At 74.4% G+C, this 55,983-nt stretch carries 51 protein-coding genes, 2 tRNA genes and 1 pseudogene (1 of these 54 only partly in view); 13 read left to right on the top strand and 41 right to left on the bottom strand.

All coding sequences use genetic code 11. The features are described from left to right. The first annotated feature begins 48 nt into the window (after nt 1–48). Both ACZ38L_RS05330 and ACZ38L_RS05325 read left to right on the top strand, forming a co-directional pair. Nucleotides 49–121: transfer RNA gene (locus ACZ38L_RS05330), tRNA-Gly, on the top strand. 39 nt (nt 122–160) lie between these two features. After that, nucleotides 161–233, top strand: a tRNA-Gly gene (locus ACZ38L_RS05325). Nucleotides 234–339: 106 nt separating this feature from the next. Here ACZ38L_RS05325 and ACZ38L_RS05320 read toward each other — a convergent pair. The 4 genes from ACZ38L_RS05320 to purD all read right to left on the bottom strand — a co-directional run bounded on the left by ACZ38L_RS05320 (nt 340) and on the right by purD (nt 6,272). Further along, nucleotides 340–1,239: a phosphoribosylaminoimidazolesuccinocarboxamide synthase gene (locus ACZ38L_RS05320; RefSeq protein ID WP_465689420.1), complete on the bottom strand. Its 900-nt coding sequence runs from the start codon at nt 1,237–1,239 to the stop codon at nt 340–342. A 66-nt stretch (nt 1,240–1,305) separates the two neighbouring features. Then, nucleotides 1,306–2,871, bottom strand: a complete 1,566-nt coding sequence (locus ACZ38L_RS05315; protein WP_465689418.1) for a N,N-dimethylformamidase beta subunit family domain-containing protein — start codon at nt 2,869–2,871, stop codon at nt 1,306–1,308. Between the two features lie 134 nt (nt 2,872–3,005). Beyond that, nucleotides 3,006–4,541: a M48 family metalloprotease gene (locus tag ACZ38L_RS05310; protein WP_465689416.1), complete on the bottom strand. Its 1,536-nt coding sequence runs from the start codon at nt 4,539–4,541 to the stop codon at nt 3,006–3,008. A 483-nt stretch (nt 4,542–5,024) separates the two neighbouring features. Next, complete coding sequence (purD, locus tag ACZ38L_RS05305; protein ID WP_465689414.1) at nt 5,025–6,272, bottom strand: phosphoribosylamine--glycine ligase; 1,248 nt, start codon at nt 6,270–6,272, stop codon at nt 5,025–5,027. A gap of 397 nt (nt 6,273–6,669) precedes the next feature. On the opposite strand from purD, the gene ACZ38L_RS05300 reads away from it, so the two are divergent. Beyond that, entirely contained in the window at nt 6,670–7,461 is a 792-nt protein-coding gene (locus tag ACZ38L_RS05300) for an SLATT domain-containing protein (RefSeq protein WP_465689412.1), read from the top strand. Nucleotides 7,462–7,508: 47 nt separating this feature from the next. Here ACZ38L_RS05300 and ACZ38L_RS05295 read toward each other — a convergent pair whose 3' ends face one another. The 3 genes from ACZ38L_RS05295 to ACZ38L_RS05285 form a co-directional block, all read right to left on the bottom strand. Then, entirely contained in the window at nt 7,509–8,156 is a 648-nt protein-coding gene (locus ACZ38L_RS05295) for a hypothetical protein (RefSeq protein ID WP_465689410.1), read from the bottom strand. 61 nt (nt 8,157–8,217) lie between these two features. After that, nucleotides 8,218–9,051 carry a GntR family transcriptional regulator gene (locus ACZ38L_RS05290; RefSeq protein WP_465689408.1) on the bottom strand — a complete coding sequence of 278 codons (834 nt, stop codon included), beginning with the start codon at nt 9,049–9,051 and terminating at the stop codon, nt 8,218–8,220. Between the two features lie 91 nt (nt 9,052–9,142). Continuing rightward, nucleotides 9,143–9,940: a carbon-nitrogen family hydrolase gene (locus tag ACZ38L_RS05285; RefSeq protein ID WP_465689406.1), complete on the bottom strand. Its 798-nt coding sequence runs from the start codon at nt 9,938–9,940 to the stop codon at nt 9,143–9,145. 167 nt (nt 9,941–10,107) lie between these two features. Between ACZ38L_RS05285 and ACZ38L_RS05280 the strand changes: the two genes are divergently transcribed. After that, nucleotides 10,108–10,941, top strand: a complete 834-nt coding sequence (locus ACZ38L_RS05280; RefSeq protein ID WP_465689404.1) for a maleylpyruvate isomerase family mycothiol-dependent enzyme — start codon at nt 10,108–10,110, stop codon at nt 10,939–10,941. A gap of 18 nt (nt 10,942–10,959) precedes the next feature. On the opposite strand, the gene ACZ38L_RS05275 is transcribed toward ACZ38L_RS05280, so the two are convergent. From ACZ38L_RS05275 to pdhA, 5 genes are all read right to left on the bottom strand, one after another. Further along, on the bottom strand, nt 10,960–12,303 hold the full coding sequence (locus ACZ38L_RS05275; RefSeq protein ID WP_465689402.1) for an MFS transporter: 1,344 nt from the start codon (nt 12,301–12,303) through the stop codon (nt 10,960–10,962). A gap of 29 nt (nt 12,304–12,332) precedes the next feature. Beyond that, nucleotides 12,333–13,580, bottom strand: a complete 1,248-nt coding sequence (locus ACZ38L_RS05270; protein ID WP_465689400.1) for a M64 family metallopeptidase — start codon at nt 13,578–13,580, stop codon at nt 12,333–12,335. 182 nt (nt 13,581–13,762) lie between these two features. After that, nucleotides 13,763–15,151 (bottom strand): dihydrolipoamide acetyltransferase family protein, encoded by a 1,389-nt coding sequence (locus ACZ38L_RS05265; RefSeq protein ID WP_465689398.1) that lies wholly within the window; start codon nt 15,149–15,151, stop codon nt 13,763–13,765. An 11-nt stretch (nt 15,152–15,162) separates the two neighbouring features. After that, on the bottom strand, nt 15,163–16,134 hold the full coding sequence (locus tag ACZ38L_RS05260; RefSeq protein ID WP_396556675.1) for an alpha-ketoacid dehydrogenase subunit beta: 972 nt from the start codon (nt 16,132–16,134) through the stop codon (nt 15,163–15,165). 6 nt (nt 16,135–16,140) lie between these two features. Further along, entirely contained in the window at nt 16,141–17,286 is a 1,146-nt protein-coding gene (gene pdhA, locus ACZ38L_RS05255; RefSeq protein ID WP_465689396.1) for a pyruvate dehydrogenase (acetyl-transferring) E1 component subunit alpha, read from the bottom strand. A gap of 361 nt (nt 17,287–17,647) precedes the next feature. Between pdhA and ACZ38L_RS05250 the strand changes: the two genes are divergently transcribed. Then, nucleotides 17,648–18,310: a response regulator gene (locus ACZ38L_RS05250; protein WP_465689394.1), complete on the top strand. Its 663-nt coding sequence runs from the start codon at nt 17,648–17,650 to the stop codon at nt 18,308–18,310. A gap of 130 nt (nt 18,311–18,440) precedes the next feature. Next, on the top strand, nt 18,441–19,532 hold the full coding sequence (locus tag ACZ38L_RS05245; protein ID WP_465689392.1) for a phosphotransferase: 1,092 nt from the start codon (nt 18,441–18,443) through the stop codon (nt 19,530–19,532). A 76-nt stretch (nt 19,533–19,608) separates the two neighbouring features. Here the strand turns inward: ACZ38L_RS05245 and ACZ38L_RS05240 are convergent, their stop codons facing one another. From ACZ38L_RS05240 to ACZ38L_RS05225, 4 genes are all read right to left on the bottom strand, one after another. Next, on the bottom strand, nt 19,609–21,414 hold the full coding sequence (locus ACZ38L_RS05240; RefSeq protein ID WP_465689390.1) for a protein kinase domain-containing protein: 1,806 nt from the start codon (nt 21,412–21,414) through the stop codon (nt 19,609–19,611). A 97-nt stretch (nt 21,415–21,511) separates the two neighbouring features. Next, nucleotides 21,512–22,954 carry a protein kinase domain-containing protein gene (locus ACZ38L_RS05235; RefSeq protein ID WP_465689388.1) on the bottom strand — a complete coding sequence of 481 codons (1,443 nt, stop codon included), beginning with the start codon at nt 22,952–22,954 and terminating at the stop codon, nt 21,512–21,514. A 317-nt stretch (nt 22,955–23,271) separates the two neighbouring features. After that, nucleotides 23,272–23,895: a bacterial proteasome activator family protein gene (locus tag ACZ38L_RS05230; protein ID WP_465689386.1), complete on the bottom strand. Its 624-nt coding sequence runs from the start codon at nt 23,893–23,895 to the stop codon at nt 23,272–23,274. A 75-nt stretch (nt 23,896–23,970) separates the two neighbouring features. Then, the gene (locus ACZ38L_RS05225) at nt 23,971–24,591 is read right to left on the bottom strand and encodes a hypothetical protein (protein WP_465689384.1); all 621 of its coding nucleotides are present in this window, start codon (nt 24,589–24,591) and stop codon (nt 23,971–23,973) included. A gap of 196 nt (nt 24,592–24,787) precedes the next feature. Here ACZ38L_RS05225 and ACZ38L_RS05220 point away from each other — a divergent pair, with 196 nt between their 5' ends. Next, nucleotides 24,788–25,093, top strand: a complete 306-nt coding sequence (locus tag ACZ38L_RS05220; RefSeq protein WP_465689382.1) for a hypothetical protein — start codon at nt 24,788–24,790, stop codon at nt 25,091–25,093. A 49-nt stretch (nt 25,094–25,142) separates the two neighbouring features. Here the strand turns inward: ACZ38L_RS05220 and ACZ38L_RS05215 are convergent, their stop codons facing one another. The 9 genes from ACZ38L_RS05215 to ACZ38L_RS05175 all read right to left on the bottom strand — a co-directional run bounded on the left by ACZ38L_RS05215 (nt 25,143) and on the right by ACZ38L_RS05175 (nt 33,792). Then, on the bottom strand, nt 25,143–26,873 hold the full coding sequence (locus ACZ38L_RS05215) for a COG1470 family protein (RefSeq protein WP_465689379.1): 1,731 nt from the start codon (nt 26,871–26,873) through the stop codon (nt 25,143–25,145). Between the two features lie 97 nt (nt 26,874–26,970). Next, a complete protein-coding gene (locus ACZ38L_RS05210; RefSeq protein WP_465689377.1) occupies nt 26,971–27,543 on the bottom strand; it encodes a phage tail protein in 573 nt (190 codons plus the stop codon). After that, entirely contained in the window at nt 27,540–29,489 is a 1,950-nt protein-coding gene (locus ACZ38L_RS05205) for a putative baseplate assembly protein (protein ID WP_465689375.1), read from the bottom strand. The genes ACZ38L_RS05210 and ACZ38L_RS05205 overlap by 4 nt, the downstream gene beginning before the upstream one ends. Then, nucleotides 29,489–29,947: a GPW/gp25 family protein gene (locus ACZ38L_RS05200; RefSeq protein ID WP_465689373.1), complete on the bottom strand. Its 459-nt coding sequence runs from the start codon at nt 29,945–29,947 to the stop codon at nt 29,489–29,491. Before ACZ38L_RS05200 ends, ACZ38L_RS05205 begins: the two co-directional genes overlap by 1 nt. Continuing rightward, a complete protein-coding gene (locus ACZ38L_RS05195; protein ID WP_465689371.1) occupies nt 29,947–30,312 on the bottom strand; it encodes a PAAR domain-containing protein in 366 nt (121 codons plus the stop codon). Before ACZ38L_RS05195 ends, ACZ38L_RS05200 begins: the two co-directional genes overlap by 1 nt. A gap of 33 nt (nt 30,313–30,345) precedes the next feature. Beyond that, nucleotides 30,346–32,154: a VgrG-related protein gene (locus tag ACZ38L_RS05190; protein ID WP_465689369.1), complete on the bottom strand. Its 1,809-nt coding sequence runs from the start codon at nt 32,152–32,154 to the stop codon at nt 30,346–30,348. Between the two features lie 4 nt (nt 32,155–32,158). Beyond that, nucleotides 32,159–32,863, bottom strand: coding sequence for a CIS tube protein (locus ACZ38L_RS05185; protein ID WP_396556705.1), 705 nt, complete (start codon nt 32,861–32,863; stop codon nt 32,159–32,161). A 55-nt stretch (nt 32,864–32,918) separates the two neighbouring features. Continuing rightward, complete coding sequence (locus ACZ38L_RS05180; protein ID WP_396556707.1) at nt 32,919–33,341, bottom strand: phage tail protein; 423 nt, start codon at nt 33,339–33,341, stop codon at nt 32,919–32,921. Between the two features lie 46 nt (nt 33,342–33,387). Next, nucleotides 33,388–33,792, bottom strand: a complete 405-nt coding sequence (locus tag ACZ38L_RS05175) for a hypothetical protein (RefSeq protein WP_465689367.1) — start codon at nt 33,790–33,792, stop codon at nt 33,388–33,390. Between the two features lie 1,630 nt (nt 33,793–35,422). On the opposite strand from ACZ38L_RS05175, the gene ACZ38L_RS05170 reads away from it, so the two are divergent. Further along, the gene (locus tag ACZ38L_RS05170; RefSeq protein WP_465689365.1) at nt 35,423–35,971 is read left to right on the top strand and encodes a hypothetical protein; all 549 of its coding nucleotides are present in this window, start codon (nt 35,423–35,425) and stop codon (nt 35,969–35,971) included. Between the two features lie 783 nt (nt 35,972–36,754). On the opposite strand, the gene ACZ38L_RS05165 is transcribed toward ACZ38L_RS05170, so the two are convergent. From ACZ38L_RS05165 to ACZ38L_RS05120, 10 genes are all read right to left on the bottom strand, one after another. After that, nucleotides 36,755–36,910, bottom strand: coding sequence for a DUF6760 family protein (locus ACZ38L_RS05165; protein WP_396556710.1), 156 nt, complete (start codon nt 36,908–36,910; stop codon nt 36,755–36,757). Next, on the bottom strand, nt 36,907–37,323 hold the full coding sequence (locus ACZ38L_RS05160; RefSeq protein ID WP_465689444.1) for a hypothetical protein: 417 nt from the start codon (nt 37,321–37,323) through the stop codon (nt 36,907–36,909). Before ACZ38L_RS05160 ends, ACZ38L_RS05165 begins: the two co-directional genes overlap by 4 nt. Before the next feature lie 89 nt (nt 37,324–37,412). Further along, nucleotides 37,413–37,868 carry a phage tail protein gene (locus ACZ38L_RS05155; RefSeq protein WP_396556712.1) on the bottom strand — a complete coding sequence of 152 codons (456 nt, stop codon included), beginning with the start codon at nt 37,866–37,868 and terminating at the stop codon, nt 37,413–37,415. A gap of 85 nt (nt 37,869–37,953) precedes the next feature. Next, complete coding sequence (locus tag ACZ38L_RS05150) at nt 37,954–39,519, bottom strand: phage tail sheath family protein (protein WP_465689362.1); 1,566 nt, start codon at nt 39,517–39,519, stop codon at nt 37,954–37,956. Nucleotides 39,520–39,658: 139 nt separating this feature from the next. Continuing rightward, nucleotides 39,659–40,822: a hypothetical protein gene (locus ACZ38L_RS05145; protein WP_465689360.1), complete on the bottom strand. Its 1,164-nt coding sequence runs from the start codon at nt 40,820–40,822 to the stop codon at nt 39,659–39,661. 73 nt (nt 40,823–40,895) lie between these two features. Beyond that, on the bottom strand, nt 40,896–42,965 hold the full coding sequence (locus tag ACZ38L_RS05140) for an ATP-binding protein (protein WP_465689358.1): 2,070 nt from the start codon (nt 42,963–42,965) through the stop codon (nt 40,896–40,898). After that, entirely contained in the window at nt 42,962–43,672 is a 711-nt protein-coding gene (locus ACZ38L_RS05135; protein ID WP_465689356.1) for a Pvc16 family protein, read from the bottom strand. The genes ACZ38L_RS05140 and ACZ38L_RS05135 overlap by 4 nt, the downstream gene beginning before the upstream one ends. Nucleotides 43,673–43,727: 55 nt before the next feature. Next, nucleotides 43,728–44,357 carry a response regulator transcription factor gene (locus ACZ38L_RS05130; protein WP_465689354.1) on the bottom strand — a complete coding sequence of 210 codons (630 nt, stop codon included), beginning with the start codon at nt 44,355–44,357 and terminating at the stop codon, nt 43,728–43,730. A gap of 167 nt (nt 44,358–44,524) precedes the next feature. Continuing rightward, nucleotides 44,525–45,700 carry an NADase-type glycan-binding domain-containing protein gene (locus tag ACZ38L_RS05125; protein WP_465689352.1) on the bottom strand — a complete coding sequence of 392 codons (1,176 nt, stop codon included), beginning with the start codon at nt 45,698–45,700 and terminating at the stop codon, nt 44,525–44,527. Nucleotides 45,701–45,993: 293 nt separating this feature from the next. Beyond that, a complete protein-coding gene (locus ACZ38L_RS05120) occupies nt 45,994–46,971 on the bottom strand; it encodes an NAD(P)H-quinone oxidoreductase (RefSeq protein ID WP_465689350.1) in 978 nt (325 codons plus the stop codon). A gap of 473 nt (nt 46,972–47,444) precedes the next feature. On the opposite strand from ACZ38L_RS05120, the gene ACZ38L_RS05115 reads away from it, so the two are divergent. Beyond that, nucleotides 47,445–48,065 (top strand): cyclodeaminase/cyclohydrolase family protein, encoded by a 621-nt coding sequence (locus ACZ38L_RS05115; protein WP_465689348.1) that lies wholly within the window; start codon nt 47,445–47,447, stop codon nt 48,063–48,065. Continuing rightward, nucleotides 48,062–48,919 carry a bifunctional 5,10-methylenetetrahydrofolate dehydrogenase/5,10-methenyltetrahydrofolate cyclohydrolase gene (locus tag ACZ38L_RS05110; RefSeq protein ID WP_465689346.1) on the top strand — a complete coding sequence of 286 codons (858 nt, stop codon included), beginning with the start codon at nt 48,062–48,064 and terminating at the stop codon, nt 48,917–48,919. The genes ACZ38L_RS05115 and ACZ38L_RS05110 overlap by 4 nt, the downstream gene beginning before the upstream one ends. Nucleotides 48,920–48,929: 10 nt before the next feature. Here ACZ38L_RS05110 and ACZ38L_RS05105 read toward each other — a convergent pair whose 3' ends face one another. From ACZ38L_RS05105 to ACZ38L_RS05085, 5 genes and pseudogenes are all read right to left on the bottom strand, one after another. Next, a complete protein-coding gene (locus tag ACZ38L_RS05105; protein WP_465689344.1) occupies nt 48,930–49,085 on the bottom strand; it encodes a hypothetical protein in 156 nt (51 codons plus the stop codon). 47 nt (nt 49,086–49,132) lie between these two features. Then, nucleotides 49,133–50,431, bottom strand: a complete 1,299-nt coding sequence (locus ACZ38L_RS05100) for a molybdopterin molybdotransferase MoeA (RefSeq protein ID WP_465689342.1) — start codon at nt 50,429–50,431, stop codon at nt 49,133–49,135. Then, nucleotides 50,428–51,389, bottom strand: a pseudogene (locus ACZ38L_RS05095) (NTP transferase domain-containing protein). The gene ACZ38L_RS05100 and the pseudogene ACZ38L_RS05095 overlap by 4 nt, the downstream one beginning before the upstream one ends. A gap of 29 nt (nt 51,390–51,418) precedes the next feature. Next, nucleotides 51,419–52,369: an MBL fold metallo-hydrolase gene (locus ACZ38L_RS05090; protein WP_465689340.1), complete on the bottom strand. Its 951-nt coding sequence runs from the start codon at nt 52,367–52,369 to the stop codon at nt 51,419–51,421. A gap of 122 nt (nt 52,370–52,491) precedes the next feature. Then, the gene (locus ACZ38L_RS05085; RefSeq protein WP_465689338.1) at nt 52,492–53,124 is read right to left on the bottom strand and encodes an FMN-dependent NADH-azoreductase; all 633 of its coding nucleotides are present in this window, start codon (nt 53,122–53,124) and stop codon (nt 52,492–52,494) included. 108 nt (nt 53,125–53,232) lie between these two features. Between ACZ38L_RS05085 and ACZ38L_RS05080 the strand changes: the two genes are divergently transcribed. After that, complete coding sequence (locus tag ACZ38L_RS05080; protein ID WP_465689336.1) at nt 53,233–53,649, top strand: winged helix-turn-helix transcriptional regulator; 417 nt, start codon at nt 53,233–53,235, stop codon at nt 53,647–53,649. Nucleotides 53,650–53,721: 72 nt separating this feature from the next. Here ACZ38L_RS05080 and ACZ38L_RS05075 read toward each other — a convergent pair whose 3' ends face one another. Then, nucleotides 53,722–54,456 carry a helix-turn-helix domain-containing protein gene (locus ACZ38L_RS05075; protein WP_465689334.1) on the bottom strand — a complete coding sequence of 245 codons (735 nt, stop codon included), beginning with the start codon at nt 54,454–54,456 and terminating at the stop codon, nt 53,722–53,724. A 261-nt stretch (nt 54,457–54,717) separates the two neighbouring features. Here ACZ38L_RS05075 and ACZ38L_RS05070 point away from each other — a divergent pair, with 261 nt between their 5' ends. Together ACZ38L_RS05070 and ACZ38L_RS05065 are read left to right on the top strand one after the other, a co-directional pair. After that, on the top strand, nt 54,718–55,926 hold the full coding sequence (locus ACZ38L_RS05070) for a cytochrome P450 (protein WP_465689332.1): 1,209 nt from the start codon (nt 54,718–54,720) through the stop codon (nt 55,924–55,926). 3 nt (nt 55,927–55,929) lie between these two features. Beyond that, nucleotides 55,930–55,983, top strand: the beginning of a protein-coding gene (locus ACZ38L_RS05065; RefSeq protein WP_465689330.1) for a ferredoxin. Its footprint extends 138 nt past the window's final position; the window shows 54 of its 192 coding nt (coding positions 1–54); its start codon is at nt 55,930–55,932; its stop codon lies beyond the right edge, outside the window.

Raw genomic sequence — 55,983 nt, 5'->3', positions numbered from 1 at the left:
TCGCCGCAACGGGGAACCGGGAGCAGCGATCGGTGCCGAAGGCACCGTGCGGACGTGGCTCAGTTGGTAGAGCATCACCTTGCCAAGGTGAGGGTCGCGAGTTCGAATCTCGTCGTCCGCTCGCAGCAGCGTTATGCTGTGCAGTACAAGTGAAGATCGTGCGGACGTGGCTCAGTTGGTAGAGCATCACCTTGCCAAGGTGAGGGTCGCGAGTTCGAATCTCGTCGTCCGCTCAGATGCGAAAAGGGTCCCCGGTGGGGGCCCTTTTCGCATTCCCGGAGGTGAGGTTCGTCACCCCGGCCTGTGGGCACCCGACCCGGTGCCCACAGGCCGGATGGCTCAGGCCCAGGCGGTGCCGGTCAGCCGTTCGTACGCCTCGACGTACTTGGCTCGGACCCGCTCGACGACCTCGGCCGGCAGCTCCGGCGGCGGCTGCTCGCCGGTGCGGTCCCAGCCGGCGGCCGGCGAGGTCAGCCAGTCCCGGATGAACTGCTTGTCGAAGGACGGCTGGGCGCCCCCGGGCGCCCACAGGTCGGCCGGCCAGAACCGCGAGGAGTCCGGGGTCAGCACCTCGTCGCCGATCACCAGCTCGTCGCCACGGCGGCCGAACTCGAACTTGGTGTCGGCCAGGATGATGCCGCGCTCGCGGGCGATGTCCCGGGCCCGGGTGTACACCGCCAGCGTGGTCTGCCGCAGCAGCGCCGCCCACTCCGCGCCGATCCGGTGCGCGGTCTCCTCGTACTCGACGTTCTCGTCGTGCTCGCCGACCTCGGCCTTGAGCGCGGGGGTGTAGATCGGCGCGGGCAGCTCGGAGCCGTCCTCCAGCCCCTCGGGCAGCGCGATCCCGCAGACCGTCCGGCTCTCCCGGTACTCGACCAGGCCGGAGCCGGTGAGGTAGCCGCGGGCCACGCACTCGACCGGGAACATCTCCAGGCTGTCGCAGATCATGGTGCGGCCGGCCCAGTCCGCCGGGGCGCCGGCCGGGACCTCGGTGGAGATCACGTGGTTGGGCACCAGGTCGGCGATCCGCTCGAACCACCAGAGCGAGAGCTGGGTGAGGATCCGGCCCTTGTCCGGGATGCTGTTGGGGAGCACCCAGTCGTAGGCGGAGGTGCGGTCGCTGGCCACCATCACCAACCGGCCCTGCTCGTCGCGGTAGAGGTCGCGCACCTTCCCGGTGTGCAGGTGGACCAGGCCGGGCACCTGCACCGGCTCGGGCTTCGTGACAAATCCGCTCAAGGTCGTTCAGTCCTCACGCGTGGGGGTCGCAGGCCTGAATCCTTTCATGCACCCGCCAGGCGGGGGTCAGCCGTCCTTGCAGAGCTGGTCCAGCAGGTTGGCGGTGGCCCGCTGGATCCGCTCGTCGGTGTGGCCGGGCCGGTCCAGCGCGGGCGACCAGGCGAAGGTGCCGGCGGCGAAGACGTACGCGCCGCTGGGCGCCCGGTAGAGCGAGGTCTCCTGGAACCGCGGCCGGTCCAGCTCGTCGCGGTAGGGCGAGTGGGCGAGCAGGATCCGCTCGTTGTGCACCGGCAGCGGCACCTTGGGGAAGTAGCGGTCGGCCTCCCCCGCCACCAGGTTCTCCACGTGGTCGCCGTCCCGCAGGCCGGTGCCGGCCCAGAGCCAGTGGCCGGTGTTGCCGGCCACCAGCGGCACCGGATCGGCCACCCGACCGGCGTACTGCACGCCGATCAGCTGCTGCTCGGGCCTACCGGCGTCCCGCCAGAGCGCGCTGGCCGCGCCGGGCAGTCCGGCGGCCGGCGCACCGGGCGGAACCCGTTGCCGCTTGCGGCAGTTGAGCAGCCGGTTGGGCTCGCCGGAGGGGCCCGGGGTGAGGTCGACCCGCCAGTACATGGTGTTGGCGGAGAGGAAGACCAGCGAGGTGCCGCCGTCCCGGGCCCGCTCGGCGGCCTGGCGCATCGGCTCGGACCAGTACTCGTCGTGGCCCGGGAAGACCAGCGCCCGGTGCCGGGACGGCTCGACCAGGCCGGCGTGCAGGTCGCTGGCGGTCGCGTAGGCGAGGTCGTAGCCGTAGCGCTCGGCCCAGCGGATGAAGTCGTAGGCGTGGCCGACGTGCAGCGGCAGGCCGGCGCCGGCGTGCGGGCGGTCGAAGGAGACGGTGACCGCCGCGTCCGCCTCGGCGACCAGCCCACCCTGCTCGTCCCAGGCGTGGTAGAGGCTGGCGCCGGTCCGGCCGTCCTCCGGGAACAGGTTGTACGCCTGCCAGGTGACGTCCGGCAGGACCAGCAGCAGCTCGGCGGAGGGGCCGGCGGCGGGCTGGTCCCGGACGGTGAACGGGATGTGGCTGCGGTGCCGCTGGTCCGCCGTGGTGAGCACCGCGACGTACGCGCCGGGGCGCCAGTGCACGGGGATCTGCAGGCGCCAGGAGTGCCACCAGTGGTGGCAGCTGACGGTCCGCCCCACCACCAGCGGCGGGGGCTGCTGGAGACCGGGGATCAGCGGACTGGCCGTCATGTGCTGGGCGCCGGCGCCCGCGTAGTGGCCGATCCGGTAGACGTCCACGATGAACTCGCGCGGCGGGTGCACCGTGATCCGGAAGTCGACCGAGCCGCCGGGGTGGATCACTCCGGCCGAGGCGAAGCCCTTGATCTGCTGCTCCACGTCGTTGGCGCTGCGCGGGGTGCCGGCCGTCCCCCAGCCCGGCGGCTGGGAGGCACCCCCGGGGTGGCTGGCGGCCGGCAGCGGGCGCTGGCCCGGCGCGTCGGTGCTCACGTACCAGGGGACCGCGCCCTCGGTGCCCGCGAGGTACTGGTCAGGACTGCGCAGCCAGGGCAGCGGCCCCTGGCCGAACGGGTCCGCGACACCGTGCGCCAGCGTCCCGGACTCCCAGCGGCGACCCGACTCCCTGTCCACACGCCCTCCCTGTACCCCCGGCGGCACGTGCCGCCGCTATGTGCGTGCCGACCAGCACACCACAGAGTCCTGGCGCTGCGTCACCCAACGGTAGCAACTGGTGGCAACTGCCCAGGGAGGCACGGGCGGTGGGCTCAGCCCAGCCGGACCGGCTTCTCCACCCGGACTCCGGCCGCCTCCAGCCAGGCCCGCAGCGGACCCGCCTCGCCCTGCTCGACCGCCGCCACCACCGGGTCGGCGAGGTCGTTGCGGCGCACTCCGCCGAGCAGCAGCACCGGGCCGTCCAGCCAGTCCAGGCCGGGGCGGGCGCCCGCGGTGTCCACCGCGGCGCAGCAGACCATCGCCGTCACGCAGTCGGCCAGCAGCTCCCGCCCGCCGCGCTCGGCGCCGCCGGGGGCGACCGGCTCCGGACGGGCCGAGGCCAGTGCCCGGGCGAGCTCGGCGCCCCGGCCGGCGGCCAGCACGGCCAGCAGCCGGGCCAGCGTCGGCGCCGCCCGGCCGGTCTCCCCGGGCAGCCCCGGCTCGGCCGGCGCCACCGCGTCCAGCGCCTCCTGCACCGAGATCGCCTGCAGCCGCCAGCCGCGGTCCACCACCTGCTCGGGGTAGTCCGCCCAGTCCAGGTCGGCGCGGTGGCCGGGGACCGGACCATGGAACAGCTCGGCGGCCAGCAGCGAGACCGCCGCGTCCATCCCGCCCGGCTCCTCCAGCAGGTCACAGGCGGGCCGGTCGCCGAGCCGGCTCTCGTACCCCCCGGCCAGCCGGTCCCGGCGGGACAGCTCCGTCAGCGCGGCGACCACCCCGGCGTTGAGCTGGGCCGGGCAGCGGCCGAGCCGCCAGGCGGGCAGCGCCACCCGGGTGAGCAGTCGGTCCCAGCCCGCGTAGGCCAGGCCGACCTGGCCCTGGGCGGCCACCCGCAGGCCGTAGTCGACCGCCTTGGCCCGCTCGGAGGCGGCGGCGGCGACCGCGCGCTCCAGCTCGGCGACGTCCTCCCGGCAGGCGCGCAGCAACGCGCGGGTGATCCGGTCGAGCAGCCGGGTCGGGAGGGTCTGCCGGCCGCTGCCGAACGCGGCGTCCAGGCCACGGACGAAGCGGCGGGCGGCGGCGATCTCCGGGTCGGCGGCGGCGGCCGTGCCGGCCACCACCGGCGCGAGCAGCGCCCGCAGCTCGCCGGCCCGCATCCACCAGAGGAACGGCGAACCGACCACCAGCACCGGGGCGGCCCGGGCCGGGCCGGGGCGGAGCAGCGCGCGCGGGCCGGGGTGCGGCACCGGCTCCTCCTCCAGCCAGCTGTCGCAGTCCGGGGTGAGCGCGATCGCGGAGGGCGGGGGCACCCCGAGCCGGTCGGCCAGCTCGTGGATCAGCCGGTACAGCTCGGGGGCGGCCGGCGGCGGGACCGGGACCGCCGGGGTGCGCGGCGGGACGGCCCGGGCATGCCGCCGGGCTGCGGCCAGCGCCACCAGCCCGGCGGCCACGGCTATCCCGCAGACCACCCAGCGGGCGATGTCCCACCCGGGTCCGTCCGGCGCGCCAGGTGCCCCGATCCGGCCGGTCACCCGCCCGGCGAGCAGCACCACGGCGACGGCGGCCGGCAGGATCGCCGCGGCCCTCGCCAGACCGCGGATCCGCAGCACGGCACGGGCACGGGCGCCCGCGGCGTCGAGAGCGGCCATCCGGCGCTGCACCCCCTTCGGAGTCGGACGTTCGAGATCCGGGCGATCAGTTCACGGTCGGAAGGCAGCGACAACCGGTCGCCGCGCGACATCCCGTCCAGTCCTTCTGCCAGTTTCGACGCGCGCACCCGGGTGGATGTTCCGGATCGCCCCGGTTTCCACTCGTCCCGGTGACAGTGCGCGCATTCCGGACCACGGGCACCGGTAGGGATGCCTTCCGGTGACCCGTTGCCAGCAGCTTCCCCCCACGCGGGCGGACCCACCCGGCGGCGACCGCGGTGGCGCCCGAGGCGGCACCGCAATGCAGCGCACCATACGGGCGATCGGGGGCCGACGTCAGCAGGATGCCAACGCATTCACTCGAACGACTGGATTCCACCCACCGTTCGCCCACGGCGGATCAGGGGGCGGACGCGCGCGCGAACGAAGAAGGGCGCTGCGTCCGGTGGGGGACGCAGCGCCCGGTGGGGCCTGACCGAGGGCCTACTCGGCGGCCTTCAGCGCGATGTCCGTGCGGTGCTGGGAGCCGGCCAGCCGGATCTCCGCGACGCCCGCGTAGGCGCGCTCGCGGGCCTGCGCCAGGTCGGCGCCGGTCGCGGTGACCGACAGCACCCGGCCACCCGCGCTGACCACCCGGCCGTCCTGGTCGGTCCGGGTACCCGCGTGCAGCACGTAGACCGTGCCGTCGGCCGCCTCCGCCTCGGCCAGGCCCTCGATCACGTCGCCGGAGCGCGGCGCGGCCGGGTAGCCCTCGGCCGCGACCACCACGGTGACCGCCGCCTCCTCGCGCCAGCGCAGCGGCTCCAGCTCGGCCAGCCGGCCCTGCGCGGCGGCCAGCAGCACGCCCGCCAGCGGGGTGCGCAGCCGGGCCAGCACCACCTGGGTCTCCGGGTCGCCGAAGCGGGCGTTGAACTCGATCACCCGGGTGCCGCGCGAGGTGAGCGCCAGGCCGGCGTAGAGCAGGCCGGAGAACGGGGTGCCGCGGCGGCGCAGCTCGTCCACGGTCGGCTGGAGCACGGTGGTCAGCACCTCGTCGACCAGGCCGGGCGGGGCCCAGGGCAGCGGCGAGTAGGCGCCCATGCCGCCGGTGTTCGGGCCGTGGTCGCCGTCCAGCGCCCGCTTGAAGTCCTGCGCGGGGACCAGCGGCAGCACGGTGGTGCCGTCGGTGATCGCGAAGAGCGAGACCTCGGGGCCGTCCAGGTACTCCTCGATGACGACGCTCTCACAGGCCGCCGCGTGGGCCAGCGCCGCGGTGCGGTCGGCGGTGACCACCACGCCCTTGCCGGCCGCCAGGCCGTCGTCCTTGACCACGTACGGCGCTCCGAAGGCGTCCAGCGCCGCGGCGGCCTCCTCCGGGGAGGCGCAGACGTAGGAACGCGCGGTCGGCACGCCGGCGGCGGCCATCACGTCCTTGGCGAAGGCCTTCGAGCCCTCCAGCTGGGCGGCCGCGGCGGACGGGCCGAAGACCGGGATGCCGGCCGCCCGCAGCGGCTCGGCGACACCGGCCACCAGCGGGGCCTCCGGGCCGACCACCACCAGGTCGGCGGCCAGCTTCCGGGCCAGCTCGGTGACCTGGTCACCGTCCAGCTGGTCGACCGGGTGCACGGTGGCCACCGCCGCGATCCCGGCGTTGCCCGGGGCGCAGTGCAGCTCGCTGACGGCGGGATCTTGGGACAGGGAGCGGCACAGGGCGTGTTCGCGGGCGCCGCCGCCGATGACGAGGACCTTCACGGTTGGCAAGGGTAGTCGGTGGCGGAATCCGGCCGTCCACCGGTGCTGTGCGAACCTCCATCGGAACTACCGAAAACCGCCCCGGCCTTTGTGTCTTCGGCCGAGCGAGGGATCGGGTCACGACCGCGGCGCACCAGACTCTCACTCGGAGGAGTGAAATCCCGTCGACTTCCGCAACCCGCTCACCACGGGTTCCTGAGCCCGGAAAGGGTGGTCTTCCTGCCGGAAGCGCCTGCATGCTCGCCCATTTGGCGGTAAGAAGTGCTGTTGGATGGCCAGCAGTGCCGCCCATGCGCCGTCTCGCAGCCAGCAGTACGGCAGTACCAGCAGTGCCCACAGCAGTCGCCCAGCAGTCAGGCCGGTCCGGGCGGTCCGGCCCGTCAAGGGAGCCCCACAGGTGAGCCAGCCCGAAATGCAGCCCGAGGAGAGTCCCTGGGGCAAGGACGTCGGCGAGGAGGACCAGCCCACCACGACCGCCGCCGGCCGGGACCGCGCCGCCACGCGCCGCCGTGCCGACCTGAGTGCCCGCCAGTTCCCGCTCGGGGACTGGGGGGAGCCGGCCGAGCGGCTGGAGGAGCTCTACCGCTGGTCGGAGGAGCGCGCGGTCGAGGCGATCGACTGGTACCGGCGGGACCGCGTCTGGAAGCGCCGCCTCGCGCGGCTGCTGCGGTTCGGCGCGGCCGGCTTCGCGGTGGCCGGGGCCACCTTGCCGCTGGTCTCGCTGACCGGCCGGTTCGGGCACGCCCCCGCCTGGGGGTACGTCTGCCTGGCGCTGGCGGCCGGCTGCCTGGGCGCGGACCGCGCGTTCGGGTTCAGCTCCGGCTGGATGCGCGACGTGAGCACCGCCCAGGCCCTGCAGCGGCGACTGGAGGCGTTCCAGTTCGACTGGGCCTCGGAGTGCGTGCGCGAGGTGCTCGGCCCGACCGAGGGGACGGCCGGCGAGGCCGCCGAGCGCTGCCTCGGGGTGCTGCGGCGGTTCTGCGAGGACGTCTCGGACATGGTCCGCAGCGAGACCTCGGAGTGGATGCTGGAGTTCCGGGCCCGGATGACCCAGCTGCCGACCCAGGCCCCCGGGAGCTGGGGCGCGCGCACCGAGGGCAGCTCCGGCGCGCAGGTGCGGGTGCTGCCGCCGCCGGGGACCCGGCCGACCATGCCGCGCCAGCGGCCGCCGGAGGGCCCGCTGCGGTAGCGGCCCGAGCGGCGGTCAGGCGGTCAGGCGGTCAGGCGGTCAGGCGGTCAGGCGAAGACCACCATCGACCCCTGGGTCAGGCTGCGGGTCGCCGCCGCGTACAGCCCGGCCCAGGCGTGCCGCTCCCGGGCGTACGGGTGCACGTCGTCCAGCGGCGGGGCGAACGGCTGCTCGAGCCCGGTCGGGCTGAGCGGCCGGGTCGGCGCCGGCGGGTCCAGCGGATCGATGCCGAGCGCCGGCGCGACCAGCTGCAGCTCACGCAGCAGCCCGTACGAGGAGCCCAGCGGGCCGCCCGAGGAGAGCAGGTCCTCGTCCACCAGCGGGACCTCGAACTCGATCGGGACGTAGGCGCCGGCGTGGTCGAAGTGCCAGACCAGGTGCGACTGCTCGGCGGTGCTCTCGAACATCTCCAGCAGCTGCTCGTAGTCGCCGCCGAGCGCGTCCACCGGGGTGATCTCGAAGCCGGTGAGCCGCAGCAGGTAGGCCCGCCGCAGGAAGTGCAGCGAGTCGTAGTCGAAGGCCGCGATCGGCTCGACCTCACCGGTGGTCCCCGGGGCGAACTCGTAGACCGGCACCCCCGGCAGGCCGCGCGCGGCCAGTGCCGCGTTGTAGACCGCGAGCTCGTCGCGGAACGGGTTGTCGGGGCTGTGGCTCAGTACGTCCACGAGCGGGACGAGCCAGAGATCGCAGGCCACGGCCAGCTTTCCTCTCCGTGCCGGGCGGTGTCGGCGGGCGTCGGCAAACGCCCGGACCACCCTACCGGCCCGGGCTGGGAGGCGGGGCCGGATGCTCGGCGCGCGGTTGCGGGACGGGCGCACCCTCGCCGGCCGGCTCCCCGGCGGCCGGCTCGGGGGCCGTCCCGGTGGGCTCGGCGGTCAGCAGCGCCAGCACCGAGACGTGCTCCAGCGACTCGCCGGTCAGCCCGGCCAGCAGGCGGATCGAGTGCAGGTTGTACTCGTTGACCATCCGGTGCGCGCCGGCCAGGTCGCGGGACGCGATCAGCTCCACCAGTTCGAGATGCCGGTCCCAGTACACCCCGGTCGGCTCGCTGCGGTCCCGTAGGTAGGGAGCGGCGAACATCCAGGACTGCACCCGCAGCCAGTCCAGGTAGTCGGCGATCCGCCCGTTGTCCAGGAAGCCCGAGACCTCCTGCCAGAACCGCCGGTCGCAGCCGACCATCACGTCCAACTGGCCGGCCCGGGCGGCCCGGACCGCCGCGTCCGCCCGCCGGCGCAGCGAGGTCAGCCGTGACCAGTCGTACCGGCTCACCCGCAGCCCGAGCTGGCGGAACGCGCTGTCGGTGAGCATCGCCCGGGCCTCGAAGATCTCCAGGAAGTCGGCCCAGCGCAGCACCGGGACGGTGAACCCCCGGTGGTGCTCGGTCCGCAGCAGTCCCTGCGCCGCCAGGTCCACCAGCGCCTCACGGGCCGGGGTGGCCGAGACGCCGTACAGCTCGGCGATCTCCTTGACGGTGAAGTTGCTGCCCGCCGCCAGCCGGCCGGCCATCATCTCCTCGCGCAGCGCCCCGGCGATCTGCTCGCGCAGGCTGTTGCGCTGGATCGCGGAACGCCCCTGACCGACGACGGCCATCTGCCCAACCTCCTGTGGTCCGGCCCGGGCGGGGCGAAAGGCCATCATCCTCTCAAATCCCCGCGCCGGCCCGACCGGCCCCCGCCCCGGGTCAGCGCTGCACGGGCGCCGGGATGCCGAGCAGCCGGTCCCGCAGCACCGGGAACTCCTGCCGGGCCCGGGCCACCTCGGCCGGGTCGAACTCCACGGTGAGCACCTCCTCGCCCGGCCCGGCCTCGGCCAGCACCCGGCCCCAGGGGTCCACCACCAGGCTGTGGCCGGCCTGCTCGACCCCGGCGTGGGCGCCGCCGGTGTTGCAGGCCAGCACGTACGCCTGCTCCTCCACCGCGCGGGCCCGGGCGAGCAGCGTCCAGTGCTCGCGGCGCCGCTCCGGCCAGGCCGCCGGGACCACCAGCAGCTCGGCGCCGGCGTCCAGCAGGGCCCGGAACAGCTCGGGGAAGCGCAGGTCGTAGCAGGTCGCCAGGCCCAGCACGCCGAGGTCGGTGGTGGCGGTGACGATCTCCTGCCCGGCGCCCATCGCGATCGCCTCGCCGCTGTCGAAGCCGAACCGGTGGATCTTGCGGTAGGTGTGCGCCAGGTCGCCGCTCGGCGCGAAGAGCAGCGAGGTGTTGTAGATCGGCCCGTCCGGGTCGCGCTCCACGATCGAACCCGCGTGCAGCCAGACCCCGGCCGCGCGGGCGGCGGCCGACATCGCCTCGACGGTCGGGCCGTCCAGCGGCTCGGCGCCGGTCGACCAGGCGTCGTAGGCGAAGCCACCGAGCGGCCACAGCTCGGGCAGCACCACCAGGTCGGCGTCCTGCTGCGCGCGGACCAGGGCGGCGACGCGGGCCCGCCGTTCGGCCGCCGGCTCGGAGTCCGACACGGAGAGTTGGATCAAAGAGGCGCGCACACTACCACCGTCCACGACAAGAGACCTACGATCGTCACTCGAAAGCGCTGCCCTGCTGTCACCCGGCAGCGTAACGTGCGCTTAGCGCGCGCGTCCGGGAGCCGGCAGGACCGGTTTTCGGCCGCGGGCGCGCGTGCAGCAGCGACGGAGGGGCCGGAGAAGATCCCGTGACCGACAACCAGACCGTGCAGGCCTACACCGATGCCTGGACGCAGTCCATCGAGTCCATATCGGCGCTGATGGCCACGCTGCCCGCCGACTCCTGGAACCGGCCGACCGAGTGCCCGGGCTGGTCGGTCCGGGACATCGTCTCGCACGTGATCGCGATCGAGTCCGAGCTGCTCGGCGACCCGCGCCCGATCCACTCGCTCCCCAGCGACCTGCGGCACGTCAGGGACGACCTCTCCCGCTACCTCGAACTGCCGGTCGACAAGCGCCGCTGCCACACCCCGCCGGAGATGACCGCGGAGCTGGAGTACGTGATCATCCGGCGGGCGCGGATGCTGCGGGACGCCAAGCACCAGGCCGACGACGTGGTGCGGTTGCCGCTCGGCCCGGCCGCGATCGACCTGCCCTACGCGCGGCTGCTGCTGATGCGCGCCTTCGACGTCTGGGTGCACGAGCAGGACCTGCGGCGCGCGGTGGGCCTGCCCGGCGGCCTGGACTCGCCGGGCGCCCAGCTGAGCCGCGACCACCTGCTGGCCCAGCTGCCCAAGGTGGTCGCCAAGCGGGCCGGCGCGCCGGCCGGGAGCACGGTGGCCTTCGACGTCACCGGTCCGCTGGAGTTCCTGCGCACCGTCCGGGTGGACGAGCGCGGGCGGGGCACGCTGGACAGCCGGATCACCCTCGGCCCGGACGTCCAGTTCGGCCTGGACTGGGAGACCTTCCTGCGACTGGCCTGCGGACGGGTCCGCCCGGAGGCGGTCGCCGACCGGGTGCGGATCGAGGGCGACGCGGAGCTGGCCGGCCGGATCCTGGCCCACTTCGCGGTCACCCCCTGACGGCCCGCCGGCTGCCCGTTACCCGGTGGGCAGCCGGCGGCGCAGCCGCAGGATCATCACGGTGCCCACCAGCAGCGGGACGTACATCCAGCAGAACGCCACCCGGTACGCCTGGGCCGAGTAGCTCGAGGCGCCGGCCGGGGAGAGCGCGTCGAGCAGCACGCCGATCCCGAAGAGCGTGATCATCGTGGCCAGGAAGCCGCCCATGTTGACGATGCCGGAGGCGGTGCCCAGCCGCTCGGGCGGGTTGTGCGAGCGGGCGTAGTCGAGGCCGACCAGCGAGGCCGAGCCGTTGCTTCCCATCACCAGCAGCAGCGTGACCAGCAGCCAGAGCGGCGGGCGCCCGGCCGGCCAGGCCAGCGCCGCCGCCCAGCAGCCGCCGGTGGCGGCGATCGTGGTCAGCACGATCGGCATCCGGGCCCGCGGGCCGCGGTTGAGCAGCCGGCCGAAGAGCAGCCCGAAGAACATGTTGCTGAAGACCAGCAGGGTGAGCAGGCCGCCCGCCTCGCCCCGGCCCATCCCCTGACCCTCCACCAGGTAGGGCAGCCCCCAGAGCAGGGCGAAGGCGTTGGCCGGGAACTGGGTGGTGAAGTGCACCCAGAGTCCCAGCCGGGTGGCGGGCTGCCGCCAGGACTGCCGGACCTGGGCCCGCACCGGCGGCCGCGCGGCGTCGGGGGCCTCGGGCCCAGTGGCCGGCGAGCCGTCCGGGGTCTCCCGCAGCAGCAGCGCGACCAGCGCGAAGACGCCCACCCCGAGCAGCGCGACGGCGGTGAAGGTGGTGGTCCAGCCCTCGGTGTGCAGGGCCTGGGCGAGCACCACGGTGGTGATCAGGTTGCCGCCCATCCCGGCCAGCCCGGTGAGCTGGGCGACCAGCGGGTTGCGGGCGGCCGGGAACCAGCGGGCGGAGATCCGCAGCACGCTGATGAAGGTCATCGCGTCGCCGCAGCCCAGCACCGCGCGGGAGGCCAGCGCCGGGGCGAACGAGGGGCTGAAGGCGAAGGCCAGCTGGCCGACGCTGAGCAGCAGCACCCCGAGCAGCAGCACCCGGCGCGGGCCGAAGCGGTCGACCAGCAGGCCGACCGGCACCTGCATGGCCGCGTAGACCAGCACCTGGAGGATCGAGAAGGCGGAGAGCTGGGAGGCACCGATGCCGAAGCGGTGGGCGGCGTCCAGCCCGGCCACCCCGAGGCTGGTGCGGTGGATCACCGCGAGGACGTAGACGCTGACCGCGATCCCCCAGGCGCACCAGGCCGCCCGGCCGCCGGGCGGCTCGGCGGGGCCGGTCCCGGCGGCGCAGGGCTCGGTGGTCCGGGGAGCGGGGATGAGAGCGGAGGTACGGGTCGGGCCGGGTTCCACGGTCATAGTGCGCCCAGACTAGTCATCCCATCAGTTCATCCGGTGAGTACCCAGTTCACCGTCCGGGTCATCCGCTGGTTGCGGAAGTCCTCGTCGCGCACCCAGTCCGTGGTGTCGCGCACCGTCGCACTGACCGTCACCCGCTGGCCGGGCAGCAGCGGCAGGGCCGCCGGGTCGAACCAGGTGCCGTCCGGGGCCTGCGGGCGCACCTCGCGGCCGTCCACCCGCCAGACCACCGAGAGCTGCCGGCCGCCGCTCAGCGGCAGCGGACGGACGGTCAGCCGGGGCCGGCCGCTGACGTCGCCGGGGTTGGGCGAGACGCCGTCCAGCGGGTTCACCCGGCGGTAGATCTGCTCGATGATCGCCTCACGTGAGGGGAGGTTGTAGGTGCCGCCCAGGGTGCGCATCACCGAGTCGGGGGTCGGCCGGTAGATCCCGTTGGCGCTGCGGTAGGCGCCGACCAGGCCGCCGCCTTCCGGCGACTGGGCGCCCAGCCAGCGCCACCACTTGAGGTGGTCGCGGCGCATCACGTCGGCGTTCTGGGTGGAGAGGTTCGGGTAGTCCGCGTCGTGCGGGGCGGTGTCGTACTCGTCGCCCAGGTCGCCGACGGTGTGTCCGATCTCGTGCTGGATGATCCGGCCGGCGTCCGGGCTGCCGCCCGCCAGCGTGGTCACCCCGGTGCCCCCGGCGCCGCCGTACTCGGTGGAGTTGGCCAGCGCGATCAGGTACTGCGGCCCCTCCCCCGCCCCCGCGTAGCGCGCGGTCGCCACCTCGTCGGCGCAGAGCAGCCGCGCGGTGCCCTCGCACCAGAAGTGCATGCCCAGCGGAGTGACGGGCTTGTGCCCCTTGCCCTGCCCCTCGGCTATCCCGGCGACCGGGGAGACCACCTCCACCCGCCGTATGTTGAAGTACCCCTGGTAACTGCGGAACGGCTCGATCTCCATCAGCGAGCGCCAGGCCTGGTCGGCCTGCTGCCGGAAGAGGTCCTGCTGGGCGGCTGTGTAGCCGTCGCCGAGCAGCACCAGGGTGATCCGGTTCCCCGGCTCACCCGTCCGGCGTATGTCCACGGTGGGGGCGGCGCCGAGGCGGCGGACCCGCGCGCCGACCGCGCCGCCGGGGCCGTGCGGGGGGACCGCGCGGTCGGTCACCCCGCCGGCGGCGGGGCCGATCACGGTGAACGGTGCCGGCCCGGCCGCCTCCAGGGCGGTGGGCAGCACGGCTGCCGCGAGCAGGGCGAGTGCGGCCAGACTCCGGATGAGACGGCCAGGGTTGCCAGGCGCCATACGGATGGTCCTCGGTGCTCCGGTCACCCGGCGGGCGCTCGGGTGGGGGGTCACCAAGAGGTACCCCGCCCGAACAGATCATCTGACTTTCGATCGGAGAGCTCACCGGAACGGCGCAACGCACCCCGGCACGGGACCGGCCCCGGGACGGGTGTCCCGGGGCCGGTCGCGACGCTCCCGGGTCAGCCCCAGGTGAGCAGGCGCTTCGGTTGCTCCAGGATGGCCGCGGTGTCGGCCAGCACCTTGGAGCCCAACTCGCCGTCGACCAGGCGGTGGTCGAAGGAGAGCGCCAGCGTGGTGACCTGACGCGGGACCACCTTGCCCTTGTGCACCCAGGGCAGCTCCCGGACCGCGCCGAAGGCCAGGATGGCGGCCTCGCCGGGGTTGAGGATCGGGGTGCCGGTGTCCACGCCGAAGACGCCGACGTTGGTGATGGTGACGGTGCCGCCGGTCATGTCGGCCGGCGCCGTCCTGCCCTGCCGCGCGGTGTCGACCAGGACGCCGAGCTCGATCGCGAGGCCGGCCAGGGTGAGCGCGCCGGCGTTCTTGATGTTCGGCACGATCAGGCCGCGCGGGGTGGCCGCGGCGATCCCCAGGTTGACCTGGCCCTTGAGGACGATCTCCTGGTTGGCCTCGTCCCAGCTGGCGTTGATCTCCGGGTGCCGCCTGATCGCGGTGAGCAGGGCCTTGGCGACCAGCAGCAGCGGGCTGACCCGGACGCCGGGGCCGAGCTCGCCGCTCTCCTTGAGCTTGCGGACCAGCTTCATGGTGCGGGTCACGTCGACCTGGACGAACTCGGTGACGTGCGGGGCGGTGAAGGCGGAGGCCACCATCGCCTGGGCGGTGGCCCTGCGGACGCCCTTGACCGGGATCCGCTGGTCCACCCCGGCCGGGACGGCTGCCGCCGCCTCGGTCGGAGCCGCCTCGGCGGCCACCGCGGCGGGCACGGCGGCCGGCGGAGCGGCGGCGGCGTGCACGTCCTCGCGGGTGATGATCCCGTCCGGGCCGGTCGGCAGGACCGTGCGCAGGTCGATGCCCAGGTCCTTGGCCAGCTTGCGGACCGGCGGCTTGGCGAGCGGGCGCTCGGTGGCCACCACGGCCGCCGGGGCGGGCGCGGCGACCGGGGCCGGCGCGGCCGGGGCCGGGGCCGGGGTGACCGCGGCCGGGGCGGCGGCGACGACGGTGCGGCGGGCCCGGCGCTGGACGCTGCCGGTGCGCGGCCCGTAGCCGACCAGCACCTCGCGGCGTTCCGGCTGGTCCGCCGGGGCGGCGGCAGCGGCGGGCGCCGGCGGGGCGGCCGGTGCCGGGGCGGCCCCCTCCACCGCGATCGCGATGATCGCGGTGCCGACGTCGACCGTGGTGCCCTCGGGGAAGTGCAGCGCCTCGACCGTCCCGTTGAACGGGATCGGCAGCTCCACCGCGGCCTTCGCGGTCTCCACCTCGCAGACGACCTGCCCGTCGGCGACGGTGTCCCCGGGCTGGACGTACCACTTGAGGATCTCGGCCTCGGTCAGCCCCTCGCCGACGTCGGGCATCTTGAACTCGCGCAGCGCGCGAACATCGGTGCTCATGGTCGCCTCTCTCAGAACGCCAGCGCGCGGTCGACGGCGTCCAGCACCCGGTCCAGGTCGGGCAGGAACTGCTCCTCCACCCGGGACGGCGGGTACGGCGCGTGGTAGCCACCGACCCGGAGCACCGGGGCCTCCAGGTGGTAGAAGCACTTCTCGGTCAGCCGGGCGGCCAGTTCGGCGCCCATGCCCATGAAGACCGGTGCCTCGTGCACCACCACGGCCCGGCCGGTGCGCTTGACCGAGGCCTCCAGGGTGGCGAAGTCCACCGGGGAGAGCGAGCGCAGGTCGACCACCTCGAGCCGGCGGCCGTCCTCCTCGGCGGCCGCGGCGGCCTCCAGGCAGACCTTGACCATCGGCCCGTAGGCGAGCAGCGTCAGGTCGGTGCCGGGGCGGACCACCCGGGCGGCGTGCAGGTCCAGCGCCGCCGCCGAGCCGATCTCGGCCTTGTCCCAGTACCGGGCCTTCGGCTCCAGGAAGATCACCGGGTCGTCGCACTCCACCGACTGGCGGAGCATCCAGTAGGCGTCGTCCGGGTTGGACGGGGTGACCACCCGCAGGCCGGCGGTGTGCGCGAAGTACGCCTCGTGCGACTCGCTGTGGTGTTCGACGGCGCCGATGCCGCCCGCGTACGGGATCCGGACCGTGACCGGCATCTTGACGTGCCCGAGCGCGCGGGCGTGCATCTTGGCGAGCTGGGAGACGATCTGGTCGAAGGCCGGGTAGACGAACCCGTCGAACTGGATCTCCACGATCGGCCGGTAGCCGCGCAGCGCCAGACCGATCGCCGTCCCGACGATCCCGGACTCGGCGAGCGGGGTGTCGATCACCCGGTCCTCGCCGAAGTCCTTCTGCAGGCCGTCGGTGACCCGGAAGACGCCGCCGAGCTTGCCGACGTCCTCACCCATCACCAGGGTCTTCGGGTCGGTCTCCAGACACGCGCGCAGGCCCTCGTTGATGGCCTTCGACATGGTGAGCTTGGACATGATCGATTACTCCCCGCCCTCGAAGGACTCCGCGTACGCGACGTACTCGGCCCGCTCCTCGCTGACCAGCGAGTGCGGCTCGGCGTACACATGGTCGAAGATCAGGGTCGGGTCCGGATCCGGCATCGAGCGCACGCCCTCGCGCACCCGCAGACCGAGGGTCTCGCTCTCCGCCTCGACCGCGGCGAAGAACTCCTCGTCGGCCAGCTTCTCGCGCTCCAGGTGGGCCTTGAGCCGGGAGATCGGGTCCTTGGCGCGCCAGGCCTCGGTCTCCTCGGCCTCGCGGTAGCGGGTCGGGTCGTCCGAGGTGGTGTGCGCGCCCATCCGGTAGGTGAAGGCCTCGATCAGCACCGGGCCGTTGCCGCTGCGGGCGTGGTCCAGCGCCCAGCGGGTCACCGCCAGGCAGGCCAGCACGTCGTTGCCGTCCACCCGGACGCCGGGGAAACCGAAGCCGGAGGCCCGGCGGTAGAGCGGGATCCGGGTCTGCGTGGTGGTCGGCTCGGAGATCGCCCACTGGTTGTTCTGGCAGAAGAAGACCACCGGCGAGTTGTAGACCGAGGCGAAGGTGAAGGCCTCGTTGACGTCACCCTGGCTGGAGGCGCCGTCGCCGAAGTAGGCGATCACCGCGTCCTCGGCGCCGTCCTTGGTGATGCCCATCGCGTAGCCGGTCGCGTGCAGGGTCTGCGAGCCGATCACGATCGTGTAGAGGTGGAAGTTCTTCTCGTTCGGGTCCCAGCCGCCGTGGTTCACGCCGCGGAACATCCCGAGCAGGTTGAGCGGGTCCACCCCGCGGCACCAGGCCACGCCGTGCTCGCGGTAGGTGGGGAAGGCGTAGTCGTTCTCCCGCATCGCGCGGCCGCTGCCGACCTGGGCGGCCTCCTGGCCGAGCAGCGAGGCCCACAGGCCCAGCTCGCCCTGGCGCTGCAGGGCGGTCGCCTCGGCGTCGAAGCGGCGGACCAGCACCAGATCACGGTAGAGCGAGCGCAGCTCCTCCGGGGTGACGGCCAGCGGGAAGTCCGGGTGCTCGACCCGGTCACCTTCCGGCGTGAGCAGTTGCACGAGCTCGGCCGGGGCGTCCTTCCCCGCGCGGAGGTTGTCAGGGACGCCGGGGGCGGCCTTCTTGCGCGCCCTCGCCGTACTTTTGACGGTCACGTTCACTCCTCGGTCTGTCCGGCCGCCCGGGGTCGCCGGTGACCGGTCCGGTCACCTCCTCGCAAGGCGCGCTGGGTGTGCGCACACGGCTGCGTGGCAGGTGGTGATCCTCTTCCGACGGCGCCCTCACGAGAACGTTACCCAGCAGGCGCCCTGGGCGCGCCTGCGTTAGGACGTCCTAGTTTGTTCCGGCCTGGGTGGGGACGGGGTGGGTCCGAGACCGCTCGCGCGGTGCCGTGAGGACACCTGCGCACGTTATCCGGGCGAGGCGCTTCACGTAAGGGGTTGGATCGGACAGATTTCGACGTAGGGGTAGTCCGGGCGATAGATCCCATCTGCCCGTTTATGGGAGCATTCAGGGGTGACGGAAAACGGACAGATCAGGGTGTTCCTCCTCGACGATCACGAGGTGGTCCGCCGCGGCGTTCACGAACTGCTGTCGGTCGAGGGCGACATCGAGGTGGTCGGCGAGGCCGGCACCGCCGCCGAGGCGCTCACCCGGATCCCCGCCGTCCGGCCCGACGTCGCGGTGCTCGACGTCCGGCTGCCCGACGGCAACGGGGTGGAGGTCTGCCGGGAGGTCCGCTCGCGGCAGCCGGGGATCAAGTGCCTGATGCTGACCTCGTTCTCGGACGACGAGGCGCTCTTCGACGCGATCATGGCCGGAGCCTCGGGCTACGTGCTCAAGGCGATCCGCGGCGGCGACCTGCTCTCCGCGGTGCGCGACGTCGCGGCCGGCAAGTCGCTGCTCGACCCGGTGGCCACCAGCCGGGTGCTGGCCCGGCTGCGCGAGGGCGGGGCCGGCCAGGAGGACGAGCGACTGGCCCAACTCACCAGGCAGGAACGGCGGATCCTGGAACTGATCGGCGAGGGAATGACCAACCGGCAGATCGGCGGTGAACTCCACCTGGCCGAGAAGACGGTCAAGAACTACGTCTCCAGCCTGCTGTCCAAACTCGGCATGGCGCGGCGCACCCAGGCGGCCGCCTACGTCGCGCGGTTGAAGAGCGACCCGCAGAACTGACCGAGCAGAGCAGGTAAGTTCACGCTCTGTCAATGGTACCGATCGCGGCACGATCATCGGCACCCCGCTCACTACCGGGCAATTTCCGCCAACCGAGCCGGGGTTGGCGGCGACACTGCGATGATCGAGCGTGACAGAGAGTCAACTCACCTACGCCGCAACGGTATCGGAGGGACCGGATGCCTCCGCTCCCCCGGTCGGCACGCTCAGCCCCCCGGTCTCCCGATTCGTGATCGCACGGGTCCTGCTCAACTACCGCGCCGGGCGGCTGATCGAGGCGAGAGCGGTGGCCGAGGGTCTGCTCAACCGCGGCTACCGGGTGGTCACCACGGCCGGCGTCTACTTCCTCAAGTGCTACGTGGACCGCGCCACCGCCACCGTCCCCGCGATCACCGCGCAGCACCGGGCGACCACCGCACTGCACGCCCGGGGGCTGCCGACCGCACCGCCAGTGGCCGGCCGTGACGGGCGCACGGTCACCGACTGTGACGGCCGGCGGTTCGCGCTCTACCCCTGGATCCGGGGCGAGCACCGGCCCGGGGCCGAGCTGGAGCTGGTGCAGTGCGAGGAGCTGGGCACGCTGCTCGGGCGGTTGCACGGCGCACTCGCCGAGGTCTGCGCCCTGGTCGTACAACCGGACGGACAGCCCACCGCCGACCCGCGGGCCACCCTGGCGCTGATCGACGAGCTGCGCGGGCTGGTCCGCCGGCACCGCCCGTACGGCCCGTTCGAGCTGCTCGCCGAGGACCGGCTGGCCGAGCGGGCCGAGCTGCTCGCGGCCCACCGGCACCGCCGGCCCGCGCCGGACGCCGCCGGGCCGGCCGGCTGGGTGCACGGCGACTTCCACGGCCTCAACCTGCTGCACCACGGGCGGCGGGTGAGCGCGGTGCTGGACTGGGACCGGCTGGGCGTGCGGCCGCGCGGCGAGGAGGTGGTCCGCGGCGCCACGCTGATCTTCAACGACCCGGTGACCGGCGAGCTCGACCTGGCCCGGGTGCGCCGCTACGCCCGCGGCTACCGGGAGGCCACCGGGGCCCGGCCCGAGGAGCTGGCCGCCGCCGCGCACCGGGTCTGGTGGGAGCGGCTCAACGACTTCTGGATGCTCCGGTGGCGCTACCAGCGGGCCGACCCCCGGGCCGACCCGCTCTTCCCGGCCGCCGCCGCGCAGACGGTCTGGTGGTGCCAGGAGTACGAGCAGGTGCTGGACGCGTTCGTGAACTGACGCGTTCCCGAGCCGGGCGTGCCGGGCACGCGAACGGCGCCGCCGCCCGGACTGGGCGACGGCGCCGTTCCGTGCGCTACGGCAGGGGACTCACCGGCGGGACGGGCTTCGTCGCCGGCGGCGACGCCGGGTTGCTCGCCGGCGGAGTGGTCTCCGCCGGCGTGGAGGGCGTCGGCGGGGTCGACACCGGAGCCGAGGCGGACGCCGAGGCCGAGGCCGAGGCGGTGTCCGTCGGGGTCGACGAGGCGCTCGGGTAACGGGTCCAGCTCCGCCCACCGGTCGGGTAGCTGTCCCCGCCGCTGTCGGTCGGCGGCGTGCTGGGCGTGTGGCTGGCCCGGCTCGGCGTCGGCGTCGGCGAGGTCGACGGGCTGGTGGAGGGCAGCAGCGGCGTCGAGTTGTCCGAGCTGTCCGGCGAGGTGGTGACCACGCCGGGGGCGCCACCGCTGCCGGTACCGCTGCCGCTGCCGTTCAGCGCGAAGGCGATGCCGATCCCGCCGGCCACCACCAGCACCAGCCCGGCCACCCAGGCCAGCGCCCTGCGCCGGCCGCCGCCCGAGCCGCCGTAGCCGTCGTCGTCCGACCCGCCGGAGCCGCCCGAGCTGCCGTAGCCACCGCCACCCCCGCCGCCCGGGCCCTGGTAGCCCGTGGCCGGCGTCTGGTAGCCGGTGGCGCCGCCGTTCGGGTAGGGCAGCAGCGCGGTGGGGTCGGCGGGCCGCCCGGCCGCGCCGAACACCTCGGTGACCGCCGTGCCGTCCTTGGGCGTGCCCTCGTAGCCGTACTGGCCGGAACCGCCCGGCAGGCCGACGGTCGGGTAGCCGGCGCCGGCCGCGCCGTGCATCTCGCGCAGCGCGTGCTGCACGTGCGCGCGGAACTCCTCGGCGCTCTGGAACCGCTCGTCCGGGTTCTTCGCCAGCGAGCGCAACACCAGGGCGTCCAGCTGCTGCGGCACCCGGGAGTTGGCCTGCGAGGGTGGCACCGGCGCGTCCTGGACGTGCTGGTAGACCACCGAGAGCGGGGTGTCGCCGGTGAACGGCGGGCGCAGCGTGAGCAGCTCGTAGAGCATGCAGCCGGCCGCGTAGAGGTCCGAGCGGTGGTCCACCGGCTTGCCGAGCGCCTGCTCCGGCGAGAGGTACTGGGGGGTGCCCATCACCATGCCGGTCTGGGTCATCGTGCTGGTCGCGCCGGTGAGCGCGCGGGCGATGCCGAAGTCCATCACCTTGACCGCGCCGGTCAGCGTGATGGACACGTTGGCCGGCTTGATGTCGCGGTGCACGATGCCGTTGCGGTGGCTGTAGTCCAGCGCCTCCAGCACGCCGGCGATGATGATCAGCGCCTGGTCGACCGGCGGCGCCTCCTCGTCCACCAGCAGCTCGCGGACGGTCCGGCCCTCGACCAGCTCCATCACGATGTACGGCGTCGACTCGGTGCCGACCAGCTCCTCGCCGGTGTCGTAGACCGCGACGATCGAGTGGTGGTTGAGCGCCGCGACGGCGTGCGCCTCACGAGTGAACCGGAGCCGGGCGACGTCGTCCTGGGCCAGCTCCGGGCGGAGCAGCTTGACCGCGACGGTCCGGCCGAGCCGGACGTCCTGGGCCGCCAGCACCTCGGCCATGCCGCCCCGGCCGAGCCGGTGGGTGAGCCGGTAGCGGCCGCCCCCCAGCGTGCCGAGCGGCGCGGCGGTGCCCCGGCCCGGGGTGGCCGGGCCGTCGAAGACCGGGGGCTGCCGGACGACGTGCGTCTCGGCCGTGGCGTCCACCTCGCCGTCCGCCTCCGGCTCGGGCAGCCGGGGCGTCTCGCGGGTGGCATCGTCCTGCTCGGAGCCGGCGCCGGTGCCCGGGACGTGCTCACCCTCGCCGTCGCCCGGCTGCTGCGTCTGTGCCATTACTCCTCGCCCCGGGCCGACGCTCTGGTCGCGGCCGCCCTACTCGATTCACTCCTCCAGAACGCTACCGCCTCGGACACCCGGGCGCGGAATGCGTTCAGGAACCCTGCCCCGGGCCCGCGGACAGCCGCGCGGCCACCACGGCGGACCGCACCGCCCCATCCGTGGTGGACGAGTTGTCCTTGGCCTTGGTTGCCACGATCGCGATAATGATCACGATCAGCACGAACACGCCGACGATCACTCCGATCACCACCAGCGCCGTCGAGCACCCGCTGTTGTTCGCGGGCACCGGGCGGGCCTGCTGGTACGGCGCGGGGGCGGGCCGCGGGGCGACCGGCGCCGGTGCCGGTGCCGGCATCTGCTGCTGCGGGAAGGCCGGCTGCGGCGTCGGGAACTGCTGCGGCCGCGGGGTCTGGTACTGCGGCTGCGGCTGGAACGGCTGCTGCGCCTGCGGGAAGGCCGGCGGCGGCGTCTGCGGGCCGTACGGCGCCGGGGTGGCCGGCTGGTACGGCTGCTGGACCTGCGGCTGCGGCGTCCGGATGTCGCCGGCGACCTGCGGGAAGCCGGTCAACGAGGGGGACGCGTGGGCGGCCCGCGGGCCCTGGTTGATCACCAGCGGGGTGCTCGGCTGCAGCGGGTTGCCGCCCCGCTCGCCCGCGGCGACCCGCTCGACCTCCTCGCGCATCGCCTCCGCGGTCGGGAACCGGTGCGCCGGGTCCTTCCGCAGCGCGCGGGCGACCAGCGCGTCCACCGCCGGGCTGACCGCCCGGTTCAGGGCGGACGGCGGCGGCGGCTCCTCCTGGACGTGCTTGTAGGCGATCGAGAACGGCGAGTCACCGTCGAAGGGCAGCTGTCCGGTCAGCAGTTCGAAGAGCATGCAGCCGACCGAGTAGAGGTCGGAACGGGCGTCCACGCTCTTGCCGAGCGCCTGCTCGGGCGAGAGGTACTGCGGGGTGCCGACCACCATGCCGGTCTGGGTCATCGAGGTGACACCGGACTGCATCGCGCGGGCGATGCCGAAGTCCATCACCTTGACCACGCCCTTGGTGTTGACCATGACGTTGCCCGGCTTGATGTCGCGGTGCACCAGGCCCTGGTCGTGCGAGGTGTCCAGGGCGGCCAGCACCGCGGCGGTCATCTTCAGCGCCTGCTCGGCGGGCATCGCGCCGTGCTGGGCGATCGCGTCGTTCAGCACGTCGCGCAGCGAGCGGCCCTCGACGTACTCCATCACGATGTACGGCACGGTCGAGCCGTCCGGCGCGAACTCCTCGCCGCTGTCGAAGACCGCGACGATGTTGGTGTGCTGGAGGCGGGCCACCGCCACCGCCTCGCGGCGGAAGCGCTCCCGGAAGGACGACTCGCGGCCCAGGTCGGTGTGGAGCGTCTTCACCGCCACCTGGCGGTCCAGCACGGTGTCGTGGGCCAGGTGCACGGAGGCCATCCCGCCCTGACCCAGCAGGTGCCGGAGGACGTACCTGCCGTTGCCCAGCGCGTGCTGCTGAGGGTGGCCCTGCAGGGTGCTGCCGTCCTCGGTCATGGTCCTCTGCTTCCCCCTCGGCACGGCCGGACACCGGTGCCGCGACGTGGTTGATCGGATGCTCTGATCGGCTGCGCTGCCGGGTGATGCCGAACGGCCCGTCAGAGCCGCTCCCGGCGGCCCGCCGAGGCGGCCCGACCCGGCCGGCGGCCGTCGCGGCCACCGACAGGGGTCAGGGTATCGGCACCCGGCGACGACGCGGACCGCCAGGGCTGCCGGGGCGGTCCGGTTCGGCGGCCCGCCCCGGCCGTTCCCGCGCCGTTCGCAGACCGTTCCTACAAGGACCGACCCGCGAGGCCCCGCGGTTCGTCAGCGGTTCAGAGGTACGGACCGGACCGGAAGCCGCGGTTCTCGCCCGGCTCCTCGAAGTCGTGCTCCGCCCCCGGGCTACCGGGCGGCAGCGCCCGGCGCATCTGCTCCAACTGCGCGCGGGCCGCCATCTGCTGGGCGAACAGCGCGGTCTGGATGCCGTGGAACAGGCCCTCCAGCCAACCGACCAGCTGGGCCTGGGCGATCCGCAGCTCGGCCTCGGTGGGGACGGTGTCGTCGGTGAAGGGCAGCGAGAGCCGCTCCAACTCCTCGACCAGCTCGGGCGCCAGACCCAGTTCCAGCTCCTTGATGGAGCTGGCGTGAATGTCCTTCAGCCGGACCCGGCTGGCCTCGTCGAGGGGAGCCGCCCGGACCTCCTCCAGCAGCTGCTTGATCATGCTGCCGATGCGCATCACCTTGGCCGGCTGCTCGACCATCTCGGTCACCGGCAGTTCCCGCGGCTCCTCGCCGTCGCCGGAGCGGCCGAAGCCCCGGCCGGCGGCCCCGCCGACCGCCGTCCCGTCCGGCCCGACGATCAGCACCTGCGGCGGGACGCCCTGTGCCGTCCCGTCCGCTCCCGTCGATGCCTGATGCGGCTCCTGCTGCGGCCGTTCGTTCCGCGGATTAGTCATAGCTCCTTCATATGCTTCGGCGCTCCGGAGGGTCAACCGAGCACCGGCCGGCCCGGATTCCCGATCCGGGCCGGTTCAGCTCCGGCGCAGCCGCAGCCCCACCAGGGCCAGGCCGGCGCCGATCAGCCCGAGGCCCGCGCCGAGCGGGAACTGCAGGTCGGAGGGGTCGTTCCCGTGCGCGGCGGTCTGCGTCACGGGCGCGGGGACCGCGGGCGGGCCGCCCTCCACCGCCGGGGTGGGCGCGGGGGGCTCCGGCCCGGCCGCCACCGCCGGGCCGGCCGGGTCGGGGGTGCCGTCGGCCACCGCGCCGTGCGTGGCGGGGCCGGCCGGCGCGGCGTGCCACCGGCGGACGCGGCGCCGGGGCGGGCCGGCCGGACGGTGGGCGGCCCAGTGGTACGTCCGGTGCTCGGCGGACCAGGGACCCGGCGGGTCGGTGGGCCCGGCGGACGGCGTGCCGGGGGCGTCCCCGGGGCTGGGCGCGGCGCTCGCCCCCACCCACGGCGGCACCGCCGAACCGGGCGCGGCCTGGGCGGCGGCGGTCAGTAACACCGAGAGCAGCACCGGCGCGGTCAGCCCGACGCCGACGAGCACCCGGCCGCGCCGCCGTCGGGATCGGCGCCGGCCGGCCGGCGCGGGCTCCGGGCCGGCGCCGCGGAGCGGGAGGAGCGTGGACTGCGGGTACGGGATCGTGGCCACGGACAGACCCTTCCGACGGCCGACGCCCGAGCGGGGCACCGGCGGCAGGACAGCTCCGCACCAGCGTCACACAGTCCCCGCTCCCGGGCATGTCGGAGCCCGCGACCGACCGGCCGGTGGACTCTTCCGGCCATGGCCGGAAGAGTCCCGATTGGTCACCTGGCGCACCAGATGACTGGCTTGCCAGACTCACCACATGTATCTCGTTCACGCCTGCCTGCGGGGTCCGTCAGGGGCCGGGCTGCCCACCGACGCCGCGGACCTGGTGCGCTCCTGCGCCCACGCGACGGATCAGCTCGAGCACGTGGTGGCCCACCCCCGGGCCCGGCCCCACCCGGTGCTGGCACTCTTCGTGGTCGCGGACGGCCTCGGGGAGGCGGAGGCCCGGGCGCGGGCGGTCTGCCGCCGCGCCCTGGCGGAGCGGGCGGCCCTGGCGGGGTGGGAGCTCGTGGAGGCCCAGGTACCGCTGATCGCCCCGCTCTTCGAGCGGCTGCTGGCCTGAGGAGCGCCGGCTGACCGGGCCGGCCCGTCCGGGGCCGCCGTCCTCACGGTCAGCCCTGGTAGATCCCCGGCCAGCCGGTAGCCATACCGGCCGGCTCCTGGATGGTGCCCTGGGTGGTGGGCTGCACGACCCAGCCGCCGATCAGCGCGTTGGCGACGTCGTCCGAGGTGTTCAGCGGCTTCTGCGAGGCCATGTCCCCCTGGTACTTCTGGACCGCGTTGGCGAAGTCCTGGCTGTAGGCAGTGGTCGGCCTGGGGCTCCCGGTGGTCAGGACCTTGATCACCTGTTGGGTCAGGCCGATCTGCTGCTGGAACTGTTGGGGCGTCAGGGAGGTCTGGTCGGCCCACATCAGGGCCGCCGTGGCGCAGTAGATCTCGTAGTCGGGCTGCGCGTCGGCGTTGATGCCGTGGGTGTTGGGGATGAGCGGGAACGCGTACAGGGCGGCCATGGTCGCCCGTCCCAGCGTCCCGGGCTGGTCGCTCTTCGCGATGTTGCCGGGCCGGTTGCCGTGGCTGTCGGTGTCCCGCTGGAAGCAGGCGAGCGCGTTCACCGTGTTCTGGTCCATGACCCCGTTCCGGAAGCTCCCGACCGCGAGCTTGCACGGGTTGCTGCTCGCCAGGTTCGTCAGTCGGTGCTGGGCGAACTGCACGAACAGGTTGGGGCTGGTGGGCGTGGCGTTGACGCTGGTGATCGGGAACTGCAGCAGCGTCGTGGTGTCCGGGGTGCCGCTGCTGCCGCCACCGCCGCCACCACCCGGCGCGCCACCGCCACCACCACCCGGAGCGCCACCGCCGCCCCCGCCCGGAGCCGCCGGGACCGGGTTCGCGCCGCCCCCGGGTGCGACCGGCGCCGGACCCGTCGCCTGCGGCGCGGCCGGGTTCCCGGCGTCGGGTGCCACCGGCCCGCCCGGCTGCGGGGGCGCGGCGTTGCCGGAGGCGGGCTGCCCGCCCCCGCCGGTGGTCGGCTGCGGCGGCAGGGGGCTGCCGGCGTCGACGGGCTGCAGCGCCGCCGTCTGCGTCCTCAGCGCGGTGGCGGCGCTGGTCACCGAGGGCTTGGCGAGCATCCAGAGCGCGACGCAGGCGGCCACGATCGCGCCCAGCACGGCGAACAGCCGGGGGAACCACCTCGGCACGATCGCGCAGTGGGCGTACGTCCCCTCGACGGGCAGCGGCGCCAGCCCGGACCGCAGCACGTTCACGGAGAACGGCAGCACCTGCTTGACGCCGAACCAGCGGATCCGCTGCGTCCTGGCGGAGACCCGGACGAAGGCCGCCCGGCCCGCCTGGATCCGCAGCGAGGACGGCTGGAACTCGAAGTCCAGCTGGTTGCCGGCGTCCTTGCCGGCCAGCGACACGGTGACCGGTGTGTTGCCCAGGTTGTCCACGGCCAGCCACGGCCGGGCACGCAACCGGCCCTTGGAGACGGGCGGGACCAGTTCGGCGCGCAGCTCGCCGAACGGCAGCACGGACAGCACGCCCTCGACCACCGCGACCGCCTCCGGCTGCTCGGAGGGCAGCACCTGCAGGGCGAACGGGTGCGGGCCGGCCGCCGCGTCGGAGCTGCGCGGCACGTCGAAGTGCAGCTGGACGGTGGTTCCGGTGCCCGGGTAGAGGTTCACCGAGGCCGGCTCCACCCGGGCCCACGGCGCCGGCTCCCCCACCGGGACGAACCGGTACTCCTCGACCACGTCACCGGTGTTGCGCAGGCGCAACGAGACGGTGGCGGTCGTGCCGGCCTCCACCGTGGTCGAGGCAGGTTCGAGAGAAGTCCAGGTGCTCACCGGCGTACGGTAGCCCCGCGCGTCCCCGGGCCGGAGCGGGCGCCGAGCCCGGTCCGGGGGCATCGAAGGCTGCCCGATCGGGAAGCACGACGGACCATCACCCGCCCGCCAGTTCGACCCGGTAGGGCACGTGCGCCGGGCAGGTCCGCTGCACCAGGTCCTCGACCAGGTGCACGGTCGCGGGCCCGGCGGCGCCGGCCGTGACCCGGATGACGAGTTCGGCCCGCGCCGACCCGGGCAGCGGTCCGTTCGGGCTCGCCGACCAGCTCGAACCGCCGCTCTCGGTCACCTGCGCCTCGATGCCGAGCAGCCGGAGCTGCCTGGTCAGGCCGCGGACCGTGCCCGACTCGCGGTGGCGCTGGACCGCCCCCGCCACCAACTCCCGGTGCTGGTCCAGCGGGTGGAGCGGATCGAAGTCCGGCAGGTCGGCGGCGACCCAGCGGCCGAGCCAGCCGAGGAAGTCCCCGGGTGCCAGGGCCGGATCCAGGTAGCCGGGGAGGCAGTCGAGGACGGCGAACACCGGGGCCAGCACGTCGTCGAAGGCCGCGACGTAGCGCTGGGCGAAGTCCTCCCCCGCGTACACGTCGGGCAGCCGCGCGCCGAAGGGGTTGGGGCTCGCCAGGCCGTCCACCGCGTACCGCCGCGAGCCCGACCCGTCGGGGCCGCTCACAGCTCCTCCACCTTCACCTGGTGCTGGTGCGAGAAGACCAGCGCGTTGGGGTCCAGGTCGACCCGGCTGGTCGGGTCGCCGCGCTCACCGGTCAGCGGGTTGGCCGGGAAGAGCTGGACGTGGTCGACGAGTTCGACCCCGGGCAGCCGTTGCAGCACCGCGTACGCCTCGCCGGCCTGGACCGGCCGCCCGAACGGCCAGCCCTGCCCGTCGACCCCGCCGACCAGCGGGTTGAGGTAGCGGTAGAGGGCGTCCAGGGCGCGTTCCCTGACCTGCCCGACGGGCACGCCGCGCCGGGCCATCACCCGGGCCACCACGGTGATGCCCTGGTAGTAGGGCGGTTCCACGGTGAGCCGGGCCCCGATCGGCCGCCGCTCGTCCAGGTACTCGGCGATGCCGGACAGCAGCGCGTCCGAGGGCACCATCTGCTCGAAGCGCAGCCGGTCGCCCCGGTCCGCGACCACGCCCGGCACCACCAGCAGCCGCACTCCGCCGTCCCCGGCACCGCCCGAGGTCGGCAGCGCCCGGATCCGCGCCGCGGAGGGGGCCGCCTGGGCGGCCAGCAGCTCGTAGTCGGCGGCCGTGACGGCGCGGTCCTGGGTGCGCAGCTGGACGGGCCCGCGCAGCATCGCGGACCGCACGGTCTCGCCGTCCACGCCGCCGGACGCGCCCTCCCGGTTCTCCACCCGGGAGACGTAGGGGATGGAGGAACGCAGCACGGTCAGGGTGCGCCGGGCGACGTTCCCACTGCGCCCGCCGCCGGTCCGGTAGCGGCGGACCCTGATCCGCGCCCCCTTGGCCGGCACCGCGCCGTACTGGCGCAGCGAGCCGTCGACCTCGCGCAGCGCGGGGCCGAAGGAGAGCTCGCCGGCGGTGTGGTCGACGGTGAAGCAGCGGTCGTGGCCGGCGCGCCCGGCGAAGCTGCCGACCTCCACCCACTCCTGCCAGCCCTCGCCGTCGCTGACCTCGCACACCAGCGGGCCGTCCCCGCCGAGCAACGGGCGGCGGGCGAGCAGGAACGTCTGGCCGGGCGTGCCGGTGGACTCGCCGAGGTGCTCGTCGAGCACGGTGTCGGCGTGGACGGCGCCGACGGTGCCGCCGACCGTGCCGGCCGACACCGCGCGGACCGTCGGGGAGGAGGAGTAGAAGGGCTGCCCCGGGCGGCTCGCCACGGTCCGGCAGCGCAGCCAGCCCGCCCGGTGCCCGCCGATGGTGGCCACGGCGTGCGCGGCGGGGACGTGCAGCACGACGTCGCCGGGCCGGTTGAGCCCGCCGGTGCCGTCACTGTCCACCTCGCAGGGGTGCCAGTTGTCGCCGTCGTACGCCTCCCAGACCAGCGGCGGCTGCCGGGGGTCGACGCCGACGCCCTCGACGACGCTGTCCAGGCTCACCAGCACGGCACAGGACGGCACGGCGGCGGAGAGCCCGACCAGGAACGCGTCACCGACGGCCGGGGACTCGGCGAAGCAGGCGACGTCGCGTCCCTCGGCCAGCTCCTCGCTCCGGTCGGCCAGCCGCGTACCGACGGGCTGGGTCAGCAGTCGGGTGAACTCGCACGGAACGATGGCGAGTTCGGCGTCGGTGGCGAAGAGCACCCGGTCGGTGTGCCGGGTCGCGGCGGTGGAGACCTGGGTGCCGGCGCGCAGTCGCATCTCCTGCGCCTGCGGGGTGGACAGCCAGAAGGTGAGCTCGGTGCGGGCCGCGGCGGCCGGGAACAGCTTGACGCCGATCAGGTCGAGGAAGGCGAGGTAGTTCTTCTCCGGCACCCGGTTGAGCCGGTAGAGCAGCTGGTCGGTCATGTGGGCGAAGGCCTCGATCAGCGTCACGCCGGGATCGGAGACGTTGTGGTCGGACCACTCCGGGCAGCGCTGCTGGATGAACCTCTTCGCCTCGTCGACGAGTTGTTGGAAGCGGCGGTCGTCGAGGTTGGGGGCGGGCAGGGCCATCAGCGTGCGGTCTCCTGGACGTGGGGGGACGGGTACGGGTCGGCCACCGTGCCCGGTTCCGGCTCGTGCGCCGGAATGACGTAGAAGGGGAACACCAGGCTGCGCGGGTTGTTGGTGCCGCGCACGGTGTAGCGGATGTCGATGTAGAGCGTGCCGTTGTCGACGCTGTCGAAGGCCACGTCGACGGTGTCCACGGTGATCCGGGGCTCCCAGCGGTCGAGGGCCCGGCGGACCTCGTAGCAGATCCGGCCGGCGGTGCCGGCGTCCGCGGGCGCGAAGACGTAGTCGTGGATGCCGCAACCGAACTCCGGCCGCATCGGTCGCTCGCCGGGGGCGGTGGCCAGGACCAGGCGGATCGCCTCGGCGATCTCCCGGTCACCGCCGACCAGCGCGATCGCCCCGGTCGCGTCCAGCCGGGGCGGGAAGGCCCAGCCGGAGCCGATGAAGAGCTCGGGCATCAGGCACCCCCGATCAGCACGGTCGCGTCACCGGCGCTGATGAAGGTCTCGCAGACCAGCTTGTCGCCCTCGCGCGCGGCCGGGAACCCGCCGATCAGCACCTCGCCGCCGAGCGGCACGGAGGGCAACACCACGTTGCCGACCAGCAGTTCCACGTGCGGGTCGCACACGCCGACCGTGCCGACGACGGCGGCGGGCTCACCGCCGATGAGCACCGAGGTGACCCCGACCAGCGGGCCGGGCACGGCGGGCATCTTGGCCATCGCCCGGCCGCCGGGCGGGCCGACCGTGCCCGTGGGCGGGCCGGGCAGCACCGACGTGTAGATGTGGCTCGTGCTGTCGCCGACCCTGGCGGCCGCTGGCATCCGTTGCCCCTTTCTCCGATGTCCGACGTGCGGTCAGTTGAGCTTGATCAGTGGCGCCTTGACGACCACGTCGGCGTCCCCGTCGATGCTGACGCTGCCGCCGGTCAGCTTCAGCGCCCCCGCGCCCGCGTCCAGGGTGATGCCGTTGCCGGTCACGGTGACCTCCTCCTTGCCGGTGATGGTGATCTTCCCGTCGCTGTGCACGGTGATCACGGTCTGCTGCCGGTCGAGCGCCACGGTCAACCTGTCGTCCCCGGTGGAGATCCGCACGCCCTGGGTGACCCCGACCCCCGCGCCGCGGCCCCCGCCGGACGCCGGGGCCGCCCCCAGCAGCTCCATCCGGTCGCCGACCCGGGACGACAGGGTGCGCACCGCCACCTTGCTCCCGTCCACCAGCGCCACCGGCAGTTCGGTCGGGCTGTCCACGCCGTTGTAGAGGCCGCCCAGCACCACCGGCCGGTCCAGCAGGCCCTGCTCGAAGGCGACCAGGACCTCGTCGTCGATCTCCGGGCAGAACAGGCCGCCGCCCTTCGTCCCGCCGAGCTGCATGGTGCGCACCCAATCGCTGACGTACGCGGGGTCGCCGCCCTCCGCGCTGTCCGACAGCCACGGGAACTTCAGCTTCACCCAGGCCTGCTCGGCCTGCGCCGGATAGCCGGACGGCGGGTTCTGCCCCGGACGCAGGATGTCCACCACCACACCGGTCGCCACCGACGGGACCCGTGGTGAGCGGGCCGGCGCGCCGGCCCCCGAGGCCAGCCCGGCCAGCGTGCGGTTCTGGCGTCCGCTCACGGTGATCCGGGTCTCGTAGCCGTAGCCACGCTGGTAGGTGTGCAGGCTGCCGGTCACGGTGTACTTGCCGTCGAACGGCACCCCACCGCCGCTCACCGCCACCGGCAGCCCGATCCGCAGCAGCGGGTTGCCGACCGAGGTGATCTCCAGCTCGCCCAGCGCGGCCGCGGCGTCGGCGGCCAGCGCCGTCGCCACGGCGTTCGCCTGCGCCGCGGTACCGTACGGCACGTCCGCCACGATCGTCCGGGCCGGCGCGAAGGGGCCGGTGGCCCGGGCGGGCGTCAGGCCGAACTGCGACTCCGGGCTGGGCGCCACGGTGACCGGGGCCTGGACGGCCGTCTTGGTGGCCACGTCCCAGCCGCGCACCTCGACCGTCGCCACCTGGTTCACCGAGCTCGCCAGCAGGCGCATCGCGTGCACGTTCTTGCCCAGGTCCAGCACGTACGGGCTCTGCTGCGGATCGGTCGAGGTCGCCGGGGCCGAGGACGCCGGGACCGGCCTGGTGAAGTGGAATACCCCGTCCCGCACGAACATCTCCCGGCCGTTCTCCACCGCCAGGGTGCGCAGGAAGTCCCAGTCCGAGACGTTCGGTTGGGTCGCGTACTCGTACTCGGTCTCGGTGTCGTCGATGCTCAGCTCGGTGACACCGGCCGCCTCCAGGACGACGCCGGCGATCTCCGAGGCCGTCATCTGCGGGTAGCCGGCGATGTGCCGACCGCGCTGGAGCCGATGCGACACGTCCAGCGCGCGGACCGTGGTGTAGCTGCCCATGGCGTCGAACTCGGCCTCCAGGCCCACGACCTCACCGGTGAACAGCGGACGCGTCCCGCTGCTGTCGCTGGTGGCGACCATGACCGTGAACTTCCCGCCGATGGCGAGGCCGGTGTCGCCGACCAGCGTCCGGGACGGGTCGAGGAAGCGCACCACGGCCGACGCCGGCAGACCCGGCCCCTCCTCGATCCGCAGCTCCTTGGGCACGTTCGCCCACGCCGGCGGCAGCGGACCCGGGACGCCGATGACGAAGCCGACCCCGTCAGGACCTACCGACATGCCGTCACCCCGCCCTGAGCTCTTCGGCCGCCGGCACCAGCAGCTCGGTGCCGGGACGCAGCCGCATCGGGTCGTCGATGCCGTTGGCCTCCGCGATCACCCGCCAGGCCGTCGCGTCGCCGTACTCGCGGTGCGCCAGCAGCTCCAGGCTGTCGCCGCCCACCACCTGGTGCACCCGACGGGCGGTCAGCGCGCCCGATGTCGGGTTCTGCCGGGGCATGGTGGCACCCGCCTCGGTGATCTGGATCGCGCACGACGCGCGCAACGGCTGCCCGGCCGTGTCGAACAGCGAGTACGTCGCGTTCGCGCTCGCCAGGTAGCCGAAGAACGCGACACTCTGGAACGGACCCCACTCGAACCTGATCCAGGGCGCGCACGGCGCCTTCGCCGAGATGCTCGCGGTCGTCGGCAGGCACCAGTTCAGCAGCGTCTCCACGGCGGTGGCCACCGAGTCGTCGTGATCCGCGGTGGCGTCCAGGAACAGCTCCACGTTCAACTGGCGCGGCCCGGCGCCCTGGAACTGCGGCTTGCCGACGGACTCCGCCGCCGCCTGCCGGTTCTCCGTCCACGACGCGCTCTTGCTCAGCGTCAGCGTGTGCGGATTGAACTGGAAGGTCAGCCGGCCGAGTTGGCCGCCAGGGGTGAGGCTGTCCCCGGTCGGCGGCTCGTACGCGGAGAGCGTGGCCTTGGTGGGAGGCGCCGTGGTCATCGAACCCGTCCTTCCTCGGCGGCTGCTGGGTGTAGGTGTCGTCGAACGGGGTGGGTCACAGGAACCCCTGGTGGGCGAGCTCCACGCTCTCCATCGCCACCTCGGAACGGGTGGGGTCGAAGGACGGGCCGCTCCAGCGCGCCAGGACCACCTGGTTCAGCGACCAGGTGGCGATGGTGGTTCGCAGGGTCGAGTCCAGGGCGGTGATCTGAGCGGTTCCCCGGGTGACCCGCTGCTGGAGTGCGGTCAGGTAGGTGGCGATCTTGGCACTGTCGGGGGTCAGGCCGCGGCTGAGCGTCACGTTCGGGAAGGTGACCCTGGTCGGCAGCTGCCAGACGAACCCGTTGGCACCGCCCTCGGCACGCTGCTCCAGCTCGACCTGGGCGCCCAGACCGCTGCAGGAGGTGAAGACGCCCAGGTCGATCCCGGTGATCTGCAGCCGGAAGTGGACCGTTGTCCCCGGGTAGTTGCCGGTCATCCCGTCACCGCTCCTCGTTCATCGCTCATCGTCCTTCGTCCACCGCTCACCTGTCGCCGTCGAGGAGCCGCCCCGCACGCTCGCGCCCCGACCACAACTCGGCGCGCAGCAGGCGCCCCATCGGCGGGGCCAGCAACCGGGCGAGCTCGTCCAGGTGCTTGCGCTCCAGGGAGGCGATGAGGCGCTCGGCGGGCCGCGCCTTCCCCTGCGCCTCAGGTGGCGAGGGCGGTGCCGACGCCGTGCTGGGTGCGGCGGCGGTGGGGGCGCCGGGCCGGGCCGGGCTGCTCTCGAACTCCTGCCGCTGCTCCGGCTGTTGCCACTCGACGGGCTGCGGGTCCACCGGCCGCTGCTGGTCGGACCGCGGTCGCTGGACCGGCAGCGGCATGCTCGGCCCGCTGCGGACCGGGCGCTCCCGCAGCCGCTGGACGAGCGGGGCGCTGGGAGCGGGCACCGGTGCGGTCCCTGGTACGGGAGTTGGCGGTACGGGAGTTGGCGCCGCCACCGCGGCGAGCGGCTCGGCGGCGCCTGACGCTGATCGGCCCACCGGCAGAGCGGACCGCTGGACCGACTGCGCCTGCGGTGCCTGAAATGATTGAGGTGCCTGAGGTGCCTGAGGTGCCTGAGGTGATTGAGGTGCCTGCGGTGCCTGAGATGCCTGCGCTGCCGGACGCGTCGGGGACCAGGTCGCCGTGTGCCGGTGCGGCGCGGCCGCGGGCAGCGGCGTGGCCGGCCGGCCAGGTAGCGACGGCCCGGCGGACGAGGCGATCGGCGACGCGGAGGGCCGCACCACCGGAACGGGTGCGGCGCCTGTCGCGTCGGCGCGGCCGGACCGCGGGCCCGGCGCTGCAGTGGTAGCGGCAGTGGTAGCGGCAGCGGTCTGACGCTGGACCACGGGGGGCCGGGAGTCGGCCGCCGCCGGCGGATCCTGCGACGCCTGCCGGGCGGGGGTCCGCGGCAGGGACGGGAGATCGGGCGACGACGTGCGGCTCTCGGCACGAGCGGTCCCGCGACGTGACAGCAGACGCTGGACCGGGCCGGGACGGCTCGGGGCGGCCCCGGGGGACGCGACCGCCGCACGGAGCGCGGGGTTCGCCCGGCCTTGGCCCGGTCCGTCCGTCCGGACGTCCGGTCCGGGCGGCGGAAGGGGCAACCGAGCCGCCCGGTCGGGAGCGGCGCCCGGCGGCGGGTTCTCCGCCGCGCCGGGCGTAGTGCGACCGGCGGGCGACGCCGACGTCGAACGGCCCGCCCGACGCTGCACCGGCGCGGCGCCCACCTGCGGTGCGCGGCTGCTCGTCGCCGTCCGGCCGGCGCGGCCGACCTGCCGGCCGGCTCCGGAGGCGCTCGGAGCAGGCGAGGCGGCCTGCGAGGAGACCGCCGCCCCGCCGCCCGCCTCCGGTTCACCCGTGCGCACCCAGCGCAGCGGAACGGCGGCCGGACTCGCCGGCACCGCCGCTGCCGGGGGTCCGGAAGCAGCGGCCTCGGAGGCGTGTGCCGATCCGTCCACGGCCCGCTGGACCGCCATCGGCAGCAGCGGCCGATCCGCGAGCAGGCCGGCCTGCCGCGTCGGCACGCTCGGCCCGGACGGCACCGGGGGGTCAGTGGCCGTGACGTCCCCCGAGGCGGTCAGCGCACGCGCCACCACGAGCGGAACCGCGCCCGCCGTACGGCCCATGCCCGCCGTACCGCCGCCCGTACCGCCCGTACCGCCCGCAGCCGCCGCTCCCCGTGCCGGCATCGCAGCCGCCTCCGCCCGAGCGGGTGGCGCCGACGTCTCGCCTCGTTGCACCACAGGGCCGGGAGCCGGGCTCGCGGCCGAGGAACCCCCGGCAGCACCACCGCCGCTCCGCTGTGCGGTGACGGGCATGGCGGCGAGCGGCGCACCAAGCCCCGAACGCGACACCTCCCGGACAACGGCAGCGCCGACGACACCCTCATCCGCGGTCTCCGGCGAAGCCGAGCGCCGCACGCTGACGGGCATCGCGGCGAGTGGCGCACCGAGCCCCGGACGCCGGACCTCCGGGGCGGCGGCAGGACCGAGGACACCCGGACCCGCGCCCTCCCGCGGAACCGACCGCTGCGCGGTGACCGGCGAGGAAGCACCGACGAGCGGCGCGTCCGGACCCGACGCCTCCGGCGCACCCGCGCCCGCAGCCTCCCGCGAAGCCGACCGCTGCACACTGACCGGCATCGCACCCAACGACGCACCCGCGCCCGACGCCTCCCGCGAAGCCGACCGCCGCACGCTGACGGGCATCGCACCCAACGACGCACCCGCGCCCGACGCCTCCGGCGCACCCGCGCCCGCAGCCTCCCGCGAAGCCGACCGCCGCACGCTGACGGGCATCGCACCCAACGACGCACCCGGACCCGACACCTCCGGCGCACCCGCGCCCGCAGCCTCCCGCGAAGCCGACCGCCGCACGCTGACCGGCATCGCACCCAACGACGCACCCGGACCCGACACCTCCGGCGCACCCGCGCCCGCAGCCTCCCGCGAAGCCGACCGTTCCGCGGCCCGCTGCACCGCCGTCGCCTCACGCCCCAGCGTCCCCCGGACGGCGTCCGGTGCCGGTCCCGATGCCGACGCCACCGCCGGCACACCCGTCGTCGCGACACCCGACGAGGGCTGACCGCTCCCGGACGTCTCGCCCGCGTCCCGCGCCACCGCACCTCGGCCGGTCCCCGGTCGCGCCAGCAGCGGCAGGTCACGCGCCAGGCCCGGCACCTCGGGAGCCGACGTCAAGGCCGCGCTCCGCCGCTGCACCGGCGCCGAACGCGACGTCTCACCCTCCACGGCACGCGACACCACGGCACGCGACACCGCGAGTCGCGGCAGGCGCGTGGCCCGCGCGCCGTCCTCGGAGCTCCCGGCGGGCGCGGCCTCCGGGCCGCGGACAGGTGTGGGCAGCGCGGGCCGGAGCGCGACGACCCGGTGCGCCGCCGTCCCCGCCGCACCTCCCGCACCGCCCGTCTCCGCCTCCGCCGCCGAGGGCACCCCGCCGCCCGGACCGCCCGCCGCGACCGGCTCGTCCAGCGGACGGACGTGCGGCAGGCCGCGCCCGGGCGCCCGTTGGATCGCGGTCCCCGGCGCCGGGCCCAGCAGCCCGTGCAGCAGCCCCGACGGCGCCTCGGAGCTGACCCGGTGTCCCAGTTCACCCCGGAACGAAGGGTCGCGCCGCGTCACCAGGCCGCGTTCGAAGGCGGCCGGGTCGTTGACCGCCGTGCGACCCACGACCGCCCGCCGCAGCACCGGCACGCTCAGCCAGGCCGGCTCCGGCCGCGACCGAGCACCGGTCGGGGCCACCCCGGAGGCCGCCGCCTCCGCAGCGGCGACCGGCTCCGCTGCGACGACCGGCTCCACGGGCGTGCGGCGGCCCCGGCCCAGCCGATCTCGCAGTGCCACGTCCGCTCACTCATCCTTCGTTGATCCGGGTGTTGATCCTGGCGATCTCCTCGACCCACCGCCCCCGCTCCGCGTGGGTGAGGTCGAGGATCGGGTCCTGCTGCCAGTGGAAGTGGTAGGCGATGTACGCGATCTCCTCGTACAGACGGTCGACCGCGTACGTCACGATTCCCCCAGGCGCCCCCCGGCCAGATCGACCTCGAAGGCCGCGTCGCAGGAGGGGCAGTTGACCGCGGCCCGGGTGTGACCCTCGGCGTTGATCCGCCGGTAGAAGTCCTGGAGGAAGGCGAGGTCCGAGGCGAACAGTTCCTCGACCACCTCCGCCCCCGGGTTGACCAGCGTGCCCAGCCGGGTGATCACCGTGCCGAGCAGCACCACGGTGAGGTACGCGGGGTTGTTCTTCACCCGCAGGTCGATCAGCGGCATCAGCTCGTCGCGGGCGGTCGCGAGCCGCATCGCGCCGTGCCGGTGCACGACGCCGGTGGGGTCCACGTAGCCGCGTGGCAGCTCGAACTCGAACTCGGTGCGCAGCGGCTGCGGGCTGACCGACGGTGGTGCCTGGTACGGAGGTTGCCGCATGACCGGGTCCGGGTCGAAGCCGTCCGGGACCGGCCCGGCACCGCCCTCGGCCGGCTGGCCGAGGGCGGTGCCGCTGACCGTGCGACGCCTCACTTGAGGGTCACGTCCTCGAACACGATGGTGACCTTCTCGATCGCCGGCTGGGAGTCACCGGCCTTCAGCGAGGGCCCCTCCCACTTCTTCACCCAGGCGTTCTCCAGGGTGATGTGGCGCACCGGGTTGCCCTGCGAGTCGCTCACCAGGATGGTGATCGACTGACGGGCCGAGGCCACGTCGCCCTGCAGGAACGACTTGTCCAGCCACTGGGTGAAGACCGGGCTCTGACCGAGCCCCCGGCTGATGGTGATCTCGCCGCCCTTCCGGGCACCGGCCAGCTTGCGGACCACCATCTGGCCCGTCGAGGTCACCTCGTAGTGGTCGATCGCGTCCATCTCGAAGCTCAGACCGCTGACTTCCTGCACGGTCTCGACCTGGTAGCCACCGAGCTGGACGGTGAACCTGTGGGTGGCAATGGCCAAAGCCAACCCGTTGCTCGGGGTCGTCATCCGGACCACACCGCCTTTCCTGGAACTGGGAGGGAAATGACAGGACTACTCACGACTGCGCGCCGCTCGTCGCCGCGGCTCGCCGCTACTCGTTGACGAGGCTGCTGTTGTCCGAGAACTGCGACAGCCGGAACACCACGAACTCCGCGGGCTTCACCGGGCAGATGCCGATCTCGCAGACCACCTGGCCGAGGTCGACCGACGCCGGCGGGTTGGTCTCGGCGTCGCACTTGACGTAGAAGGCCTGCTCCGCGGTCGCCCCGAACAGCGCGCCGCGCCGCCACTCCTCCCGCAGGAAGGCCGAGATGTCGCGGCGGATGCTGATCCACAGCAGCTCGTCGTTCGGCTCGAAGACGGTCCACTGGGTACCCAGCAGGATCGACTCCTCCAGGTAGTTGAAGAGCCGCCGCACGTTGATGTAGCGCCAGGCCGGGTCGGAGGCGAGGGTGCGGGCGCCCCAGACCCGGATACCGCGGCCGGGGAAGGCCCGGATGCAGTTGACGCCGATCGGGTTGAGCAGGTCCTGCTCGCCCTTGGTCACGTTGATCTGGAGGTCGATGGCACCGCGGACGACCTCGTTGGCCGGCGCCTTGTGCACCCCGCGCTCGCTGTCGTTCCGGGCCCAGACGCCGAGCATGTGCCCGCTCGGCGGGACGAAGCGGTTCTGGCCGCTGCTCGGATCGAAGACCTTGATCCACGGGTAGTACAGCGCGGCGTACTTGGAGTCGTAGCCGGCACCCTCCTGGCGCCACTCCTTGACCTGGCGGGGGCTCAGGTCGGGCAGCGGGTCCAGCACCGCGACCCGGTCGCCCATCAGCTCGCAGTGCGTGATCATCGCGAGCTGCACCGCCTTGACGCCCTCCTCGTCCAGCAGGCCCTGCTGGTAGGCGGCCATCAGGTCGGGCACGGCGACCATGGTGATCTCGTCGATCGACTCCAGGCCGGTGAATCCGCTGCGGGCGTCGGCGTCACCCACGTACTCGGAGACCGAGATCCCGGCCGGCACCAGCTCGGCGGCGGCCGGCGGCACGACCAGCGACACGGTCTGCTTCTGCGGCCGGGCCAGCGCGCCGGTGGCGGACGCCGCCTCCTCCACCACGATCAGCGCCGAGCGCTCCCTGACCTGGGTGACCACGTAGTTGCGGGCGCTCTTCTTCGCCGAGACGTCGAACGTCTCGACCGGCTTGCCGCCCTGCTTGACCACCAGCTTGAAGCGGTCCTCCGCCGGGTTCTCCCCATCGGCGTCGGCCACCTCGACGGCGATCTCGCCCTCGACGCCGCCCAGCGCGGCCACCTGGAAGGCGCCCAGCGCCACCGGCTCACCGGCCACCAGGGCCTTCGGCCGCGCGGTCGCCCCCGTCTGCTTCGCCTTCGCCGCCGCGCCCACCTCGGCGCCGACCCGCACCACGTAGGCGATGCCACCGCCGTTGGCGAAGTACCCGTACACCGAGTGGGCCAGGTAGGAGCCGTCCACGAAGCCGCCGAAGGCGTCCACGAACTGGCTCCACGTCGTCACCAGGGTCGGCGTGTGGAACGGCCCCTTCTCGGCGAAGCCCACAAAGGCGGCGACGGAGGTCCCGACACCCTGGATCGGGCGGGGGCCGCTGGCGACCTCCTCCACGTAGACACCTGGAGACAAGTACTGCGGCATCCTTGGCGCTCCTCTTCGACCGGATTGCACGACAGCACCAAGGCTCGCGGGACGATCCGGCCGGCGGAAACGACCACCGACTCCGGCGGGGGGCAGCGCTACCTGCCCGTTCGGGCAACGCGGTCGTGGGCCGGACCCCTCAGGGACCGAAGGCTTCCCGCTTGCGGTCGGCGTACTCCTCGTTCTTGCCGTGCATCACCGCCTTGAAGGACTGTGCCCCGTCCGAACTCGCCCCGTACATGGCGAAGTAGCCCAGTGCCTTGCCGAACTCCTCGGCCGCGAAGTCCGCCGCCGCCTCGTACGTCAGCGTGTCGTCGCCGTCGCGCACCACCACGCAGGCGAAGTGGTTCTCCCAGCCGTCCTTGTGCTCGAAGTCGACGTAGTGCTGCTCGCCCGGCTCCGGCCGGTCGACCTCCCTGCTCAGGTTCTCCGGGCTGAGACCGGTCAGCCGCATCGCCGTCTGCTTGCAGTCGTTCGGCACGGTGATCACCAGCTGCCGCAGCGCCGACTCGGCGTCGCCGGAGATCTCGATGAGCCGGTTCGCGCAGGCCCGCGCCAGCTCCTGCAGGAGGTCGAGCGCGGCCTGCACGGTGGCCCCGGGCGCGTTGAGCGCCCTGAGCCGCTCCTCCCGGCCGCCCGTCCCGCCCCAGGCCAGGCCCACCGTCTTCGAGATCAGCCCGGTGGTCCGGCCGACCTCCGGGAGCGACAGCCTCGCCGTCGGGCCCTTCCTGGACAACTCCTGGTACAGGACGGTCACTTCCGCGTTGTTGCGCACCCAGTCGCCCACCCGGGCCTGCTGGTACGCCCTCAGCTTGTCCTGGCGGCTCCCTTCGCTGTCGCCCAGGACCGGCTCGTGCGCGGCCCGGAGCGGCGCCCGGACCTTGTCGGCGCTCTTGTAGACCACCCGGACGAGCTGCATCTGACGTCCGTTCACCATCGCCATGGGCGCGGCGGGATCCAGGGTCACGGCCACCCGTTCCAGGAGGTCGAGTCGTTCCGCCGCCCGGCCGACCAGCTCGGGTGTCGCGTACGCCGTGCTCCGGTCCTTGAGCACGATCCCGCCGTTGCCGGAGACGGCCGCGAACTGCCCACCGGTGTCGTCCGGGACGTGCTCGGCGTAGCGCTGCACCGGAACCGCGTGGTCCCGCGCGGGCCGGTCCTGCCCCAGCAGCCGCCCCACCGCGGCGTTGCCCACGGTCCGCTGCAGGTAGGCGATCGAGCCCCCTGCCCCGCCGTCCACCGCCGCGGTACGGACCGGCGAGCGGCCCTGGACAGCGTGGTGTTGTTCGTCGTGTGCCTGCACTGCTGACTCCTCGGGCTCCTCGGCCGGGCGACGGGACCGCCCACGGCCACTGATCTCACGGTGAACTCCGGCGTCAGCCCGGGGTGGTGGCCCATCGCCCGAACTCGCTCGGCAGCACGAGCCGCCCCAGCTTGCGGTACTCGCGCTGGACGGCGGCGACCAGGTCGCCCGTGCCGAGCGGGCGGTCGGCGGCGGCGGCGAGGTAGCCGGCGGTGACGGTACAGGCGCGGATGGAGCCGCCGGCCAGGTCGAACCGGGCGCAGAAGTCGAGGTCGAGGTCGGCCGCGCGGGGGACGGCCGGGCCCAGGCAGCGGTCCCAGAGGGCGCGCCGGTGTTCGGGGTCGGGCATCGGGAAGTCCACGATCAGGTCCAACCGCCGGGTGAACGCCTCGTCCAGGTTGGCCCGCAGGTTGGTGGTGAGGATGGCGATGCCGTCGAAGGACTCCATCCGCTGCAACAGGTAGGCGCTCTCCATGTTGGCGTAGCGGTCGTGCGCGTCCTTGACCTCCGAGCGCTTGCCGAAGACGGCGTCGGCCTCGTCGAAGAGCAGGATGCCGTTGATGCCGGCCGCCTCGGTGAAGATCCGCTCCAGGTTCTTCTCGGTCTCGCCGACGTACTTGTCCACCACCGTGGAGAGGTCGACCACGTACAGGTCCAGGCCCAGGTCGGCGGCGATGACCTCGGCGGACATCGTCTTCCCGGTGCCCGAGTCGCCGGCGAACAGCGCCATCACGCCCCGGCCACGCCCGCCGCCGGGGCGCATCCGCCACTCGCCCAGCACCTGGTCCCGGTGCCGGGCGCGCAGCGCCAGGTCGCCCAGCTGCCCGGCGACGGCCGGTGGCAGGACCAGGTCGTCCCAGCCGACCGCGGGCTCGATCCGGCGGGTCAACCGCTCCAGGCCGGCCGCGTTCTGTGCCCGCACGCCCGCCCGCAGGTGGCCGGGCGCGACCGGCCGGCCACCGTCCAGCAGGGCCTGCCGGCCCGCGGCGCGGGCGGCGCGGCCGATCTGGTCCGGCGTCAGCACGTAGGGAGCGAGCAGGACCTCGGCGTCCAGGGACGGGTCGGCCGGAGCTTCGCCGAGCGCGGCGTGCCAGAGCGCGGCCCGTTCCGGGACGGTGAGTTGGGGCGCCGCCAGCAGCAGCGGGCTGTCGTCGGCCCAGCGCGGGTCCCACGCGGTCCGGCCGTGCAGCAGGACCGGCACGGGCAGCAGCGCGAGCTCCCGGAGTAGGCGGGCCCGCGCGGCGGGGTCGGTCCCGTCGAGCGCGTCGACCGGTCCGGCCACCAGGCCGCCGCCGTGCAGCCGGGCCTCCCGGGCGGCCGTCGGCAGCAGCTCCTCCGGGTGCGGCCTGGCGACGAGCGCGGCCAGATCCAGGCAGACGGCCGGCCGCTGGGCCAGGTCCAGGGCGGTGGCCGCCGTCGCCGCGGCGCTGCCGCCGGGCTGTTCCCGCAGGTAGGCGAGGTGCACGCCGGACTCCACGGCCTGCGCGAGCGACCGGGCGGTCGCCGTGGGCGTGTGGGTCGGGGTGGCGAGCAGCCCGCGTAGCGCGGGGTCCGGGGCGTCGTCGCCGAGCAGGTGGGCGGTGATCCGGTCCGGCACCCGCAGCGTGCGGGTGAGCACCGGCCGGTCACCCTCCTCGACCATCAGCAGCCCGCCGGCGACCAGCGGCGCGGACGGCGCGAGCCGGCCGCGGACCGGACCGGTGAGCGGGTCGCAGCCGAGCAGCAGGCAGGCCAGGTCGAGGGTGGGCCGGCGCCGGGTCAGGTCGTCGTTGAGGTAGCCGTAGAGCCGCTCGAAGCGGGCGTCGGCGTCCGGCAGCAGCGCGATCAGCAGGAGCTCGAGGTCGAGCGGGGTGAGCGCGAAGTCCCGGGCGAGGCGGTGCAGCGGCGACCGCGGGTCGGGAGCGGTCGCCGCGGGCTCGGCGGGGGCGGGGAGGCCGGGGTCCGCGCCCGAGCTCGACCGCCTGTCGACCAGGTGGTGGGCGGCCTCCGCGGAGAGGTGCAGTCCGCGCAGCGGGTCGTCCGGCTGCGGGTCGGTGGCCCGGCGGTGCTCGACGGCCGCCCGCACCCGCCGTTCGATCCGGGCCAACCCGGCGAGCAGGTCGTCGGGTTCGGCGGCGGCCGGCGGTGCGACGGTGGTGGTCATCGGCGGATCCGTCCCTGCTTGCCCTCCAGCGCGGCGGCGCCGCGCACGCGCCGCACACCCACCGGTGCGGCGCCGGGCAGTGCGGAGTGCGCCGGCTCGTCCTCGAAGCGCGGGCGGCGGTTCTCGTCCGCGGCGCCGGTGTCGTCGGTGAGCCGCAGCAGCAGGGCGTCGGTGACCAGCGGTGCGCTCCGCCGCCGGGCGGTGCCGATCGGCGCGGTGACCACCAGGTCGATGGAGGGCTTGAGCTCCCCGCCGAGCGCGGACCAGAGGTCGGCGAGCCCGCGGCCCTCGGTGGGCGGCACGGCCGCGGTGTAGGGCAGGGCGACGCCGAACTCCGCGAGGGATCCGGTCAGTCGCCCCGGCTCCAGCGACGACTGCCGCAGCAGGCCGGCGAGCAGGACCGACAGCAGCCGGTGCTCGTCCTGCGGGCGCTTGGTCCAGGCCGTCACCAGGTAGGACAGCGCGAACCAGTTCGGCGGGTCGACCTCGGCCACCACCTCGCCGTCCTCGCCGAGTACCCGGTGGGCACCGGCCGAGCGGCGGCTGAGGTCCTCGCGGAGGTCGTAGAGGAACAGGTTGATGGTGGGGGCGTTGCGCCGGGCGGCCCAGTCCCGGGTCGGGGCGTCGAAGACCACCTCGACGTCGGTACCGTCCAGGATCTCCCGGGCCAGCAGGGCGTGCAGGGCCTCGTCGACTTCGTGGATCATCGCGTTCCGTTCGTGCCGCTCGGTTGCGGGAGCACCGCCTCTTGCGGTGCCGCCGTCAGATCAGGCCGTGGCGCAGCGCGTAGGCGACCGCGTGCGAGCGGTTGCGCAGTTGCAGGCGGGCCGTGACGTTGTAGAGGACGTTCTTGACGGTCCGTTCCGAGTACGCCAGCTCCTTCGCGATCTCACGGGTGTCGTGTCCCTCCGACAGCAACCGCAGCACCTCGACCTCCCGGGTGTGCAGGCCGGCGAAGGAGATGCCGTTCGGTTCGAGGACCTGGCGCTGGAGCCGTCCCATCTGCTCCATCAGCCGGCCGAGCAGGTCGGCCGGCAACGCGCCCTCGCCGCGCACGGCCGACCGGAGGACCCGCACTAGGTGCTCGGCGGTGGCCTCGGAGCGACGGACCAGGCCCACCACGCCGCACTCCACCGCCGTGGCCAGGGCGGCGTCGTCCACCGAGGAGACCACCAGGACCAGCGCACCGCTCAGGGTCCGGCGCAGGCTGCGCAGCCGGACCACCGTCGCGGCGTCCAGGGTGTCGGCCACCACGAGCACGGCGGCGGCCTGCGCCTGCCCGCCCGCGTCCACCAGGCGGAGTTCGGGTCTGGCGCGCAGCTGGGCCACCATGCCGGAGTGCAGGATCGGGTCGTCGGCGTGGACGTGGACGGCGATGCGCTCGGCTGACACCGGCGTGGCCTCCGCTCTGTTCGGGCAACGGATCGGTCGGGGTACGGCCAGCGGTCCCGACAGGGGGTTCCGGGCTGCCCTTTAGTGTCGAACCGGTTGCCTAACAAGCACCTAACGGCGTTGCCCGAACGACTTCCCGGTGAACTCCGGCCGACTCCCGACCACGGTCAGGATCCGTTGCCGCTGCCGGCCGGCGTGGTGCCGAAGAACTCGACCTCGGCCACCGCGATCTCCTTGTTCGGCATGGTGTTGTACGCGCTCTTGATCTCCAGCCGCACCTTCACCACCTGCGTGAGGTGCAGGGCGAAGGCCTGCGGGCCGAACTGGGCCATCGTGATCGGTGTCGTGACGGTCTTCCCGTCGGCCTGGGTGGCCACCAGGTCGATCTGGTGTGGCGTCGCCTCGGCCTGCTCGTCGGAGGAGTCCGGGGAGACTCCCGGCGTGATGACCACGTCGAGCAGGTGCGAGGCCTGGCCGAAGGTGAAGTCCAGGTGCAGGTCGTTCGGCACACCCGCGTAACCGTCGCCCCACCAGGTGTTGTTGTAGCCGTCCAGCACGTTCTTCGCCGGGTGGTTCTGGTCGGAGTAGTCGGCGGTCACGCCCACCGGGGGGACCGACACCCGGTGCGCGAAGTGGTCGCTGACCGCCTGGTACGCCGGGCCGGACCAGATCGAGACGCAGACCACCAGGGTGATCACCAGCACCGCCGTGACCACCCAGCGCACCAGCTGCCACGGCCCCTGGCGCAACCGGGGACGCTGACCCGCCCAGGGCTGCTCCCGGCCACGGAAGTCCAGCAGCCGGCGCCACCACGGCCGTCGGGCCCGCTGCGGCTCCGCGGACTGGAAGGGGGTCGCGCAGCGGCGGCAGAAGTGGCGGTCCGGCGGGTTGACCGTCGAGCACCACGAGCAGGCGATGCCGTCGATCGGCTCGCCCTCGACGACCGAGCGCACGCGGGGCCCGGTCTGGGCGGGCAGGCCCGGCAGCACCGGCGCCACGGGCGACTCCACGGGCGCGGAGTCGGGCACCGGGACGATCAGGGCGTGCGCCCTTTCGTCGACCGGGAGTTCGATGGTCTCCGGCTGCGGCTCGGACTCCCCGCTCTCCCCGCTCTCCCCGCTCTCCCCGCTCTCCCCGCTCTCCCCGCTCTTCCCGGCCTTCTCTGCCTCCGCGGGCTCGCCGGCCTCCACAGGCTTGCCGGGCTCTTCGGGCTTCCCGGCCTCCGCGGGCTTGCCGGGCTTCTCGGACCGCTCGGGCTCCCCGGCGACCTCGACCGGCTCCTTCGAGCGGTCCTCGCCCTTCGCCCACCCCTGGAACGCGCCACAGGAGTCGCAGAAGTCCATCCCCGCGTCGCCTGGTGCCCCGCACTCAGCACATTCGCCCTCCCCGGCCCGACCTTGTCGATCCCGGGATGCACTGACACTCAACGCTGGTTCCCCTTCGGCCGGGCCTGGGCCACGAGCTGATCCGGCCCTCATCCTGGAGCATCGCGCCCCTCGGGCGTAGGTCCACGCGCCCCGGCACCCAGGCACCCGGGACCGGCCGTTCGCGCAACCAGCACTGCCCGAACGGGAAGCCGGCGGGGGGGGGGGGGCCCCCCCCCCCCCCCCCCCCCCCCCCCCAGCCCGTCCGGCGCTCAGAGCCGCAGCACGACCTTGCCCGTCTGCTCCCCCGCCTCCACCGCGCGGTGCGCCTCGGCCGCGTCCGTCAGCGGCAGCACCCGGTCGATCACCGGCCGCACCACCCCCGACTCCACCAGCGGCCAGACGTGCTCACGCACCGCCGCCACGATCGCGGCCTTCTCCGCCAGCGGGCGCGGCCGAAGCGAGGTGGCCGCCACCGCGGCGCGCTTGGCGAGCAGGGTGGAGAGGTCCAACTCGCCCTTCGCTCCGCCCTGCAGACCGATGATCACCAACCGTCCGCTGACCGCCAGGGCGTCCACGTTCCGCTGCAGGTACTTGGCCCCCATGATGTCCAGGATCACGTCCGCCCCGACCCCGCCGGTGGCCTCCCGCAGCGCCTCGACGAAGTCCCGCTCGCGGTAGTTGATCAGGATCTCCGCACCCAGCTCCGCGCAGCGCGCCAGCTTCGCCGCGCTCCCCGCGGTGACCGCCACCCGAGCGCCGACCGCCTTCGCCAGCTGGATCGCCATCGTCCCGATCCCGCTGCCGCCACCGTGCAGCAGCACCGTCTCACCCGGCCGCAGATGGGCCACCATGAAGACGTTCGACCAGACCGTGGCGGCGACCTCGGGCAGCGCGGCCGCCGCGATCAGACCGAGGCCCCTGGGCACCGGCAGCAACTGGCCGGCCGGCACCACGACCTTCTCCGCGTACCCGCCGCCGGCGAGCAGCGCGCACACCTCGTCGCCCACCGCCCAGCCGGCCACCCCGGGACCGAGGGCGGCGATCGTCCCGGCGCACTCGAGCCCCGGGACGGCGGAGGCGCCCGGCGGCGGGTCGTAGTGGCCCTGGCGCTGCAACAGGTCGGCCCGGTTGACGGCGGTGGCCGCCACCTCGACCAGCACCTCGCCCTCGGCCGGTACCGGGTCGTCGAGTTCGGTCCAGGACAGCGCCTCGGGGCCGCCGGGCTCGGGAATCGTCATCGCATGCATGGTCCGAAGCTATCGGGTGCCGCAGGCCGCGCGGCGGAACCCGGGGGCGAACAACGGGAGCCGGGCCGTCACCCCGACGCCGCCGCGGACGGGTGACCGAGGTGCCGGAGGCCGGCGACCGCGGCCCGCCCGGTGCCCGCCACCGAGTCGACCGGGCGACACGAGAACGGCCTTCGCCCCGGGAACCGGCACTCCGGCGGCGGAGGACCAGTGCTCGGGGCGAAGGCCGCGAGGGGGGCGCGGCACCGGGGCGGGTCAGTGACCCCGGCGGCGCGGGAGGCGATGCGGCGGCCGGGCTCCCCCGTTCATTGCCCGGCCGCCTCATCACGAGATCCATCCTGCCCCAGGCCACGTAGCGCGCCGGTAGCGCGGAGCGATCGCGCCGGCGGCCGGCACGGGCCCGGGCCCGACGTACTGACGCACCGTCAGACGTGCGAGGATGCCGGTACCGATCTCCCGGAGGAAGAACTCCCGTGCGCGACCTGACGATCAGCGAATTCCTCGACCGGCTGGCCGGCCGCGTCCCCGCCCCCGGCGGCGGCGCGACGGCCGCGTTGCACGCGGCCCAGGCCGCGGCGCTGCTGGGCATGGTGGCCCGCTACAGCACCGGCGCCGCGTACGCCGTCCACCAGGAGGTGGTGCAGCGGATCATCCGGGAGAGCGACACCCTGCGCGGCCGGGCGCTGACCCTGGCCGAGCAGGACGCGGCGGCCTTCACCGCCGTCACCGAGGCGTACCGGCTGCCCCGGGAGAGCGAGGACGAGCGGACCGCCCGCTCGGCCGCCATCGCGCGGACGCTGGCCGGCGCGGCCCGGCCGCCCGCCGACGTGATCACCGCGGCCCTGGACGCGGTCGAACTGGCCGAGGCGCTGCTGCCGATCGGCAACCCCAACGTGGTCACCGACATCGCCGCGGCGGCCGAGGCCGCGCGGGCCGCGGCGGTCACCGCCCGGGTCAACGTGGAGATCAACCTGGCCGGGATCCGGGACGAGCGGGTCCGCAGCGGGTTGCTCGCCGAGACCGCCCGGGTGGACGAGATCACCGCCCGCGCCGACCTGATCACCGCCGCCGTGCGAGAGGAGATCGCCAAGTGACCGCCACCCCGCTGGCCGGCCAGCAGCCGGCCGCCGCGATCCGCGCCGAGGCCGCCGCCCGGGCCGCCGAACTCACCGCGGCCGGCCACCAGCCGCGGCTCGCCGTGGTCAGCGCCACCGCCGACCAGTCCAGCGCCTGGTACGTCCGGTCCATCGCGCGCGCCGCCGAACGCACCGGACTGCGGTGCGACATCCACGAGTTGGGGCCGGACGCGGAATCCCCGGCGGTCCGCGAGCGGCTGGCGGAGCTCAGCGCGGACAGCTCGGTGCACGGCATCATCCTGCAGACCCCGCTGCCCGCCGGGGCCGCGCTGGAGGAGCTGGCCTCGGCGATCGCCTTCGAGAAGGACGTGGACGGCGCCAACCCGCTCTCGCTCGGCCGGCTGGCCGGCGGCCTGCCCGCCTTCCCGCCGGCCACCGCGGAGGCGGTGGTCGCGCTGCTGGAGCACCACCGGATCCCGCTGGCCGGGCGCCGGGCGGTGGTGGTCGGCCGCTCGACGGTGGTCGGCAAGCCGGCCGCCCACCTGCTGCTGGACCGGGACGCCACGGTGACGGTCTGTCACTCGCGGACCGCCGACCTGGCCGCCGTCACCCGCACCGCCGACGTGCTGGTGGCCGCGGTGGGCCGGCCCGGGCTGATCACCGCCGAGCACGTCGCGCCGGGCTCGGTGGTGATCGACGTCGGCACCAACCCGACCCCGGACGGCGGGCTGACCGGCGACGTGGACGCCGACTCGGTGACCGACGTGGCCGGCGCGCTCACGCCGGTGCCGGGCGGGGTCGGCCCGGTCACCACCGCGCTGCTGCTGCGGCACACCGTGCGGGCCGCCGACCGGCTGCACCGGGCGGCCTGAGGGGCTGACGTCAGACGGTGTCCCGAGCATCCAGCCGGGCGAAGAAGCGGTCGGCGGCGGCCCGGGCGATCCGCGGCAGCACGACGGCCCCGAGGACGCCGAAGACAAGGAAGAAGCAGACGAGTCCGAGGATCAGTTCAGCGGGGTTCGGATTCAGAGGTCCCATGAGGCGGCTTTATTTGACTGATAATCAGAAAAGTCGGCTGCCTCCGGTCATCCCCAACCCCCCTGCCCCGGGCCGTCCAGCAGCTCGACCGACTCCCCCGCCGCCACCCCGCCCGGCGGGACCACCGCCAGCGCGTCCGCCAGGGCCAGCCCGCGCAGCATCGCCGGGCCGTCGAAGGCCAGCGGCACCGGACCGTGCTCGGTGACCCGCGCCGGCAGCAGCCGGGTGTCGGACGGGTGGCCGGCCAGCGCGGTGCCCGTGCGCACCGAACGCCACGGTTCGGCCGCCCGGCCCGCCAGCCGGCGCAGCAGGGGCAGCGCCAGGGTGACCGTCCCGGCCACCGCGGCCAGCGGGTTGCCGGGCAGCCCCACCAGGTGCCGCGGCCCGGCCCCCGGCCGCACCTCGGGCAGCTCGGCCAGCAGCATCGGGTGCCCCGGCCGGACCGCCACCCCGTCCACCAGCAGCTTCGCCCCGGTCTCCGTCAGCGCCGCGTGCAGGAAGTCGGCCGGACCGGAGGCGGTGCCCCCGGTGGTCACCACCACCTCGGCCGGCGAGTGCCGGATGGTCGCCTGGAGCAGCGCGAAGTCGTCCCGGACCGCGCGCCGGTCGAGCAGCTCGGCGCCGGCGGCCCGCAACCACGGTTGCAGCAACGGGCCCAGCGCGTCCCGCACCAGCCCGGGCCGCGGCAGTCCGGCCTCCAGCAACTCGTCGCCCAGCACCAGCAGTTCGACGGTCGGCCGGCGACGCACCGGCAGCCGGTCGTAGCCGCAGGCGGCGGCCAGGCCCAGTACGGCCGCGGTGACCGGCGTCCCGGCCGGCAGCAACGCCTCGCCGCTGCGGCACTCCTGGCCGCGCGGGCGGACGTCCTGGCCCGGCGACAGCCCGCCGGGGGTCGTCTCGTGCAGCGTCCCACCGCCGGCCGCCGCCGCGGGCTCCACCCGGCCGTGCTCGCGGCGCAGCACCGCCGTGGCCCCGGGCGGGAGTTGGGCGCCGGTGGCGATCCCGGTCGCCCGGCCGTCGGCCAGCGGCGGCGGGGTCCGGCCGGCCAGCACCCGGCCGGAGAGCCGCCACGGTCCGGGGCCGGCGACCGCCCAGCCGTCCATCGCGGAGGTGTCGAAGCCGGGCAGGTCGGTCAGCGCGGTCAGCGGCTCGGCCAGGGTCTGCCCGAGTGCCTCGGCCAGCGGCACCCGCACCGCCGGCAGCGGCGTCCGGACCGCCCACCGAGCCGCCTCCCGGGCCCGCGGCCAGGGCAGCCCGGCGCCGCAGCCGCGCCCGACCCCCGCCCCGGCGGGCCGATCGGCGCCGCCCGGGCTCTCCGCGCCGAGCGGGGGCGCGGCCGCGCTCACCCCTGCTCCGCGGCCGGGTCGGCCGGCTGACCGGTCGGCTGCTCGGCGGACCAGCGCTCGGCCAGCGCGGCGACCCGGCGGCAGGCCGCGCTCACCTCCGGCCGCCCGCCACCTCGGGTGGCCGCGGCGTAGCCGACCAGGAAGGCCGTCAACGGCGCGGCGGGCCGTTCCACCCCGTGCGCCACCACCCGGGTCATGTCCAGCAGTTCACGGATGTCGACGGTGAGGTCGAGGCCCAGTTCGGCCGCGGCGGCGGCCATCCAGTCGTCCAGCGTGCGTTCCATGGTGGTCCATGCTGCCGGATCCCGGGCACCCGGCCGCGCTCCGGAGCCGGCCGGCGTGCTGTTTTCACTCAGGGGTCCGGTCACGCCGGCCGCTCGGCGGCGCTCCGGCGGCGGGCCTCGGCCAGCTGCTCCCAGGTGTCACAGTCGAAGGTCACGCCGGAGCGGTCGGGCAGCCGGACGGTCCGCAGGCCCGCGGTGAGCCGGCGCAGCGGCCGGCCCGCCGGGTCGCCGAGCGCGGCCAGCGCGGCGGCCAGCGCCGACCGGCGGTAGGCCGCCGTCAGCGGCTGCTCGCGGTCGTCGGCGTCCACCAGGACGGCGGTCTCCACCTCGCCGGTCACCGCCCCGGCCAGCCGGTGCACGGTGGCCGCGTCCAGGAACGGCAGGTCGGCGGCGAGCAGCAGGACCACCTCGGCGGCCGGTCCGGGCAGCGCGAGCCCGGCCGCCACCGCCGCCACCGGACCCCCGCCGGGCGGCCGCTCCCTGGTCCAGCGCGGGCCGGGGCCGGGCAGCGGGCGCTCGGGCCCGACCACCACCACGTCCGCCGCGTCCGCGCAGGCCGCCAGCACCCGCTCCAGCAGCGTGCGGTCGCCGACGGCGAGGCCGGGCTTGTCGGCCCCGCCGAGCCGGCGGGCGGCGCCGCCGGCCAGCACGATCACGTCGAAGGGGGTGGTCATGGGGCCAGTATCCGCCCCGGGCCGGCGGCTCAGCCCTCCCCGCCCAGCTCCTCGTCCTCGACCTCGAACAGCTCCTCGCCCTCGCCGGCGCCCGTTCCGGAAGCCGCGCGCGCGACGTTGGCCGCCGCCCCCTCCTCCAGCAGCGCGGGCAGCGTCAACTCCCCGTACCGCTCGCCCATCGCGGCGACCAGCCCCTCGGCGTCACCGGGATGCTCGGCCAGCAGCCGGTCGAAGTCCTGCAGGTACTCCCCGGTGAAGGCGAGCACCCGCACCGCGTCGTCCCCCTGGCCGGGCGCCCGGTGCCCGGCGATCACCCGGTCCGCCCCGAGGTCGGCGATCCCGCCGAGGTTGCGCGACCAGACCACCCGCTGGGCCGGCGTGGTCCCGGCGGTCCACAGGTGCGTCCCGTTGTCGGCGAAGCCACCCGCGACGACGGTGTGCGCGCCGGGCACGTGCACCACCGTGCAGGCCGCGCAGTCACCCTGGCCGAGGTTCAGCACCCGGATCAGCTGACGGTCGATCATCAGCGGCTTGGGCAGCAACGGCCCCGGCAGCACCGGGTGCTCGGGAATGTCGTCACCCAGCACCGGCCGCCACCGGTGGACCTGGTCCGCCGCCGTCCGGGCGATCTCGTCCACCACCGCCGGCGCGGCCAGCACCTGCGCCCGGGGGAAGAGCCGGAGCACCTCGCGCACGCCGAAGTAGCGGTCGGGCCGCGGGTGGCTGATCACGATCGCCAGCAGCTCGCGCCCCTTGCCGGCGATCCACTCGGCCAGCTCGCGGCCCGCGCTGCGGGTGAGCTGGGCATCGACCAGGATCGCGGTGCGCTCGCCGAGGATCAGGCTGGAGGTGGCGAACAGGGCCGACTCCGGTCCGGTGAAGACCGCGACCTCCAGCGCCGGCGCGGCCGGTCCGCCGTCCGGGCCGGCCGCGCCGCCGGTCGCGCCGGCGGGCTGCTCGGACGGGGGCGGCGTCGTCACGGGCTCTCCTGGTCCACGGGGCGGGTCGGGTCGGGACCAGCATGGAAGCGCGTCCCGCGGCCCGCCCGGTAGCCGCGCCCGGGCGGGTGAACCGCCGGTCCGCCCGTGGACCGGGCCGTGGGTCAGGCCTTGGCCAGCTCCTTCGCCTTGGCCGCGGCGTCCTGGTGGGCCTTCGCCTTGGAGGCCTCGGCGGCGTCGACGAACTCCGCCATCGCCGGGTTGACCTTGGCCATGGTGAACTCCGGCACCACCAGATCGACCCGCAGACCGAGCAGCTCGGTCAGGGTCTTCTCCAGGTAGGTGGTGGCGAACTCGAAGTCCGCGCGCGGGCTGCCCGGCGCGTAGGAGCCGCCGCGCGAGGCGACCACGACCACCGGGGTGCCGGCCGCCGACTTGGTGGCCCCGGCGGTGCGGCCGAACAGCACCACCTGGTCGATCCAGGCCTTCAGCGAGGACGGCACGGTGAAGTTGTACATCGGGGCGCCGATCACCACGGCGTCGGCCTGCTCCAGCTCGGTGACCAGCTCGTCGCGCAGCGCGTAGGCGGCCCGCTGCTCGGCGTCGCGCTGCTCGGCGGGCAGGAAGGCGCTGGTGACGCCGGCCGCGGTCAGGTGCGGGACGGGGTCGGCGGCCAGGTCGCGGTAGACCACGGTGCCACCGGCGGCCTCCCACTCGGCGCGGAAGGTCGCGGTGACCTCGCGGGAGACGGAGCCCTCCAACAGGGCGGACGAGTCGATGTGCAGCAGCGTGGGCATGGCAGGGCCTCCGTAGTCGGCATCGCGCTGCCATTTCCTCGGCAGCTGCTATTAACGTAGCAGCTTACTTTTTCGCAGTCACTAGCGGACGGGCAGTAGGCTTGGAGCATGGGCGAGCCAGCGGCACGGACGACAGCGGTGGAACCGGACGCGACGGCGTGTACCGGCGCGCCTCCGGCGGCGCTCGGCGCCGCCGGGCCGTGCACCGGGGTGGACATCGGGCTGACCAGGGTCTTCGAGCTGCTGGGCAAGCGCTGGTCCGGCCTGATCATCGCGGTGCTCAGCCAGCAGCCGGCCCACTACTCGGAGCTGCGCCGCGGCATCCCGGGCATCAGCGAGCGGATGCTCTCCGACCGGCTGACCGAGCTGGCCGACGCCGGCCTGGTGGTCCGCCGGGTGGACGAGGGACCACCGCTGCGGGTCTGCTACCGGCTCACCGAAGCCGGCGAAGCCCTCGGGCCGGCGCTCGACGAACTCCGCCGCTGGGCCGCGCGGCACCTCACGGACGCGCCGCGGACCTGCTGACCCACCGCCGCGACCGTTCCCGCCCCTCGGCGGCCCGGGCCGGCAGCGCCGGGCGCCCCGGGGCGTCGCGGGTCAGCCCGGCCGGCGGTCCGCCGTCCGGTGGGCCGCGAAGACCTGCCGCCAGTACTCGGCCCGCTCGACCAGGTCGTGACAGACGTGGGCGAGGAACTGGCCCATGTCCTCCAGGCGGGCGCCGGCCGGGGTGACGGCACCGAGGACCTCGGCGCCGTGGCGGGCGGCGTCGGCGAGGCCGGCGTTGGTCCGGGCGCTCGCCAGCAGCGCCCGGTACCAGACGTCGTCGTCGATGACGTACCGCTCGCGACGGCCGCGGGAGCCGCGCTCGCGCCTGACCAGCTCCCGCTCCTCCAGGAAGCCGATGGCGAGCGAGATCGAGGCCGGGCTGACCCGCAGGCGCTGGACCAGCTCGGCGGCGGTGAGGCCGCCGGTGTCGGTGGTGTAGAGGCAGGCCAGCACCCTGGCCATCATCCGCGGGAACCCGGTCTGGACCAGCAGCGCCGCGAACCGTTCCTCGAAGCCGTGCACCGCTTCGGGGTCCCGCCCGTACACGTCGGCGGCGCCCGGGGCCGGCGGGAGCGGGGTGGGCTTGCGCCGGTGCGCGCGCTGCTCGGTGGCGCGGTGCGCCTCGTCCGCCCGGTAGCCCTCGGGGCCGCCGTTGCGGGTGACCTCCCGGCTGACCGTCGAGGTCGGCCGCGCCAGGCTCCTGGCGATCGCGGCGTAGGTGAGTCCGTCGGCCAGTCCCGTGGCGATCCGCCTGCGGTCCTGGTGGGTCAGCCTGCCTCCCGGCATCCGGGTCCGCCTCCTGCTGTTCGGCCGTTCCGTCCGGCGTGCGTTCAACGACATCTCATTGCAACGCAGCGCCGATCCCACCTTCGCCCGCTCTCCATTGCAACGATCAGAGCCCAGCCTAGCTGCCAAAATGCCAATAACCACAACATTATTGACGGTCCATTGAATGCAACGTAGCGTTTATCAAGTCCTGAAGGTTTACGACAAGGACGACGGGGGCGGCGCCGAGCACCGTTCCCGCGCGCCGGAACGGAACCCGAAATGACCGACTCCCTCCCCGCCCTGGCCGGCCTGCCGACGACCCGTCCCACCGGCTGCCCCTTCGATCCCCCCACGGAGCTGGCCCGGCTGCGCGAGCAGCGGCCGCTGACCCGGATGAGCTACCCCGACGGGCACCTGGGCTGGCTGGTGACCAGCCACGAGCTGGTCCGCGCCGTGCTGGCCGACCCCCGGTTCAGCTCCAGATCCGAGCTGATGCACTCCCCGGCGCCCGGCGCCGCCGCCATGGAACGCCCCCCGGTGGCCCCGCCGGGCATGTTCATCGCGGTCGACCCGCCCGAGCACACTCGCTACCGCCGCCTGCTCGCCGGCCGGTTCACCGTCCGCCGGATGCGCCAACTCACAGCCCGCGTCGAGGAGATCACCACCGAACAGCTGGACGCCATGGAACGGCAGGGCCCGCCGGTGGACCTGGTGCAGGCGTACGCCCAGCCCATCCCCGCGTTGATGATCTGTGAACTGCTCGGCGTGCCCTACGCCGACCGCGAGTTCTTCCGGCAGCACTCGGCGACGGTGATCAACCAGGCCGCCACCAAGGAGGAGCAGGGCGCCGCGATCGCCGCGATCGGCGGTTTCCTCCACGAGCTGGTCCTGGCCAAGCGCGCCGAGCCCACCGACGACCTGCTCAGCGACCTGACCACCAGTGACCTCACCGACGAGGAACTCACCAACATCGCCATGCTGCTGCTGGTCGCCGGCCTCGGCAGCACCGCCGACATGCTCGGCCTGGGCGCCTTCGCCCTGCTCCGCCACCCCGACCAGCTCACCGCCCTGCGCACCGACCCGGCCATCACCGACCAGGCCGTCGAGGAGCTGCTGCGCTACCTGAGCATCACGCACACCAGGACCCGGACCGCACTGGAGGACGTCAAGCTGGACGACCAGCTGATCCGGGCCGGGGAGACCGTCACCCTCTCGTTCCAGGCCGCCAACCGGGACCCGGGCAGGTTCGCCGACCCCGACACCCTCGACCTGCGCCGGCAGGCCACCGGGCACCTGGCACTCGGCCACGGCATCCACCAGTGCCTGGGCCAACAGCTGGCCCGGGTGGAGATGCGGGTCGCCTACCCCGCCCTGGTCACCCGCTTCCCCACCCTGCGGTTGGCCGTCCCGCCCGAGGACGTCCCGCTGCGCGGCAACGCGGACATCGCCGGTGTCGACCGGCTCCCGGTCACCTGGGAGGGGGCGTAGCCGATGCGGATCAGCGTGGACCGGAGCCTCTGCTGCGGCGCCGGCATGTGCGCACTG

The sequence above is a fragment of the Kitasatospora sp. NPDC024654 genome, assembly GCF_055559155.1.
This window is presented reverse-complemented; position numbering and strand designations above follow the sequence as displayed.

Bases quoted from the DNA above. Each gene is read 5' to 3' on its own strand.
- ACZ38L_RS05310 (WP_465689416.1), bottom strand. From the start codon at position 4,541: ATGGCCGCTCTCGACGCCGCGGGCGCCCGTGCCCGTGCCGTGCTGCGG.
- ACZ38L_RS05290 (WP_465689408.1), bottom strand. From the start codon at position 9,051: ATGGCCGTCGTCGGTCAGGGGCGTTCCGCGATCCAGCGCAACAGCCTG.
- ACZ38L_RS05275 (WP_465689402.1), bottom strand. From the start codon at position 12,303: ATGACCGTGGAACCCGGCCCGACCCGTACCTCCGCTCTCATCCCCGCT.
- ACZ38L_RS05270 (WP_465689400.1), bottom strand. From the start codon at position 13,580: ATGGCGCCTGGCAACCCTGGCCGTCTCATCCGGAGTCTGGCCGCACTC.
- ACZ38L_RS05265 (WP_465689398.1), bottom strand. From the start codon at position 15,151: ATGAGCACCGATGTTCGCGCGCTGCGCGAGTTCAAGATGCCCGACGTC.
- ACZ38L_RS05260 (WP_396556675.1), bottom strand. From the start codon at position 16,134: ATGTCCAAGCTCACCATGTCGAAGGCCATCAACGAGGGCCTGCGCGCG.
- ACZ38L_RS05240 (WP_465689390.1), bottom strand. From the start codon at position 21,414: ATGGCACAGACGCAGCAGCCGGGCGACGGCGAGGGTGAGCACGTCCCG.
- ACZ38L_RS05235 (WP_465689388.1), bottom strand. From the start codon at position 22,954: ATGACCGAGGACGGCAGCACCCTGCAGGGCCACCCTCAGCAGCACGCG.
- ACZ38L_RS05230 (WP_465689386.1), bottom strand. From the start codon at position 23,895: ATGACTAATCCGCGGAACGAACGGCCGCAGCAGGAGCCGCATCAGGCA.
- ACZ38L_RS05220 (WP_465689382.1), top strand. From the start codon at position 24,788: ATGTATCTCGTTCACGCCTGCCTGCGGGGTCCGTCAGGGGCCGGGCTG.
- ACZ38L_RS05205 (WP_465689375.1), bottom strand. From the start codon at position 29,489: ATGGCCCTGCCCGCCCCCAACCTCGACGACCGCCGCTTCCAACAACTC.
- ACZ38L_RS05200 (WP_465689373.1), bottom strand. From the start codon at position 29,947: ATGCCCGAGCTCTTCATCGGCTCCGGCTGGGCCTTCCCGCCCCGGCTG.
- ACZ38L_RS05195 (WP_465689371.1), bottom strand. From the start codon at position 30,312: ATGCCAGCGGCCGCCAGGGTCGGCGACAGCACGAGCCACATCTACACG.
- ACZ38L_RS05190 (WP_465689369.1), bottom strand. From the start codon at position 32,154: ATGTCGGTAGGTCCTGACGGGGTCGGCTTCGTCATCGGCGTCCCGGGT.
- ACZ38L_RS05185 (WP_396556705.1), bottom strand. From the start codon at position 32,863: ATGACCACGGCGCCTCCCACCAAGGCCACGCTCTCCGCGTACGAGCCG.
- ACZ38L_RS05180 (WP_396556707.1), bottom strand. From the start codon at position 33,341: ATGACCGGCAACTACCCGGGGACAACGGTCCACTTCCGGCTGCAGATC.
- ACZ38L_RS05160 (WP_465689444.1), bottom strand. From the start codon at position 37,323: ATGCGGCAACCTCCGTACCAGGCACCACCGTCGGTCAGCCCGCAGCCG.
- ACZ38L_RS05155 (WP_396556712.1), bottom strand. From the start codon at position 37,868: ATGACGACCCCGAGCAACGGGTTGGCTTTGGCCATTGCCACCCACAGG.
- ACZ38L_RS05150 (WP_465689362.1), bottom strand. From the start codon at position 39,519: ATGCCGCAGTACTTGTCTCCAGGTGTCTACGTGGAGGAGGTCGCCAGC.
- ACZ38L_RS05140 (WP_465689358.1), bottom strand. From the start codon at position 42,965: ATGACCACCACCGTCGCACCGCCGGCCGCCGCCGAACCCGACGACCTG.
- ACZ38L_RS05135 (WP_465689356.1), bottom strand. From the start codon at position 43,672: ATGATCCACGAAGTCGACGAGGCCCTGCACGCCCTGCTGGCCCGGGAG.
- ACZ38L_RS05125 (WP_465689352.1), bottom strand. From the start codon at position 45,700: ATGGACTTCTGCGACTCCTGTGGCGCGTTCCAGGGGTGGGCGAAGGGC.
- ACZ38L_RS05120 (WP_465689350.1), bottom strand. From the start codon at position 46,971: ATGCATGCGATGACGATTCCCGAGCCCGGCGGCCCCGAGGCGCTGTCC.
- ACZ38L_RS05105 (WP_465689344.1), bottom strand. From the start codon at position 49,085: ATGGGACCTCTGAATCCGAACCCCGCTGAACTGATCCTCGGACTCGTC.
- ACZ38L_RS05085 (WP_465689338.1), bottom strand. From the start codon at position 53,124: ATGCCCACGCTGCTGCACATCGACTCGTCCGCCCTGTTGGAGGGCTCC.
- ACZ38L_RS05080 (WP_465689336.1), top strand. From the start codon at position 53,233: ATGGGCGAGCCAGCGGCACGGACGACAGCGGTGGAACCGGACGCGACG.
- ACZ38L_RS05075 (WP_465689334.1), bottom strand. From the start codon at position 54,456: ATGCCGGGAGGCAGGCTGACCCACCAGGACCGCAGGCGGATCGCCACG.
- ACZ38L_RS05070 (WP_465689332.1), top strand. From the start codon at position 54,718: ATGACCGACTCCCTCCCCGCCCTGGCCGGCCTGCCGACGACCCGTCCC.